Source organism: Mediterranea sp. ET5 (assembly GCF_023337025.1).
GTDB lineage: Bacteria > Bacteroidota > Bacteroidia > Bacteroidales > Bacteroidaceae > Phocaeicola_A.
This window is the reverse complement of record NZ_JAMBLN010000005.1, coordinates 56,612-114,282: the sequence shown is the minus strand read 5'-3', so window position 1 is coordinate 114,282 and position 57,671 is coordinate 56,612. Positions and strand designations below refer to the sequence as shown.

Sequence of the window (57,671 nt, the reverse complement as noted above, 5' to 3'; positions counted from 1 at the left end):
TCGCTCTTCCAGCTCTCCACGCTGCGCCGTAACGGATGTTCCGCGCTGGAGGCTGCCGACAAGATTCTCTTCATGCCCGACGCGCTGTCCTACATGCTGACGGGCGAGCGGGTGACGGAATACACCATCGCATCGACCTCGCAGATGCTCAATCCGCGCACGAAGCGCTTCGAGAAGGAGCTGCTCGACGCGGTGGGCGTGAGCGAGGAACAGTTCGGCCGCTTCGTCTTCCCCGGCGAGCAGGTCGGCGTGCTCACCCCCGAGGTGCAGCAGCTCACGGGGCTGGGTGCCGTGCCCGTCATTGCCGTTGCAGGGCATGACACGGCTTCGGCGGTGGCGGCAGTGCCCGCGCGCAACGAGCGGTTCGCCTACCTCAGCTCCGGCACGTGGTCGCTCATGGGCGTCGAGGTAAAGGATGCCATCATCACGGCGGAGAGCTACGAACGCAACTTCACCAACGAGGGCGGCGTGGAAGGCACGACGCGCTTCCTGAAGAACATCTGCGGCATGTGGCTCCTGGAGCGTTGCCGCAAGGAGTGGGAGCGGGATGGCAACTATTCCTACTCCGAGTTGATAGACGCCGCTCTGGCGGTGCCTGCCTTCCGCAGTGTCATCAACCCCGACGCCGCCTGCTTTGCCAACCCCGTGTCGATGGTCGACGCCATCCGCGGTTATTGCAGCCGGACGGGACAGCCTGTGCCCGAGACCTACGGTGAGTTGACCCGCTGCATCTTTGACAGCCTTGCCTTGCGCTACCGTCAGGTGTTCGGTTACATGCAGTCCATGGCGCCGTTCCCCATCGAGCGTCTGCACGTCATCGGCGGCGGCTCGCGCAACAACCTGCTGAACCAGTTCACCTGCAACGCCGTGGGTGTACCCGTGACGGCAGGACCGTCGGAAGGGACTGCGCTCGGCAACATCATGCTCCAGGCGAAGGCCTTCGGTCTGGTGGGCACGATGCAGGAGATGCGCGACATGATAGCTTCCTCCATCGAGCTGGCCGAGTTCGAGCCGAAGGATGCTGCCGAGTGGGATGCCGCCTACGAGAAGTACGTCCGGCTGACGGCTGACGAGGCGTGACCCGCGGACGGGACATGCCGGGAGTGAGTCGGTCAGTCCGACAGGCGGAAGCCCCGCCAGTCCCGTCGGCTGAAAAGAAAACAGAACGAAAGACAAACCAACAAACTAATAAACTGAAAAACTTATAAACTGAAACGACAATGAAAGAAGAATTAGTGAACAAAGCGTACGAGGTAGCCAAGGAACGCTACGCCGCTGTCGGCGTCGACACCGACAAAGTGCTGGACCAGATGCAGAACTTCCATCTCTCGCTCCACTGCTGGCAGGCGGACGACGTGATGGGCTTCGAGAACAACGGCGGCTCGCTGACGGGCGGCATCCAGACCACCGGCAACTATCCCGGCCGTGCGCGCAACATCGATGAGCTGCGTCAGGACATCCTGAAGGCGGCTTCCTACATCCCCGGTACGCACCGCTTGAACCTGCACGAAATCTACGGTGACTTCAAGGGCGAAGTCGTTGACCGCGACCAGGTCGAGCCGAAGCACTTCCAGAGCTGGATTGACTGGGGCAAGGAGCACAACATGAAGCTCGACTTCAACTCCACCTCGTTCTCCCACCCGAAGAGTGGCAGCCTCTCGCTCGCCAATCCCGACGAGGGCATCCGTCAGTTCTGGATTGAGCACACGAAGCGTTGCCGTGCGGTAGCCGAGGCTATGGGCGAGGCTCAGGGCGACCCTTGTATCATGAATCTGTGGGTGCATGACGGCAGCAAGGACATCACGGTGAACCGCATGAAGTACCGTGAGTTGCTGAAGGACTCGCTCGACCAGATTTTTGCCACGGAGTATAGTCACATGAAGGACTGCATCGAGTCGAAGGTGTTCGGCATCGGTCTGGAAAGCTTCACCGTCGGTTCGAACGACTTCTACATCGGCTACGGCGTGCAGCACCAGAAACTCATCACACTCGACACCGGTCACTTCCACCCGACGGAAAGCATCGGCGACAAGGTGTCCTCACTCCTGCTCTACGTGCCCGAGCTGATGCTCCACGTCAGCCGTCCCATCCGCTGGGACAGCGACCACGTGACCATCATGGACGACATGACCCAGGAACTGTTCAGCGAAATCGTACGCGCCGGCGCCCTCGACCGTGTGCACTACGGACTGGACTACTTCGATGCCTCCATCAACCGCATCGGTGCCTACGTCATCGGAAGCCGTGCCGCTCAGAAGTGCATGACCCGCGCGTTGCTCGAACCGCTCGCCAAGCTGCGTGAGTACGAGGCAAACGGTCAGTTCTTCCAGCGCCTGGCATTGCTCGAAGAGGCCAAGTCGTTGCCTTGGAACGCCGTTTGGGACATGTTCTGCCTGAAGAACAACGTCCCCGTAGGCGAGACTTTCATCCCGGAGATCGAGAAGTACGAAGCCGAAGTGACTTCGAAACGATAAGCCTTCCAGTGAGAGGAGTGCCCGCGGGCATTCCTCTTCATTCCAGATACAGACATTATGGATATCGTAATCGGACTATTGATAATCGCCATCGGCGCGTTCTGTCAGTCGAGCTGCTACGTGCCCATCAACAAAATCAAGCAGTGGAGCTGGGAGTCCTACTGGATTGTGCAGGGCGTGTTCGCCTGGCTGGTGTTCCCCTTCCTGGGTGCGCTGCTTGCCGTGCCTGAGGGTCAGAGCCTCGGCGCCCTCTTTGCCGGTGCACGCGGACTGGACATCGCTATGACGATGCTCTTCGGCGTGCTGTGGGGAGTCGGCGGACTGACGTTCGGCCTCTCCATGCGTTACCTCGGCGTGGCACTCGGCCAGAGCATCTCGCTGGGTACGTGTGCCGGACTGGGCACCATCCTGGCTCCCGTGATGCTCAACGTGTTCTATCCCGAAGCACATCACCTGGAGAAACTCACCGCCTCGGTCATCATCGGTGTCATCGTGACGCTGCTGGGCATTGCCATCATCGGCGTGGCAGGCAACATGAAGGCACAGAGCCTGAGCGAGGAGGAGAAGAAGGCTGCCGTGAAGGACTTCAACTTCCCCAAGGGCATTGCCATCGCCCTGTTGGCAGGCTTCATGAGCGGCTGCTTCAACGTCGGACTGGAGTTCGGCTCGTCGATTCACTTCGAGGAGTCGGCAGACATGTTCAAGACGTTGCCGGCGACGTTCCTCGTGACGTTGGGCGGCTTTGTGACCAATGCCCTCTACTGCTTCTATCAGAACCAGAAGAACCGGACGTGGGCAGACTATCGCAACGGCGCCGTGTGGGGCAACAACCTGCTCTTCTGCATGCTTGCCGGTGCACTGTGGTACAGCCAGTTCTTCGGTCTGGCACTGGGTAAGGGCTTCCTCACCGAGTCTCCCGTACTCACCACGTTTGCCTTCTGCATCCTGATGGCACTCAACGTGACCTTCTCCAACGTGTGGGGCATCCTCCTCAAGGAGTGGAAAGGCTGCACCCCGAAGACCATCGCCGTGCTCCTCGTCGGGCTGGTGGTGCTCATCGTGTCGTCGTTCCTGCCCCAGCTGATGGAGTGAGAGCGGACACACATATATAATAAGGTATACAACCCTCCGGGAGAGGTACGCTCCCCGTCCCGGAACACTAACATCAAAGACAACTATGAAATCGATTCTAGAAGGACGCCCTGCCCTGGCAAAAGAAGTGAACAAGGTGGCTGAAGTGGCCGGATACCTGTGGCAGAAAGGTTGGGCGGAGCGCAACGGTGGAAACATCACCATCAACATTACCGAGTTTGTGGACGACGAGATTCGTCAGATGGCACCTATCAGCGAGGTGAAGCCCATCGGGGCTACCCTCCCGAACCTGAAAGGCTGCTATTTCTACTGCAAAGGCACGAACATGCGTATGCGCGACCTTGCCCGCTGGCCGATGGAGAACGGCTCTGTCATCCGTATCCTCGACGACTGTGCCAGCTATGTCATCATCGCCGACAATCCCGTGCGCCCCACGTCGGAACTTCCTTCCCACCTGAGCGTGCACAACTGGCTCATCGGTTCCGGCTCCAACTATAAGGCGACCGTGCACACGCACCCCATCGAACTCATCGCCATGAGCCATACCAGGAAGTTCCTGGAGAAGGACGTACTGACCAACCTGCTGTGGAGCATGATTCCCGAGACGAAGGCTTTCTGTCCGAAGGGTTTGGGCATCATCCCCTACAAGCTCCCCAGCTCAGTGGAACTGGCAGACGCCACGCTGAAGGAGCTGGCAGACTATGACGTGGTGATGTGGGAGAAACACGGTGTGTTCGCCATCGGCGAAGATGCCATGACCGCATTCGACCAGATTGACGTGCTCACCAAGTCCGCTCAAATCTACATTAATGCCAAGTGCATGGGCTTCGAGCCTGACGGCATGACGCAGGAGCAGATGAAGGAGATGACCGTGGCTTTCAACTTGCCTAAATAGGTCGCGAAGCTCCGGCTTCCCGACCCTACTGACGCGGGTGACGCTTCCCTACTATCGGGAGGTGCCACCCGCGTTGATTTTGACAGATAAAGTTTGTATATTAGCGACCAAAAGACACTGTAAGATGAAACAACGACTGTGGATGCTGTGCGCCCTGCTGCTGATGGTGCAGGGGCTTCTGAAGGCAGACCGTCCCGAAGGGCTGCCGGACTCTGTATACGTAGCGGGAGGAAACTTCCACGTGCAGGGTATCGCCATTGACCGGACACGCCGGTGCATGTATTTCTCTTTCACCACCTCCCTGGTGAAGACCGACCTGAAAGGAAACGTAATCGGCAGTGTGGAACACCTCACCGGGCACTTGGGCGACCTTGCCATTCACCCCGTGACGGGTGATGTCTATGCCTCGCTGGAGTGCAAGGACGACGCCATAGGTGCCTCCATCTCCCGCAAGCTGGGCACATCGGCGGTCGAAGCGGACGGCTCCAGGTTCTATGTCGCCATTTTCCGTGCCGACCGTCTGACCCGTAAAGGGATGGATGCGTCGGCCGACAGTGTGATGACAACCGTTTACTTGGACGAGCCTACGTGCGATTATCAGGACACCGTCACGGAACGCGGACGCATCGTCCCTCACCGTCACGGATGTTCGGGCATCGATGGCATCACCTTCGCTCCCGCCATCGGTACCTCCTCCGAGGACATGCCTTATCTGTATGTCGGCTATGGCATCTACAGTGACACCACCCGCACGGACAATGACCATCAGGTGCTGTTGTGTTACGACATCCGTTCGTGGGACCGTTATGAGAAGCCGATGCAGTGGGATGCCCTCCATACGTCAGGTCCCGCCAAGCCGTTGCACAAGTATTTCGTCCATACGGGAAACACCCGGTACGGCGTACAGAATCTGGTCTACCATCCCACCAGCCGTCAGCTTCTGCTAGCTGTCTACTGCGGTGCGAAGTCTTCCTATCCCAACTATTCCCTTTTTGCAGTCGATGCTTCCGTTCCCTCCGTCTGGCAGTCGTTGCCCGGAAGCGAGAAGCGTGTCGAGATGCTCTGTCTGGTTCCGCAAGGCAAGCTCCATCGTCCCACGGGCGTCCACGGCTGGCATTTCCCCTGGGGAAGCACCGGCATGTGCCACGTTGAGGGCAACTACTTCTACCTCTCTGAGAACCGGAAGGACAAGCGGGGCAACCAGACCTGCACCGCCCGTCTCTATCGTTGGACCGGTGATGCAGCCTGTCCGTTTGTCCCTGCCGATGAAGGTCGGTGAGAGGTCAGTCCATCCGCAGGGTAGCCATCAGGAAAAAGTGGTCGCTGGGGTATTTGCCCGCCACATCGTCCTTGAGAAATACAGCTCCGGTGGCTTTCAGAGCTTGACCGTGTGTGAAGATGTAGTCGATTTGTGCCGGTGTCTTCTTCGGATGGTAGTCGCGTCCGAGGAAGCGGTGTGCACTGTACGCTTCGTAATAGCCGTGTAGGGCATGATGTACGTCGGTCCATCCCGCATGCTTCATTTTTTGTGCAACGATGGGGTTATCGGGGCGTGCGTTGAAGTCGCCGCAGACGATTTGCGGTATCTTTTCAGAGTATTGTGCAGCCTCTTCCAGAAATACGTTTATTTGTTGTTCACGTGCTTGCTGTGATACGTGGTCGAGATGGAGCGAGCATACGCGGAATTGCCGTCCGGTCGCTTTGTCTTCCAGACGCAACCAGTTGACGTGGCGTGCACGTGCTGTCCCCCAGGATAGTTCACCACCTTGCAGAGGGTGTTCGGACAGCCAGTAAGTGCCGGTGGCGATAAGTCGGTAGCGTCGTCTGTCAAAGAGTATTACGTTCTTGGCTATGCCGTGATAGGTGGTATCGGGCAAGGCATCCATTTCCGGTCCTTCATAGCCGAAGACGAAGTAGTCGGGGAAGGCACGGCACAGGTCCTTATATTGGGTGTAGATGACTTCTTGCAAACAATAGATATCGGCGCGGTGCGCTTTCATGACTTGGAAGCAGACGTCACGCCGGGTGTTCCATCCGTTGCCTGTGGCGGTATCCTGTGGCAGTGCTACCCGAATGTTGCAGGTCATGATGCGGTGTTCTCCCTGTGCGTGAAGCATGAGGGGAATCCATAGCAGAAGTGTATAGAGTAGTCGGTACATGTGAGTTTATACGTTTTGAGGATAGATGAGTCGTGGGAAGACACACCCTGGAGGAAACAACTCCTCGTGCAGGCATGTCGTCCCAAGAACTCGTTTACTTAAGACTTCCAATTAATATCCCGGGTTGTTCTCGTTGATGAGCGGATTGGTGTCCAGCTCTGTTTGTGGAATGGGCCACAGTTCGTCTTTCCCGGTGCGGTAGGTGTAGGTATTGTAGACGCGCAGGTTCATCGCCTGTCCGTCGAAGGTGGAGCCGTCGTAGGTCGGGAGCCAGTTGTCATCGAACGAAGGTCTGGCATTCGACATGCTGCCGTCTTGTGCCGGGGCATAGATGGTTCCGTTCACAGCCTTTTCCGCGATGCCCCAACGGCGGAGGTCAAACCAGCGGAAACCTTCATCGCAGAGTTCCACGGCACGTTCATAGCGCAGAGCCTTGCGCAACGATTCCCGGCTTGAACCGTCCACTTCGGGCATTCCTACCCGGCTGCGGATAAGGTCCAGGTCTTTCTTTGCCAGTGCCAGGTCGCCGCCGGTCCACTCAATGTTCGCTTCCGCTTCGATGAGATACAGTTCAGCCAGACGCATCAGTCCACAATTCATGTCTGAAGGGCTGCTCGACGTGATGCTTCCGTTGTCGAGTTCGGCTATGTCAATATGCTTTCTCCACAAATATCCGCCCGGACCCTTGCTCCCGTTTGCTCCATAAACTCCCTTCGTGCCTTGAGATTCCAGGTTGGAGACGTCGGCTCCCGTGTTGTAGTCCTTGATAGTTTTGGCATTCTTTGACGTCTGGAACTCGTAGTTATACAGGCGACTGCCCGGGCGTACGCAGTAGAGGTCAAGGCGCGGGTCACGGTTCTTCCACGGGTGTTGCCAGTCGTAGAGCGGTGATTCGCTGATGGACTTTCCGTCGGTACATTGGAACATGTCGATGAAGTGTTGCGACGGACCGAAGTAGGCACATCCGCCGGGAACACGTGAGAGCTGGTAGTAAGCTTCCTTGAGCGTGTTGCCGTCGATGCGCCGGTCAAACTGTACACACCATATCCACTCCTTGCTGTTGGCGTGTCCGGCATAACCGAAGAGGTCTACCGTGCCTGTCGGTTCACCGGCATCATGGTCTTCCCCGCAGAAGCTCAAGTCGAGCGGTTGCAGTTCGTAGCCGGCTTCCTTGGCCAGAGTGATGGCTTTGGCTGCTGATGTGGCTGCCAGTTCGTAGTTGCCCCATTCCAGAGCGATGCGTGCCCGTAATCCGTAGGCTGCCACTTGTCCGATGCGCGCCGTACCGAACTGGCTTTGGTTGTGGCGCAGTGGAAGTGTTGCGATGTTCTCGTCGGAAAGGTCGGCAAGGAGCTTCGCTGTCACTTCTTCGCGCGGAGTGCGCGGATACTGGTTGTCGGTGAGTGAGAGCGAATGGTCGATGTAGGGCATGTCGCCGTAGTACTGGCATCCCATGTCGTAGCAGAAGGCACGCAGGCAAAGCAGCTCGTTGCGCAGGGCTGCAATGTCCTCGGCAGGCTCTTTCCCTTCCAGGTTGCCCAGCCCGTCAAGCACCAGGTTTATACGGCTTACTACATTATAGATGGTGTTGTAGATTTTCACCGATACGGCGTTTTCACCGGTGGCGGCAGAAGTCACCAGTTCGGTGAATTTGGCTGTGTTGACACGTGTCACTCCGATGTCGGTGATGTTGTCTGCCACCTTCCACCATGCCACACTTGATGCGTCGAAGGTACTGAGTGACTTGTATGCAGCATACAGACCATATTCTGCTTCGGTAATGTTGGCAGGGAAGTTGCCCGACGAAGGGCCTGTCTTGGGTTCATAGTCGAGCGAACAGGAAGCGACGCTCAGTGCACAGACTGCCACTGTGAGGATATGTTTGAAAGAAAGATTCTGTTTCATGATTCGTGGATGTTAGAAGTTGAGTTTGACGCCGAGGGTGAATGTGGACACTTGCGGGTAGTTGTTGGCATCGCCTAGCGATACACCGTCGGTAGCAGATGCGTCATAGTTGACTTCCGGGTCGTAACCCTGGTAGAAATCTGTCCAGGTGAAGAGGTTCTGAGCGTCGAGGTAGATGTAGGCACCGTTGATACCGGCGCGTTGTAGCCATTTGGTGGGAAGTTCATAGCCAAACTGGAGGCTCTTCAGACGCAGGTAGGCGGCACTGCGCATCCAGAACGATGACTGCTGGGAGTTGTTGCTGCTCTTGTAAGAGAGTCGGGGAGTGGCAGCATCTTTGTTGTCCTCGCGCCAGTAGTCCAGGTGCTCCGTGCGGTAAGTTCCGCCTTGCTGGCAGGGCATGACGTAGTAGGTGTTCAGGTAACCGTCTGCCTTGCCTACGCCCTGGAACAAGGCGTCGAGGTGGAAGCGCTTGTACTCCAGGTTCAGCCCCAGGCTATACGTGTAGCGGGGGATGGTGCTGCCGATGATGGTCTTGTCGTCGGCGGTAATCTTGTTGTCGTGGTTGATGTCGGCGTACTTCAAGTCACCCGGATGAACGGTAGTGCCGAACTGCGGGCAATTGGCATTGATGTCGTCAGCTTCCTCCTGTGAATTGATGAATCCTTCGCAGACCAGTCCATAGATGGAGTTGATGGCTGAGCCTTCCTGGTTGCGTATCTCTCCGCTGGTCGATGAGATACCTTTCATGTCGGTGATTTCGTTCTTCACGTCCGAGAGGTTTGCCGACACGCCCAGCGAGAAGTCGTTCCACCGCTTCTGGTAGGCGATGCCCAGTTCCCAACCCACGTTGCGCACCTTTCCCACATTCTGGTAGGGAGCCGAAAAGCCCACGATATTGGGGATGTCCAGTTTCATCAGGATGTCATCAGTCGTTTTGTAGTACCAGTCAGCTGTGATACTCAGACTGTTGAACAGGGTCAGGTCGAAGCCTATGTCTGTCATGGTGGAGGTCTCCCACACCAGGTCCGGATTGGCCAGTGCCGTCTGTGTGGCAATGGGATAGAGGTTACCGCCCATCGAGATGGTACCGGTTGACAGGGTCTCCACCGTCGGATAGTAGCTGCTGCCGATGTTCTGGTTGCCCAGCATACCCCATGAGGCGCGCAGCTTCAGGTTGTTTACCACGTGGCGGACAGGTTCCATGAACTTCTCTTCACTGATGCGCCATGCTCCTGACACCGAGGGGAAGTAGCTGTATTGGTTCCCCTTGGCAAAGCGCGACGAGCCGTCGGCACGGAAGTTGGCTTCGAGCAGGTAGCGGTCCATGAAGTTGTAGTTGATGCGTCCGAAGTATGATTGCAATGCCCATTCGTATTCGGCGCCGCCGTTGTCCATGTTGTCGATGTTGCCGGCATTGATGACGTCATATTCCGGATAGTTGAACCCTTCGCGGTAGGCGCTCAGGGTCTTTTCGTCGTAAGTCTCGCGTTCGGCTCCAGCCATGACCTTGAACTCGTGGTTCCCGATTTTCTTGGAGTAGGTGGCGAGGAACTGGAGGTTGTTGTAAAAGTAGCGGTTGGCGGATTCCGTCAGCGAGTTGAGTGCGTCGCTCTGGAAACTGGTCGTTCCTTCCGGGTCGCCGTACGTGGTGACGGAGTTCTTGTATGTATGGGTATTGCGTGTGATGTAGCGCGGGGTATAGGTGGCAGAGAGCTTCAGTCCGTCGAACACGTCCCAGTGCAGTCCGAACGACCCGGTGGCTCGGATGGTGTTGGTCTTCTTGTTCCCGCCTTCTTTGGCAAGCAGTACCGGATTATCGCCCTGCATGCCGCTTCCGTTGTACAGTCCCGTGGTGAACTGGTTGACCATGTTGGCGGCGCGGGTATTCATGTAGTTGAACACGGTGCTTTCGGCACGCGGTTGCAGTCGGTTGCCGTTCATCAGTTGTACGTCAAACTTGAATTGCAGGCGGTCGGTTAGCTTGATGTCCATGTTGTTGCGGACTGTCACGCGTCGGTAGTTGCTGTTTTCGATGAGGCCTTGCTGGTCTTTGTATCCCACCGAGGTCAGTATCTTGATGCGGTCGGTCGCAGCAGTCAGGGTAGCCGTATGCCCATGTGTCAATCCCGAACCTGTCAGTATCTCGTCCTGCCAGTCGGTGTTCGGATAGCTGTCGGGGTCGGTAGCCATCCCGTTGCGGTATTCTTCAATGTATTCCGGCGCATAGGGGAGCTCGCCTTCGTCGTTTTCGGCTGCCACATTTTCCAGCTCCATGTACTGGATGGCGTCCACACGGTCAGGCAAGCGGGTCGGGCGTTGGAAACCGACGAAACCCTGGTAGCTGATGGAGAACTTGTCTTTTTCCGTTCCTCGTTTGGTCGTGATCAGGATGACGCCGTTCGCCGCACGTGAACCATAGATGGAGGCGGAGGCAGCGTCTTTCAGGATAGAGACCGACTCGATGACGTTCGGGTCTACCTCGTCGATGGTCCCTTCCACACCGTCTATGAGCACCAGTGGGTCTGCATTGTCACCGCCGAAGGTACCGATACCGCGGATGCGGATGTTTCCACCGTCCCCTCCTGGAGAACCCGACTGAGTGGTGACTGTCACGCCCGGTGCCATGCCTTGCAGGGCGGTAGAGACATTGGTGATGGGGCGGCTGCTGATTTGTTCGCTGTCGAGTGATGAGACGGAGCCGGAGAGGTTCACTTTCTTGTTGGTGGCATAGCCGACGACAACCACATCGTCGAGCAGGTGATTGTCTTCTTCAAGGACGATGGTATAGAAGTCCTTGCTGTCCACTTTGAACACAGCTTGGCGATAGCCCATGTATTTCACGACCAGTTCGCTGCCCGGTTCTGCTTGGAGTGAGAACTGTCCGTCAATGTTGGTGAGGGTGCCGGTCTTGCTGTCGTTGATGAGGGTGATGCTTGCTCCCGGCAATGGCGAGTTGTCGGCATCACGCACCAGACCTTTGATATGGATGGGAGCCGCAAGGGAGGAAAGCACGGCCGAACTGAACAATACAGTCAGTGCCGTCTGTTTAAGATGTTGCTTCATATAGTAGGGTTAAGTGTGATGAGTATCGGACTAGAAGAACGTCCTGAAAACGCGGCGAAATTCCTCTCTCTTCGTGTCATTATCATTGCATTCCGGTGAAGGAATCTTTACGCTGGAAATAAACGCTTTTGTCATTCGCCTGTAACTCGGAGGTAATGGAAGACGGTTACCTTTATTCTTTTTTTTGTGTTCCGGCTTCCTTTCGGACACATGTCCGCCACAAACAACAGAAGCCCGCCGGGGGACCGACGGGCTTCACATCATTAACTAAACAGTATGGAGAGATTCTACGGGAAGAGGTAGTTTACTTCAGGGGTAAGGGCGGACACGGTGTAGAAGATGCCTGACAGGAGCAGGCTTACCAGACCGATGGCTAACATCACCTTCAGGCTGCGGGGAGAAAGCCCCTTCCATTTGAAGGCGAGTGTACAGACTCCACTTATCAGGCAGATGAGCAACAGCCCGATGCCGACGATCAGCGCGATACAGAATGCCAGTCCCCAACCCATGTCGCCGGGAACCTGTATGTGCGTCCAGAAGTCACCGGGGAGAGAGGCGAGGGCGGCTGTCCCGCCGAAGAGTACGGCAAACAGAGCCACGATGAGCGCCAGGCAGACCACGGCGGCTACCAGCAACACCGGACTGCAGATGATGGCTATGATGACCAGCAGCACCTTGAGCAGGAAGCCCGCCACCGCCACGAAGGCGTCGGCAAAACGTTGGAGTGCCGTACGCGGACGGTCGGAGTGGAGATAGCTCTCTGCCTTGTCCATGCCCTCGGTCACCATCTTTCCGATGTTCTCCATCGTTATCGGACGGCCCTGCATGCTCAGTCGGTCGGCAGCCGTCTCCGCCTTCGGGATGACCAGCCAGCATACCAGGTAGACGGGGACGACTGTCCCGTATCCTGCCACCAGGATGATGAGCAGCAGCAGGCGCAGCAACGTCGGGTCCCAGTTCATATAGACCGCCAGTCCGCCCAACACGCCTCCCAGCATCCGGTTGTCCGGGTCGCGGAAGAGGCGTTTGCGTCCCGTGAACTCCGTATGGTTGTGGGGCGGCACCTCGTCGTGCTGTTCTTCCTCTTTTTCTTTATCAGTCTCAGCTTCCTTGTTTTCAGCGGACGGCTCCTCCGACGCGGACGCCTCCTCTCCCCGGGGTTCTGCATCCGTCGTTCCGGCTATCTCTTCAGGCTGTCCCAGACGGGCGATGGTCTCTTGGACGATGGTACGCGAGACCACCTCCTGACGGTCGGAGATGCGCTCCAGCAAGAGTTCCGCGAGGCGGTTCTCCAGGTCATCCATGATTTCGTTGCCACCCTCCTGACGTTCGAAGGCATGACGCAAATTGTATAAGTAGTCATACAGGAGTTGGTACGCATCCTCGTCAACGTGAAACATGCGTCCACTCAGGTTGATGTCCAGTGTCTTTTTCATTCTTCAGTGAGTTTTTCAGTTGTTAAATCCGGTTGGTACCCTTGCAGGTGGCTCACGGTGTCGTTGAGTTCCTGCCAGGCCTTTTGCAGTTCGTTGAGGAAAGTCTCTCCCTTTTCGGTGAGCCGGTAATACTTCCGTGGCGGTCCCTGTGTCGACTCCACCCATTCGTAGCTCAGCAGTTCGTCGTTTTTCAGACGGGTGAGGAGCGGGTAGAGCGTCCCTTCCACGACAATCAGGCGTGCTTCCTTCAGCTTGGTGATGATGTCTGAAGCGTAAGCCGCCTCCCGGTGAAGCAGGAGCATGATGCAGTATTCGAGCATCCCCTTGCGCATTTGCGATTTGACGTTTTCTACGTTCATGGCTGTTTGTTTATCGTTCGTGCTGCAAAAGTATGCAATGTCTAAGTACTTTGTATTGCATAGTACTTTATTTTATTATTTATTAAGAGTTTCTCCCTCCTTGTTCCCTTTGTGATGTGCGTGGAAAAAAGGTAAATTGTGGGCTTTCTTTTGGGAAAAGTGATTGTTGGGAATGAAATAATTATCTATATTTGAACGAGTTTATAAAAGATAGGATATGCCTGAGATTCTTATCTTTATGGGAGAAAGCCCAAAGAGGTGAATCATTAAATAAAATAGAACCTTTAAAATAAATAGGCTATGTTAAGAGTTATAGATGTAGAGTATATCAAAGATTATGAATTGCTCTTGAAGTTCAATGACGGAGTAGTGAAGAAGGTTGATTTACTGCCTTATTTGACGGGGGATATTTTTGGTGAATTGGTCGATCTCAATAAATTTATTCAGTATGGATTGACCCATGTCACGATTGAATGGGCGAATGGAGCGGATTTGGCTCCTGAATTCTTGTATGAGATTGGGACGACTGCAGCCTGAATCATTCTTTGCTTTTTTCATCCTCCCTCTCCTGACATTCGGATGCAAATTTGCGTTAAATGCTTGACGAATTTGGCAAATTTCCCCATTCTGTCTAACCCGTGTTTTTGTAAAATGGAGCAAACTAGCGGAATTTGTGAAATCCGGTTAACTATCACCTTCTGTAGGATTTATTCATTTTTACTTGATTAGTGTTATGAATGGTATTTTAACGTTGAAACACTATTGTTTGCCGCGTCAAACACTTGTGTTTGGCATGCGAAACAATATTGTTTGACGACCCAAACAATATTGTTTCATCGGTCGAACACAAGTGTTTTATGCTTTGAACACATAACTTAGCGGAATGAAACGTTTGTTTGCCTTCTTTTACCTCTAGTTTGCCGACGGAGTGAACATGTTGACAAGTGTGATTTGGTGAACTTTTCTGTCTGTTTGGTTTTCACGATGATTCTCTCTTCAGGATATATAGGCGTTCTATGTACGATTGGCGTTTGTAAATGTGTCATTCTGTATTTTGCGAATCGCCCGAGAATGCCCTTTTTGTCCACCGACTTGTATTTTGGTGCGAGGAAGCCCCTTCTCAAGCGATTCGTTTGACACTTTGACAAATTGATAGATTGATTCTACTATCTTGTAAAAAGCAGATGGACTGCTCTATTCGGGCAGTCCATACTTTGCACTTCAAGCTCAAGAGTGTCTCCTGTTCTATGCGGGATATGTCCCCGGAGCTTGTTAAATCGTATCAGCAGCACGCCGGATGCGGTCGGAAAGATCCAGTAGCGCGCCTTTTAGCTTTTCAGCTTCTTCCGGTGTAAAACTTGTCGGCTTGCCGTTTCCGTCACGTCCGTCCATCTTATGATAGAGCCATGAGGATGACTTGCCGAAATAGGTTCTGGACAGGTCGGCCCATGAAATGGCCACAAGCAAATCATAAAGCTTTGCTTTCATGTTTTGCTGTTCTTGTTTTACTACTACTCCATATATATTGTTTATTTAAATCCACCGTCTAAAAGCGGTAAGGTTTGTTTTTCTTTAATCATCTTCATCTGTATCTCTACCTTCCACTTCATCCAAGAGTTCGTTGAACAAACGTTCGATATACCAACATATTTCCTGGATAACCATTTGGGTATGATTTTTGGTAATTTCGAATCGCCATTATTAGGTCAAATTCACTGTCTGTCAATTTTATCTTTTCCATATCAATTTGATTTTGGATACTGCAAATGTGGTACGAATTATCGTATTGCTCAAATTTTTAGTATGATTTTTCATACTAATTGTGTCTCAATTGGTTTTAGTCGCTATCCTATCTCCTTTATATTCATTTGTCTTCCGCTGCATATCTTTGGTAAGTGCTATCCAAAAGACTTCCGAAACTCTTTGCCATTAGCGGACAATCACTTAAATTTGGCGGATTGAAAAGCTGTTTTCCATACAGAACGGTCACTGACCGGAACTCTATAAGAAGTTATCGACCGAGAGCACCAAGTATTGGCATTTGGGTCCCGTTGACTTGTACGAAGAACTGAAGACGGAACTGTGAAAATGAAATGACTGAAGTCTCTGTTGTAAAGACTCTCGTTTATCTCTGTTCAGGTGGCTTCCGGATGTAATTGACGGATAAGGGGCTGCAGCTACTGGAGTCTTTTAGCTGTAAATCTCCTTGAAATGAGAATTTTTTGTATATATTAAATTAAGTGATTTTAACGGAAAAGAAGTCTGAAAATAAAGACTTTCGTGAATAAATCTTGTAGAATCCTACACCGGATGCAAATGTGATACCTCTATATAAGAGGTGACATCCTGTAAAATCTATTAATATTCAGAATATTACAAATTGGGTTAAGATTCGTTTGCAAATGGGAAGGGCGGAATTGAAGATTCGTTACATACTTTTTATGAAGGCATTGTTATATCTAATAGGCTCTTTTTACGTATCTTTGCGCCGTCATAGTACTTTGTATACATCGCTGTGAATACTAATTCTTATATAGAGGTGTTACAAAACAGGCTGTGTCCTTGCTTGATGAATCGATGACCCGCGAAGCACGTGCTCCGGTGGGGAGGAGAAGAATTGCAAGGAAATGAAAGGTCCGGTGGACCGGTTTGCAGACCTCTGTTTGTCAACTTGTCCACAGGGTAACTATCGGCGAATATTATAAGAAATAGGACTAATCCGGGAAAGGAGGACGGGAACAGATGGAAAATTCAGAGAGGAAGGTGTGGTATGCCTTGCAGACCTTCCATTGCCGGGAACAGCAGGTGGAGGACTATCTGAAGGAGCAGGGGCTGAAATCATTCATCCCGATGCTCTACACCGAACGGGTGTTGCCTGACGGGAAGAAAAAGAGGGAACTGACCCCCGCGGTGCACAACCTGCTTTTCTTGCAGAAGGCGTGGGACGATGATGACAGCTTCCTTGCCCGGCTGGTTGCCGGCTGTCCCTATCCGCTCCGCATCCTTCGTTACTCCGATTCTACAAAGTATTATGAAATACCGGACTCACAGATGATCGAGCTGCGTGCCATCTGCGACCCGGACTATGAAGGGACCTTGTACACTGACCGGGAGTTTGCCGAGGCGCGTCCCGGGCAACGGGTGCGTGTCATTCATGGCACGTTCAAGGGACTGACCGGGAAGCTGGTCCGGTATAAAAACCGCTCCTACGTGGTCATCACCCTGGCTACGTTGGGCATTTTCGTCCACATCCCGAAGTGGTATTGTGAGGCGGAACAGGCACGTTGAACATTTTCGTCAACTGAAGAAACATGGAACCGGAAAATTTTGTGCCGATGGTCCATCGCGACGGCTACTATGAGGTCCTGTTGCGGGGAGGCGTCCGTGTGCCGGAAGAGCATTATGCCGACCTCTGCGTCACCGAGGAGTATGTGCTCTGCTGTTACCGTACGCGGTGCTATGAGCTGAACCTTCCCACGACCTTTTTCACTCCTGCACGGGATACTGACGGACGTCCGTACCGGATGGGGTGGACTGGTTTCTGTGTCTGGGCGGAAGAGCCGAAGAAGGTCTTCCGTATCTACGATGTTGACGGAGAGACCCTGTACCTGAAATACGGGGCTGCCTACTATAAGTCCGTCCGTCGTCGTTTCCCCGTCCCTGACCGTCGGGGACTGGCGAGAAGAACCGGGCAATTGACGATGGACAATTGACGATTTTACTGTTAACTGAAACACGTACATTCTGATTATGCTGATTGCTGTAGATTTCGACGGAACGATTGTCGAACACCGTTATCCTGAGATAGGCAGGGAGATTCCCTTTGCCATTGATACACTGAAGCGTCTGCGCGACGAACATCACCGCATCGTGTTATGGACAGTCCGTGAGGGACGTCTGCTCGATGAGGCGGTTGCCTTCTGCCGGGAACGCGGACTGGAGTTCTATGCCGTCAACCGCGACTATCCCGAGGAGGAGAAGGGGCAGAACAACCACTATTCGCGCAAGTTGAAGGCGGACGTCTTCATCGACGACCGCAACCTGGGCGGACTCCCTGACTGGGGCACCATCTATGACATGATACACAACAAACTGACTTACGAAACTTTGCTGGAACGTGAAGACCGTCCGCAACCCGGAAAGAAGAAAGGGTTGCTGGGCAAGCTCTTCGGCTGAAAAACTGTAGAAACAAAACAAACGAACACGATATGAACATGCGAAACATGCTGAGTCTGTTGCTCCTGACGACTCTGTTGGCAAGCTGCACTTCGTACAAGAACGTGCCCTACTTGCAGGACCCTGAGAGTGTGAACCAAGCCGTGCAGAACGAACCGCTCTATGATGCCCGCATCATGCCCAAGGACTTGATATCCATCACGGTCAACACGACCGACCCTCAGGCTTCCGCCCCCTTTAACCTGACGACGCAGACCCCTCTCAACGCCTCGCTGGCAAATGTCAACACGACGAGTGCCCCGACCCTCCAGCAATACCTGGTGGACAATGAGGGCGAAATCGACTTCCCCGTGTTGGGACGTCTCAAGGTCGGCGGACTGACGAAACGGGAGACCGAGACGATGATACGCGAACGGCTGGTGCCTTACCTCAAGGAGGTCCCCATCGTGACCGTCCGCATGACAAACTACAAAATCTCGGTCATCGGGGAGGTGAACCGTCCCGGAACATTCACCGTGAGCAACGAGAAGGTCAATGTGCTGGAAGCACTTGCCATGGCAGGTGACATGACGGTCTACGGCTTGCGGGACAACGTGAAGCTCATCCGCGAGGATGCGGCAGGCAAGCGCGAAATCGTCACACTCAACCTCAACAAGGCGGATGTCGTCCTTTCGCCCTACTACTACCTGAAGCAGAACGACATCATCTACGTGACCCCGAACAAGACCAAGGCGAAGAACTCCGACATCGGCAACACGACGACCACCGTCATCTCCGCCACATCCATCCTGGTGTCCATCGCCAGCCTGATTGTAAACATATTGAGGTAAAAGAACGGGCGACCCGTCTCCCGAACAAATCCTAAACAAGAAAACAGATAATGGAACAGATTCCCCAGCAAGAACATAAAGAAGAGAACATCAACCTCTATGAAATCCTTTTCAAGTACCTCGTCTACTGGCACTGGTTTGTTGCCGGTGTGGTGGTGATGCTCATCGGTGCGTGGCTCTGGCTGCGCTATCAGGCACCCGTCTACAATGTGCAGGCGTCCGTGCTCATCCAGGAGCAGGACAAGCGCAGCAACAATGCCGCAGCCGGTCCGTTGGCAGCCATGCAGGACCTGGGTGTGTTCTCCATGACAAACAACTTCGACAACGAGGTGGAGATTCTCCGTTCGCGTACCCTCCTCAAGAAGGTGGTGACCACGCTCAACCTCTACACCTCCATCACGCGTCCGCGTACCTTCGGCCATGCCGTCCCCTTGTACAAGAAGTCGCCCGTCGAGGTCTACATGACCCCTGCGGAAGCCGACAAGCTCTATGCACCCATGGAGCTGGAGATGCACCTGACGACAGACAAGCACCTCTCCGTCGAGGCGGTCTATACGGTGGATGCCGATGCGGACGAGGAAACGATGAAGAAGGACTTTGACAAGTTCCCTGCCGTGATGCACACCCCGGCAGGCATCGTGACGTTCATGCTCAATGACTCCATCCCCGTGGAGGACAACATGGAGCTGGATGCCGTCATCAACACGCCGGTAGCCGTGGCAAAGTCGTACGGGGAACACCTCACCGTGGAGCCCTCGTCGAAGACCACGACCATCGCCCGGCTTGCCGTGCAGAACACCGACCGTCTGCGTGCCATGGACTTCATCACCTGCCTGGTGGCACTCTACAACCAGGATGCCAACGACGAGAAGAACGAGGTGGCGGAGAAGACGGCAGAGTTCATCGAGGAGCGTCTGGGCATCATCAACGAGGAACTGGGCACGACCGAAAGCCGGCTTGCCGCCTTCAAGCAACGCTCCGGACTGACCGACCTGGTGAGCGATGCACAACTCGCCCTGCAGGAGAACTCGAAGTACGAGCAGCAGCGCGTGCAGAACGAGACACAGATCAGCCTCGTGCGTTTCCTGCGCGACTACATCAACAATCCTGCCAACCAGTATCAGGTCATCCCGAGCAACGTCGGTCTGGAGGACCGTGTGCTGAGCACCGCCATCGACCAGTATAACGCGCAGCTTGCCGAGCGCAAGCGCCTCCTGCTCACCTCGTCGGAAGAGAACCCTGCAGTGGTGCAGCTCGACGCCAACCTGGCAGCCATGCACCTCAGTGTGCAGACCACCGTGGAGAGTGTGCTCCGCGGACTGCAGATTACCAAGAAGGACCTCGACCGCCAGGCAAGCAAGTTTGAGGGACGCATCAGCCGTGCCCCCGAGCAGGAGAAGGAGTTCATGAGCATCTCGCGTCAGCAGGAAATCAAGGCGACGCTCTACACCATGCTCCTCCAGAAGCGCGAGGAGAACGCCATCACGCTGGCAGCCACTGCGAACAACGGACGCATCATCGAGGAACCGCTGGCGGACAAGTATCCGGTGTCGCCGAAGAAGAAGCTGTTCTACCTGGCAGCCTTCGTGCTGGGGCTGGGCATACCCTTCGGCTGCATCTACCTGGCGGACCTGCTGAAGTACAAGATAGAGAACCGCTCGGATGTGGAGAAGCTCACCGATGTACCCGTTGTCGGCGAAATCCCCCTGGGCAAGAAGCCCGAGGCGGGTGCCATCGTCGTGCACGAGAACCGCAACGAGGTGATGGAGGAGACCTTCCGTGCCCTGCGTACGAACCTGCTGTTCATGCTGAAGCCGGAGGAGCGCGTCATCATGTTCTCGTCGACGATGCCCGGTGAAGGAAAATCGTTCGTGGCAGGCAACCTTGCCGTGAGTCTCGCCTACATGGGCAAGAAGACGCTCATCATGGGTATGGACATCCGCAAGCCGGGACTGAACAAGGTGTTCAATCTTTCGCGCCGCATCCACGGCATCACGAGTTACCTGAGCGACCCTGAGCATACGGACCTTTTCGACATCATCCAGCAGTCGGACCTCAGTCCGAACCTTGACATCCTCCCCGGTGGTCCCATTCCTCCCAATCCCACCGAGCTGGTAGCCCGCCGTACGCTCGACGAGGCGATCTCCCGTCTGAAGGAGAAGTACGACTACATCATCCTCGACACTGCTCCCATCGGCATGGTGACCGACAGCTCGATCATCTCCCGTGTGGCAGACATGCTGGTCTATGTCTGTCGTGCAGACTATACGCCGAAGGGTGGTTTCAGCTTCATCAACACGTTGCGCGACGAGCATAAGATTCCTCACCTCGCGACGGTCATCAACAGCATCGACATGTCCAAGCGCAAGAATAGCTACGGCTATGGCTATGGCCAGAAGTATGGCTACGGCTACGGCAAGGCCGGGTATGGTTATGGCTATGGGTATGGGGATGAGAAGAAGAAGTGAGCATTTTGTCTGGTCAGGCAAAAATGTTGCATTTGTAGTGTTACACTCCACTCATACATATAAAACGGCAAAAGACTAATCCGAACGATGTAAACAGCCAATCTACAAAGATGGTAATCGAAGCAGTCGATGTTTTTTTGAACCACAGGAAAGACAGTGATGGCACTCTTGCTAATATGAAAGAAACATGACTGCTCTACATGCCTGCTGTATCCATCAAGAATTGGTCAAGGCCTTCAACGCCGAGTTTATGGAGCATTTGAGAAAATCAGAAAGGCAATCAAAATAATCATTATGGATAAGAATATAAAAATAGCTGTAGCCGGTACGGGCTACGTAGGACTTAGTATAGCCACCTTGCTTAGTCAACACCATCAGGTAACGGCAGTAGATGTCATTCCCGAAAAGGTGAAATTGATTAACCAACGAAAGTCACCCATCCAGGATGATTATATAGAGAAATACTTGGCAGAAAAGAATTTGAACCTGACCGCCACACTTGATGGAGCCAAAGCCTACGCTGATGCCGACTTTGTGGTCATCGCCGCTCCTACTAATTATGACCCGGTAAAGAACTATTTCGATACCAGTCATGTAGAAGAAGTAATCGAATTGGTGAAGAGCGTAAATCCGCACGCCATCATGGTCATCAAGAGCACCATCCCCGTAGGCTACACCGAAAATATCCGTAGGAAGCTGAATACGGAAAACGTCATCTTTTCGCCGGAATTCCTGCGTGAAAGCAAGGCATTGTATGACAACCTTTATCCCAGCCGCATCATTGTAGGTCGTCCCGAGGGAAATGCTAGACTGGATGAAGCTGCTCACACCTTTGCTGCCTTGTTACAGGAAGGTGCAATAAAAGAAAATATTGATACCCTGTTTATGGGACTAACCGAAGCAGAAGCCGTGAAACTCTTCGCTAATACTTATCTGGCTTTGCGTGTCAGCTATTTCAACGAATTAGATACATACGCTGAAATGAAGGGATTGGATACTCAAGCAATCATCAACGGTGTATGCCTTGATCCACGCATTGGCACGCATTACAACAATCCCTCGTTTGGTTACGGCGGTTACTGCTTGCCCAAGGACACCAAGCAACTTCTTGCAAATTATGCCGATGTACCTGAAAACCTGATCCAAGCTATTGTAGAAAGCAACCGCACTCGTAAGGATTTCATTGCCGACCGAGTGCTTCACATGGCAGGTTATTATGACTATTACAACCGTGGAGATTTTAATCCGTCGGAAGAAAAGAAATGTGTCATCGGTGTTTATCGTCTGACAATGAAGTCTAATTCTGATAATTTCCGGCAATCTTCTATACAGGGTGTAATGAAGCGAGTAAAAGCCAAGGGTGCGGAGGTTATCATCTACGAACCTACTTTGGAGAACGGTAGTACGTTCTTTGGGAGCAAGGTAGTAAATGACCTCTCTGCCTTCAAAGCGCAGTGTCAGGCGATTATTGCCAATCGGTATGATATTTGTCTGGATGATGTGAGGGAGAAAGTTTATACACGGGATATATTTAGGAGAGACTGATGATGAAGAAAGGTATGCATTTATTGATTGGATGAAAGTGATATGCATTAGCCGTTTTAAAGATATTGATGCAGTCATATCTTAAAGGATAATGTGGTTGTTCGTCATGTTGTTGGACTTAGCGTTGATTATGATAGTCTCTATATAAAACCTCGGTTTCCACAGTAGCAATGCTATTGTCGTGCCAGCATTATGTCTTCCCTTTTTCCTGTTAGGTTATACAGCAAAGAATTTGGATTTTCCTTGGAAGTGTGACGGAAAACGTACCTACTGTGTACTGTGCTTGAGTATGAAGATGTTGGTAGACTATTACAACAATTTTACGTGGATGTTCCAATGCCAATGCAGTTGTGATTGTGTTTTTTTCTTGTTAGGTGGCATAAGCGGTATATTGTGCGTGTACATCATTTCAATCTTGTTTGCCTCATACAGCTCCAAAATCCTTGAAACTTTGTCTTTTGATATAATTGTAATCTAGGGATTTTATCAAATCACTTTCCATGTGATTTATAATTAGCCTTATGTGCATCAATATCTGGCTTTGTATTATGTGGCAGACGCTTTTATAATCATTCTTTTCTATCCAGTCATTCTGCCAATAGTAAGAATACTTCCTTTTCTTTTTGGAGGAAGAAAAGTCGGATAAAAAACTTGTTTGTATCTTCATGAGTATTAAAACGAATTTCTTTTATAGTAGCTTTCTCACGCTGGCAAACTATCTGTTTCCTTTGTTAACATTCCCATACGTATCTCGTGTATTGGGGGCAGAGTCGATTGGAAAATATAATTTTGTTGACAATATCATACAGATACTTATTATTATTTCGATGCTTGGCATTGCTACTGTAGGGGTGAGAGAGGTGGCACAAAGCAAGGATTCACCAGAGAAATTGAACAAGGCTTTTACCGCTTTGTTAGCTTTCAATGCCCTGTCCACATTAGTAGCTATGGCAATGCTGGTTGTGTCGTGCTACGTCGTGCCAAAGTTTTCTGAGTATCATGATTTATTGGTTGTTGGTGGGTTAAAACTCCTTTCAACCTTTTTGCTTGTTGATTGGTTGTATCGGGGCTTGGAGGACTTTAAATTCATTACACAACGGACATTGCTTATCAGAACGCTTTTTGTTTTGTCTGTATTCCTATTCATCAAGGACAAGGATGATTATGTGCTATACTATTTTTTGATTGTATTCTCCATCACTTTAAATGCTCTTGTCAATATTATTTACGCCAGAAAATACATCCAATTAGACTTTGACCTATGGGAGATGAAGCGAATCACAAAGCCTATCCTTGTGTTGGGGATTTATTCCATCTTGGCTTGGCTGTATAATTCGTTCAGTACTTCTTTCTTGGGTTTTATTTCTACTGATGAACAGGTGGCTTATTATGCAACTGCCACGAAATTATATACAATCTTTCTTTCTGTCATGACAGCTTTCACAACGGTGATGTTGCCTCGTCTAAGTCAGCTTGTCAGTCAAAACCGTTGGGGGGAATTTCATCAACGGATAAAGCAAAGTCTTCATATTGTCTTGACTGTATCTGTTCCTTTAGCAGTGTTTGCTATAGTTTTCGCGTCTGACATTATCCAAATCATTGCCGGTAGAGGATATGAAGGCGCAATAGAACCTATGAAAATTGTGATGCCAATTCTTATAATAGTGAGTGTAGAACAAATTCTTATCATTCAAATTCTGACGCCCTTAAAAAGAGACAAAGAAATAATGATCAGTACAGTATGGGGAGCTATATTAGGAGTAATTTTAAATCTTATGCTTGTGCCTGTTCTATTAAGTAAGGGAGCTGGTATTTGTTGGTTGGCCTCGGAACTTATGGTCATGTCGTCGGCCATCTATTTTATACAACATAAAACATTGATACGTTTGCCGTTTTCTCTTCTTAAGGAACGTTTGATGCCTTTGGGGGTTGCGGTGGTGTGTTCTTACGCTATGCACTTTGCGTTTGCGGACTTATATGTGTGGGCAAGGATGATACTTTCGGCATTCATTTTAGTATTTGTGATGTATCTAGTAGAGAAATTCCTTGTTAGAAATTCCATTATTTACGAGATTGATAAATTAGTTATGAATATATATAGAAACTTATGGAAAAGATGATTATGCCTTCGAAAAGGGGTCACAATAGATGCGATATGTATTCAAAAAATCCTGTGACCACGTCCTCTGATTCATATAATTCCTCCGGAAAGGGGCTGTGTTATCGTTCCGATAGTAGATATTGGAAAAAAATTCATAGGGTATTTACCGATTTGATATTCGCTTGGCGTATTCTCATGAAAGTGGATAAATGGTATGGTTGTTTCCTCTTTCGTTGGCTCCTCAAGCGGTATTTGGGTTTTGCCAAGCCTCATGACTGGGAAGAAAAGCACGAGTGTGTTAAAAAAATATTACACAATGAGTTTGACGACTTTCTTACGGCTTTTGTACACGATCCTGTTTATGAGGAGAAACCGTCAATACATCTTATGTACGAGGACTGTATATGGATATATTGGGATAATGTTGCTACAATGCCTGCAATAGTAAAAAGCTGTATCTCGTCTGTCCGTAGAAACAGTCAAGGGAGAAAGTTAGTCATAGTAAGTGAAAATAATATTCAAGATTATATTACAATAGAGGCTCATGTAATGAGGAAATACAAAGCAGGCCTTATATCTAAGACTCACTTTTCGGATATTGTAAGAATATCTCTATTAGTTAAATATGGAGGCTTGTGGATGGATGCGACTATTTTGCAGACGGCAACTATGCCTGATTATGTGACTAGAGGGGATTTCTTTACATTTAAGTTGGATATTAACAAGTCATGGGAGGTTGTCTCTCATGGTGAATGGTGTGTATTTTTCATAGCCTGCAAGAAGGGGAATTTACTAATGAAAGTTACACTTGATATGATGAACGCTTATTGGGAGCGGTATGATTTACTGATAGACTATTTGTGGATAGACTATTTGTGGATGATTGCTTCTGAGAAAATTCCATCCATTAGGAAAATGCTGTCTGAAGTGCCATACACCAATTCGCATCTTTTTTCTTTACGCAATCTCAGTATGCCCTGTTCTAACAAAGATTATTTGAAAGTGATTACACACGAAGACACCTGCTTTTACAAAATGAGCTATAAAGGTACCGTCGGGGTTCCTTTGAAGGATGAAAACGGTAACCTTACCTTACTTGGAAGAATTATAGAAAACAATCTTTAGCACAGGATATGAAAGTATCTGTAATTACCATTTCGTTTAATGCGGAAGCGTGCATTGAAAACACCATAAGATCCGTCCTAAGTCAGAGTTATGATGAATTTGAGTATGTGGTGGTGGATGGCAATAGTACTGATAGGACAGTAGACATCATCAAGAAGTATGTCGGACGGATTTCCAAATGGATCAGTGAACCGGATACAGGCATTTACAATGCTATGAATAAGGCCGTGAGGATGTCTGAAGGTGAATATTGCATTTTCATGAATGCAGGTGATGTGTTTCTCAATCCTCTAGTGTTGAAACAAGTTTCTCCGTTCTTGGAGGATGGGGTTGACTACTTAGTAGGAAATGAAGTATCTGTCAAAAAAGGAAAAATTGTCGATTATGCATGTGCGCCTAAAAAGATTACCACGCGCTTATTTGTCCAAAGATCTTTGAGTCACCAGGCTTCTTTCATTCGAAGGGAACTGTTACTTCGGTGTCCCTACGATGAATCCCTAAGGATGGTGAGCGATTGGAAGTTTTGTATTCAGACATTATTGCTGGGTAAAGCTACTTATAGAGCTATTAATGTGGACGTGTGTCAATTCAATCAAGACGGCATAACATTCACCCATAAGAATTTTGGACACATGGAACGAATGAAAGTTTTGCAGGAGTTATTGCCGGAAGAAGTGAAGAAAGTCCATGCGCATAGGACGCTTTGGAAGCGTGTAAAGGAACGACTCAAAAGGGAAAAGAGAATTGTACAGTTTTATATTCGAAAGATTAATAAATAAAAAATATATCATGTTAGGAATCGTATTGTTAGTAATTTCTATAATTTTGTTTGTTGTTAAAAAATGGCAATATCTATCCTATTTCTTATATATTGGATTTCTGACTGATGGCTATAACATTGCTATAGATAGAGTACTTGGGGGATTGAAAAATGTGGACTTAGCTTTGATTTATAGTATTGTTATCATGGGAGTGCTGGTTATCACACATACATATAAACCAATACCGTTGAAAACCAATAAAAGTTTTGTTTGGTTATGCATATTCATTACAGCCAGTTTTATTTTTTCTATGGCCTACTATAATATTCCATTTTTCGATACCTTACAAGGCGGACGTTTCCTATTGTTGGTTTTGTGCTATCCAATTTTGTTAAATATGCCTGCCACTAGCATGCAGAAATTACTCCATCTGTTGGCATGGTTTACAGTGTGGATGGCCGTCGTGGACGTGTTACAAATTATTCTTCAACATCCAATACTGCCTACATATACGATTACTAAAGACAATTCTTTAGGACTGATACGTTTTTACAGTTTTTCCCCTTTTACAGTGTTCTATTTGATAGTCACAATTTTGAATCCCTCTTTTTATGGAAAGTATACAAAACTAGTAATGGCACTATTTGTGGTATGTCTATTGGGGACGTTTGCGCGTTCGCTCATTCTATTTACAGGTGCTGCTATTGTATTGGCACTAATTTTTTCTGGAAGGAAACGTTTGATTATAAAATATGCCCTTTTAATGGGATTGGTGGCACTGCCTTTCTTGCCTATGTTATCCGAAAGGTTTGGGGGAGATACATCCTCGGATATTCAGAATGTGTTACTGGGAAATATTGAGTTCAGCTCTTATGAACAACAAAGCAATGGAAATTTTACTTATCGGATATCATGGGTGCTTGAACGTGTACTTTATTTGGTGGATAGGCCTTGGGTAGAGCAATTCTTTGGTATGGGGCTATTGTCTGATTCATCTCCAATTTCAAATAGAATGTACAATTTTGTTGTAAACATTAAATTTTATGATACAGGTATTGTTCAGCAATTGAAGTCTCCTGATATTGCTTACGGAACTATGTTGTCATATTATGGTTTTGGAGGAATGGTCGTATACTTCTATTTTCTTTGGAATGTATTTCGTGAATTTTATAGAAGCTGCCATCATCACCCTTATTATGTAGCCTCAGCCGTATGGATAGTGTATATATTTCTGCTTTCTTTCTTTAGTGACAAATTGAGCATGATCTCCATATTTTGCCTCTGCTTTGTAATCTTGGCATATAGGAAAAAAGTTGATTTACAAATGATGGCAGAAAGCAAAGTATGACTAAATATAAAGATGTGATCATGGGAAAGAAGAAACCGGTCATTTGAATTTGAAAAATCAATCAGAATAAGAGTATGAGAATCTGTTTTTTGACACTTTTTACACCAACGAGTGAGAATCGTGGGGGGCCTACAGCCCTGCCTTACTACTTGCTGAAATACCGCAGCTCTTCCATTAGTATTCATATGCTTACATGTAATTTGAATGATATATCTGAAAAGGAGTTGCAGCAGATTGCTGATGATTTGGAGGTAACTTATGAGGTAATGCACATTCATAGTTGGTATAAGTTGGCGAAACGTAATCATCAAACGAAGATACGGGTTCTATTTAAATATCCGATTTTTACATATGTATATAGCAAAAGGCAAGTGGCAAAGAGGCTTGAAGAACTTAATCCGGATGTGATATGGCAGTATCCTGATACGTTCTTTGAAATGCTTGATGTTTTGCCTGATAAGATACACGTAGTGACAGGACCAGATTGTTCCGCTTTGACAAATCTGCGTGGTTCGCTTGATCCTTTTTCATGGAGTTCAGCTGTGCGCTTTTGGTGGAATGCCAAACAAGTATACAGTAACTTACTTCTTGACCGAAAAGGCGTGAGAAAGAATGTTTTGTATCACGTTGTAGGAATGGAAGATTACCGTTACATAAAAAGAATTGCACCAAAAAAAAATGTATTTTTTTTACTGCATCCACACTACTCACTCGTTAATAGTCCAATAGTAGACCTACATAAACCCAAGTTGAAAGTTCTGATTGCTGGACAAATGAAGCAACAGTTGCTTTTAGGTACAGGAGTAAAAGACTTAATGGACAGTTTGAGCTTTTTACCCGAAAGCTTGAAAGATCGATTTTGTTTTACTTTCCTCGGTAAGGGTTGGGAATCATATAATGAACAGTTACAGATGCAGGGGTATACAAGTGAACACATTAAATGGGTAGAAGACTATGTGGAAACCATAGCCTGTTTTGATATTCAAATAGCACCTATAAGTGTGGGAGCGGGAACAAAGGGAAAGATTCTTGATGCTATTGGTAATGGAGTATTAGTAATTGGTACTACATATGCTTTGGAAAATATCGCTGTGCGGACGATGCATTCGTGCGTACACTATCGAACAGCGAATGAAATACCCTCAATACTTTTGTCCATAGCTAATCATCCGGACCGTTACGAAAAGATTGCTCGTCAAGGGGTATATCAGGTAAGGACTTATCACGCACCTAAAAGAATAGCTCAAAGATTCTTTGGGATAATTGAGCATTTTTGCTTGGATAGTTAACATTGTTATATTATGCATAAATTTACAATTGATATTTGATAGATTGAATGAAATCCATTGCTTTTATTATTCCCTATTTCGGACGCTTCAACAACTACTTCCAGTTGTGGCTAAACTCATGTGCTGCAAATCCAACGATAGATTGGTTCATATTTACAGATGATAAAGAAGCATATGATTATCCTCCAAATGTTCATGTGAATTATACGACGTTGAGTGAAGTCAAACGTCGAGTTGAAGTTGCATTAGACTGTCAGGTCTGTTTGGAGAGACCCTATAAGCTGTGTGATTTCAAACCTTTTTACGGTATTATTTTCGCAGAGGAATTGAAGAATTTTGATTTTTGGGGGTATTGCGATATCGATTTGATTTGGGGAGATATACGGCATTTTCTCTCTGATGACTTGCTGATTAAATATGATAAGATTTTTTGCTTTGGTCATTGCACGTTGTTAAGGAACACAGCTATTATCAATCATTTCTTTACATTGCAGGCAAAGGGGGTGATCCCATGGCAGAAAGTTGTAAGTGAACCGTTTTTCTTCCAATATGACGAGTTTGACCAAATCAACGGAATATTTGAGAAGCATTTCTCGGCTCGTTTTTGTCGTGCGTCAGTCGCTTTTGATGCACGATATGACAAACGTTCTTTACGACCGAGTGAGGCAACAAAAAACATAGTTGGTGTAAAAGATCTAGAATATTTATTCATGTGGCGTGAAGGAAAACTTCTTGGATATTATTGTGAAAAAGATGGCATCATTCATAAACAAGAATTCATGTATCTACATCTGCAAAAGAGAAAAATGATTAATACTATTGCGAGGCAAGAATCTGTCTCGTTTTTTCTGATTTTACACAATAGGTTCATTCGTGGTACAGAAGTCACAACAGAGAATTTGCATTACTTTATGTCGGGTCACTCCTTGAGACCTTATAGATTGAAAGAAAGCATACGACATATAATGAATATTCTATTTGATAACTATGTGCAGAAGCCATATTTTCGTGGCTCTGTAAGTTATTGGGTCGACAAGGCTTTAGGGCGAAGTCGGAAATATGATTATCGTTATCGCAATAAATGATAAAACCAATGAAGTTATTGCTCAAGAACTGTATGACCCTAGGCAGTGAGGACGCGGCAGAAAACTCGGTATATATCTTTTCCCTGATTGGAAGCTGTAAGTTTAACGACATAGACCCTCAGGATTACTTGAAACACTTGTTTGAATTTATTCTTCATGGTAAGGGCTGCGACAAAAAGGTCTTTCTGTCATGTTTTATAGATCAGGATGTTAAAGAAAAAATATTTTCTTACAGATGTTTTTATTTTATCAGCTGAAAAATACTCGATAGAATTTTCGTGTCGGGAAATAGAGTGATTACGAAATATTCATATAATGTACAATGAGGATAACCCTAAGTAAATCTTAAATAGGCATGAATAAGATATTGATAACTAAAGATATTAGCAAACATATCCTTATGGCTGGAAACTATTATAAGCATCACCATCCTGGAGGTATTTCAGCTGTAGTGCAATATTGGAGTGAATATATTGATGCTTTACAATACTACCCAACTTACAAACTTTCTAATATATTTGTTCGTTTTTGGTACTTTTTGTCTGCCTATGTCTGTTTAACCTTTCGGATGCTGATAGATAAAAATATCAAAATACTGCATTTACATACAGCAGCAGACGGCTCTTTTTGGCGAAAAGCGCAATTGGTGAAGCTTGGACATTTTTTTAAGAAAAAAGTCATTTTACATATACATGCTAGTCGATTTAAAGACTTTTATAGCAATTCATCAGCTAAAAAGCGTGTATGGATAAAGGATATATTAACAGAAGTAGATGTGTTAATAGTCTTATCTGAGTCATGGGAACAGTGGTTCATTGGTATAGGAATACCACAAGATAAAATTGTCATTCTCCATAATATTACACCATATCCAACTATCATACCCCCCGCTAAAAAGGAGGATGGGAAAATCCATTTCTTATTTCTTGGAGAAATAGGCAAACGTAAAGGGGTCTTTGACATTCTTCGTGCAATAGAAGCCAACAAGGAAAAATTCTGTGGTAAAATGGAATTAAAAATAGGTGGAAATAAAAATGAAGACGAACTTAGAAGGCAGATAAAAGAGTTTAGAATAAATGACATTGTAACATTTGAAGGCTGGGTGAGCGGTGATAAAAAACTGGAATTACTCAATTGGGCTGATGTTTTTATTTTGCCGTCTTTTAATGAGGGATTACCGATTTCTATTCTGGAAGCAATGAGTTATGGAATGCCTATAATTTCAACTTTTGTAGGAGGCATTCCTGAAGTAGTAAAGAATGATTTCAATGGTACAATCATTTCTCCTGGCAATTCAGAAGAAATTTCTATCGCTATAATGAAATATATAACCTCTCCAGAAATTATTAAGAAAGAGGGGAAAGAAAGCAAAAATATAGTAAAAGACTATTTGCCTGAAGATGTTCTTAATTGTCTGAAAAATATTTACGATAACCTCATTAATTCATAAATAGTACATGAAAAAAATTTTAGCCGTTGCTTCCATTGGCGGACACTGGGTGCAATTGTTGCGCATAACCAAGCCATTAGAAAGTCATTATGAGGTGGTATATATGTCAACTCACCCGAAATGCAAGTCGATGGTAGGCAATCATCGCTTTCATACCATAACGGATTTCAGCCGCTGGGACGCCTGGAAGATGTTGCCTGCCTCATTTAAGATATTAGCATTCCTGCTAAAAGAACGCCCTGCGGCCATCATTACTACGGGAGCGGCTCCGGGATTGTTGTCCATTGTAATCGCCAGGATGGTGGGCATTAAGACCATTTGGGTGGATTCGGTGGCTAATGTACAGACTATGAGTACCTGCGGAAAGTTAGCCCGTAAATTCGCCAATTACGTTTATACACAATGGCCCGGACTTGCGACTTCGCAAGTGCATTATGCTGGAAATATATTTGGCGAATAGGATTTTACTATTGTGATGGATATTTTCTGATAGGAATCTATCTTATCGCTCTTTGACTTATTGTAAAACCTTTAATATAGAAGCTATGATATTCTGTACAATAGGGACACAAGCTCCCTTTGACCGCTTTGTGAGAATCGTAGATGAAGCTGCAGCGCACTTGGATGAAGAAGTAATTGCTCAGGTCTATAAAAGCAAATATCAGGCAAAACATATTAAGACGATTGACTTCCTGCCGCCTGATGAATTCAACAAACTGTTTAGCAAAGCCCGTCTGATAGTCGCTCATGCTGGAATGGGTACGATTATCTCCGCTATGCGTCGACATAAGCCTATCATCATCTTTCCACGTATCGCAGCATTGGGTGAACACCGCAACGAGCACCAGCTTGCTACTGCACAGAAGATGAAGGAATTGGGATACGTCTATGTGGCAAATAATGCGGAAGAACTGAAGGATCTACTCAATAAACCAGACTTAAAGCCTTTGCATGAATTGGGAGACTTTGCAAGCCAGTCGTTGATAGATGAACTATGTAAGGTGATAGGATGACATTTGATATGTCATACCACTACTGTCCACTAAAAAATGGACTAGGTTAAAAATTAAATAAATTTGGTTCACTTGAATCATATCGGTCTTTGGCATTTTTGAAATTCGATTTGTCGAACAAGCCACGAAAATATGTTTGGTCGGTCAGTAAGATGCCGAGAATTTGAAGAACTTCATAGATGTTGCACTCCAATTTTATATCGTGCTTCACTATTGCTACTAAGCAGTAAGTGATTATGGAACAATAGATTTGTATGCGCACAGCATTTTCTGATGTTTCCCAGAACTCCTTAATCTTAAGGAGTTGTTTTATCCAATTGAAGAACAGCTCAGCACTCTATCTGTTTCGATAACACAATGAAATCAACTCCGCTGATGCGTCAAGATTGTTCGTCAGGAAGATGTATCGTGCACCGTCTTCAGGGCCTTTAACGATGAGTTTCCTAAGTTCTTCGAGATAGTACTTAGAACTTTTATAAACCATAAAGTATCCGATTATATCAGAAACTACACCTTTGGGCAATCTTCGTTTCCATGTTTGGGATTTAATCTTTACGTTGTTTTGGACTCGTACAACGAAGAAAGCACCTATGCGATTTATTGTATAAAGGTTGCTGAAATCTTTATATCCACGGTCGAATACATAGGGAAAGTCGTGAAATAGCTTAAAGATATGCAACTAATTGATTGGTAATATTATAAAGATTTTGTATCTTAGCTAAAGGAAATAAAAATTCCTCCGAACACCGTGAAAAAGTAGGGACATTCAGTAAATAGTATAAAATTAGCCAACTAATTCATACATAAAGTATTGCGAATTAGTTGGCTTTTTTGTATCTTTAGGCATTCCCCCGAATTTAAGGTTTGGCAGCCAAAACGGGGGAAATTCCCAAACTAAGATATGGCTAAGATACAAAATATTTCAGAAATTCACCCTACTTTGGGCTTTACAGAATTTGATATTCTGGAAAAATATCGCAAGAGTTTTCATGAGAGTGAGCTTGGCAGGCTTCATTCCGTGTTCCCGTTTGACCGTATGGCAAAGACTATGGGCCTGTCGGAACAGCGACTGGGACGCAGGAACATCTTCAGTCCTTCGGCTAAGATTGCCCTCATGGTCCTGAAGGCGTACACCGGCTTCTCTGACAGACAGCTGGTGGAACATCTTAACGGAAACATACACTACCAGATGTTCTGCGGAATCATGATAAATCCGTCTTTCCCCATAACCAACTACAAGATAGTCAGTGCCATCCGCAATGAAATAGCATCCCGTCTTGACATTGATTCCCTCCAGGAAGTGCTGTCCTCACACTGGAAACCTTATCTTGAGAACCTTCATGTGTGTATGACCGATGCCACATGCTATGAGAGCCATATGCGTTTTCCTACGGATATGAAACTCCTTTGGGAAAGCCTGGAATGGCTCTATAGGCATATCTGCCTTCATTGCAGGGATCTGGGTATAAGGCGTCCGCGCAACAAGTATGCGGATGTGGCGAAGTCCTATCTGTCCTACTGCAAGAAAAGAAAGAGGAAGGCTTCAAGGACAAGGATGCTCAGGCGTCGTATGATCAGACTCCTTGAAAAGCTTCTCATACAGAGGAATGAAATCCATAGAGAACATGGGACCTCACTCCGATATACCCGGGATTACCGGAAGCGTCTTTCCATCATCAGAAAGGTTCTTGTACAGGAAAAGGATTTGTTTGAAGGCAGGAAGGTCAGTGACCGTATTGTCTGCATTGACCGTCATTATGTACGTCCCATTGTAAGAGGTAAGGAAACAAAGTCTGTCGAGTTCGGTGCGAAGGTCAATAACATACAGATAGACGGCATATCTTTCATTGAACACCTCTCCTTCAAGGCCTTCAACGAAGGCATACGCCTGAAGGACTGCATCCGCATGCAGCAGAAGCTCATGAATGTGAGAGTAAGATGCGTGGCTGCCGATTCCATATACGCCAATAATGCCAACAGAAAGTTCTGTACAAAATATGGAATATCCACCTCCTTTGTACGCAAGGGAAGGGCGGGCAGGGATGAATCCTTGAGAAAGGTTCTCAGAAGTGAACTCTCAAAAGAAAGAGCTACCCGGCTTGAAGGCAGCTTCGGCACACAGAAGCAGCATTCCTCACTCTCAAGGATAAAGGCACGGAACAGAAAGACGGAAATCCTATGGATTTTCTTTGGAATACATACGGCAAATGCCGTACTGATAATTGACAAGATCAGAAACAGAGCAGTTAAAGCGGCATGACATGATTTTACTGACAGAATCAGAAGAGGCATCTGACTTCTTCCGGAACGTCATGTCCTGCTGATAAGAATATATGAGAAAATACCCAAAAATGACAATAAAAATGACATATGAAGTGATTCTACTTCGTCATCTTCATATGTCATTGTATTTTATAGGGACATTTACTGAATATCCCTTTGCAGTGGTTATAAGAGAAAGACCGTTCCCGGTAGAGAACGATCTAAAGCTGCAAGGAACGAGATGCTCAATCAATCGTAACGAAAACGGACGTTGCGTGTGATATAAGCACTTAGTCCGGCGCCACTCTTTGCGAGACGTTTCATCTCTTCGACATGTGTTCTTCCTGCTCTTCCGTAGCTATAAGAATAAGACCTGCCACCCTTGAACCATACGATGATGCGTGTGGCTTCGATCTCATAGCCTACGATGGGAGAGTTGCCTCTCAGATTTGCATACGGTATCATACTTTCTCCTCCTAAATTTAATGGCAACATGTTTTAGGTTGCCGTGTTAGTCTATCGTTGTTGAGGTTTTCATTCGTTGGTTTTTAATGAGAAAGGGAGGCCGCAAAGGGCATCCCTCTAGTTCCTTATTAGAGTGCAAGGAGTACAGCTTGTGCATTCCGACACCTTTCACGTAGCAAATATAAACATATTGCCTTAATAAAAAACACTTTGACTCACAAATGCTGGCTTGTTGGTTGTAAGCATGGGTAATCCACATTGCAAATTTTGAGAACTAGTTCCGGAACAGTGCTATTCGTAGCCGATTCGGAGCTATATAGTATCTATTCGGAACAAGTTTAGTTGGATTTAGCCCAATTGCATGGCAGAACTTCTTCCATATGAGGTGCTGTTGTTGCTAGGTGTAACCTTGTTTCTAAGAAACAGGCGGTGGAAGTGTCGTGGTGAGGAAATATCGCAAATTCTTTGCAAAATTCATCCGCCATACAATAAATCTCCGTAACTTTAGTCCTTGATGACATAATGATAATTGCTTAAATGTTATAGTTGTACACTATAAATCTAAGACTCTTATCTATATGCTCTGATTCTCAAATAAATGATTTAATCCTTATATCGAACTCACGCTAGTTTATGAAGAAAAGTCATCTGTTCTTAAAGAATGAACCCGGCATTAGCCTTAAGTTTAATCGAACAAGAGGGAGGGATAGTAAAGAAATTGTCTCGGAAGAGGAGAAGAATTATTGTAGGCAGAGAGAGAACTTTGCTCACTGTCGCACGCAATTCGAGCAAGAGTTAGAAAAACGGCATCAGGCAAGGAGTAGAGAGATTTCTGTAGAGCATCTTGATATGCTGTCGATTGACTTCTTAAAGATTGCAGATCGTGAATTAATAGAGAACTATTGTCGTTCCTACGGGCTGTCTGACCTGGTTTACTCTAATATGAATCAGACGGTTTTATTTGCGATATCTGATAGAGAACGATTCAATGATGCTTTTATGACTCAAATTGGGGCTTTCATAGCTGAAAATAATAATGCCGGAACAAATTATAAGGTCTTGACATTGATGGCTGGGTTCAGTTATTGGAGTAGTGAGGCAATGGATCCTTTTGGCACAGCAAAAGGTGATGCGGATGATGTGCTTCTCGAATTGACGGAAAGTTCAGCAAGAACAGCGAATAAGCATCAGGCTATCGTCAAAGAGATGGAAACATATCTGGATAGTAAGAAGATTGCTTATACACAGATAGAGACTGGAGTATTATATCAGCTAAAGTTTATTTCCAAGGAGGATCTGGAAGTCTTATTGGATAATTTTGACATTATACACAGAATCCAATCTTTGTATATGACCCGTGTGCGCCCTAATGCTTTGGGTGAGGTAGAGAGAGTCTCGGATGCATCTTTGAATTTGCTTGAAGGAGCGCCGACGATTGGGGTAATTGATACGGGGGTTCTAAGGCTACCTGTATTAGAGCCCATACTGGAGCAAGAGGGATTGGATCTGGTGGATAAGGAAACTCCGTATCCCTATGAGATTGATTTGAGTTCAGACTCCAGTCATGGGACAACCGTTGCTACATTGGCTGCATTCGGAAACAATTTCTATCGTAATATGGATGCCGACGTAGTGGATGCTGATGCCAAGATTTTTTCTATTAAAGTGCAGAAAGGTGAAATAGGACTTGCGAACATCGCTGCCATAAAAGAGGCCATTATTCAGGCTCATCAAGACTATGGTGTTCGTATCTTTAACCTCTCCATGTCTGTCCGAGTTAAGGGTTATAATCAGGGTGTTTCCACTTATGCCTATGTACTTGACAGGTTAGCCTACGCATACGATTTGCTGATTTTTATTTCGGTAGGTAATCTAAGTGTGGACGATATAGAGTATATGCAGTCTGTGACAGCCGATCCTGAAACGAGTGATAAGGTCAAACGTTTTCTGAAATATCCTAACCACTACTATAATCCATTTGTCACATTAGAGGAAACTGGGTGTCATGACGGTGAGTGTATGAACCTATGTGAGCCAAGTGAAAGTATGAACAATATGTCTGTTGGAGCGATTGCCGAAAGCTATAATCCAAATCATGGCAATCATGGATTGAGCTTGGGACGTGAGTTCCCTGCTTATTATTCGCGTAAATACCACATGGACTATAATTCATTGATTAATGGTACTCGCTTCAAGAACAATCAGAAGAATAAGAATCTCTTTAAACCGGATATTGTTATGCCAGGTGGTGATCAATTGGATGTTGAGTCACGCATGTTAATCTTGGCTCCGAGAATGGATGGAACAGGTCTGAAAATGGAACAGAATTCCGGAACAAGTTATGCTACTCCATTAGCTGCTAATATTGCTGCTAAGATTGTTCGTAGATATCCTAACCTGAATATGCAATCAGTGAAGGCTTTGATGATTAATAGTGCGGAGCCGATAAACGAACATTATCTTAATGGTACAATCCATGAATTGAAATCTTTAGATAATAATTCATATCCAGATGTTGATAGGAATGAGAAAACGCTTTTATCTAAGAAATATAGTGCGGAACGATTATCCAAGTATATATCCGGTCATGGTGTACCGAATATTTCTAAATGTATAGACTCTGATGATAATTGTTGCACGTTTGTTATTGAAGATACAATAGTCTTCGATAGTCACAAGGTGGTGAATCTGAATATCCCTGATTATTTGCTCCGGTATTCAAAGAAAGGAAGTGTGTTGACTCTGACTGCTACACTTTGTTATAAGTTTGATCCTAAGAGGAATAGTGTCTTGTCTTATTGTCCGCTGCATATTGCATTCAATTTTGGGAATAGTATGAATCATGATGATCCCAAAAAGAATGCTGAAGAGTATGCTACCCAAAGAGTCGCTGAAGATGAAGATAGAATGGCTATAAAATCAGGCGTAGGGGCATGGTCTGATGATTTCTTTCCACTATCCAGTAAAATGTTTTCAAATGTTCAGAAAATGAGTTTGAATATGAGCCGCGATGAGATAGAGAAGGTTCAGAACCAGCTATCTATTATTTTCCGATGTTCCGGACGTGATTGGCTTGTAGGGCAAAGCTATCCTTTCTCTTTTGTGCTGACAATTGAACAAAAGCATTCCGCGGAGTTGGATGGGCACAGTCTATATGATGGCTTGGAACTGGTTAATGATGTGGAAGTCATTGCTCAAGCTGCCCTTGAAGCTGAAGCTTAGTTTAAACGATAAAAGGATTGGCGTTAACCAATCCTTTTATCATTTAAGAGTTTTCTCCAAATAGCTGTTCGGATAACATTATCATTATATCCATCCAGTATATTCCGTTTTATTGCATTAAGCAAGGCACGTTTAATGACGTAGTAGGATAAATTCTTGCACTCGTTAGTTATAATGCTTTCTTTGGTTTGTTCATCGTCAAAGGTAAACCTGTCTTTTATTGTATATTGGATAAGATCGTGTATCTGTTCAGAATTAGGTAAATCTATTTTGATAGATAAATCAAACCTCCTAATAAGAGCTTCATCGATCATTTGTAATTGATTGGTAGCTGCAATGATAATCGTGTCTTGACCTACAAAATCAAATAGCTGCAATATCGTGTTAACAACCCTTTTCATTTCGCCATGGTCTTGACCATAATCTCTTATTTTCCCTAAACTGTCAAACTCATCAAGCAACACAATAGCCTTTTCCTTATCTGCACTCTTAAATATTTGGGTGAGATTCTTGCTTGTTTCTCCTAATTTAGAGGAAATGATTGTACCCAAATTGACAATAATCAGAGGACGATTCAATTCGCCTGCTAAGACATAAGCGCTTAGAGTCTTTCCACATCCAGATGGACCATGGAGTAATATTTTATTGGATACCGGAATATCCATTTGGGCAAGTGCTTCGGCTTGTTTTCTTTCCTTAATAAAATATTCAAATTCTTCCCGAATATCTTGAGGACAAACCAAGTCTCTCATTGTAAATGAAGACATCAGAGTCTGCAAGATATAATCTTCTGCTTTGCATTCAAATCCTTTGTTCAATCTGTATTCTCTGAGCTTGCTTAAAGAATTCTCTCTGTCAGATTCTTTAATGATGGAAAGCATCTCTGTTGCAAATTTGCCTCTGTTATTTTGTTGTGAATACTCCACAAACTGATACAACAAATCTACCAAACGAGCATTGTCGTTCGCTAAGGCAAATTTAGCCATTTGTTTAATATAATCAGCCTGTTTCATGAAAATCTATTGTCTTTTTTAATCTGCAAATATAGTTTTTTCGAATCAAAAAGACTAAGTTCAATAGAAGAATTTATATATTATGTGTATATTCAGACAATTACCGAATCATAAAAAGGCTATGTGTTACCAACTATCCGGATAAGATTCCCGATGATACATTCATATCATTAGACTTGCGTCTTCCATTAGGTATGAGTAGGGATATTATGATAGAGCTTTCTATATGGAGTGGTTTATGACTGAATGGAACATGATGGTAACTTGTAACAGAGACACCATAACAGGGTTGCATTTATTTGTTGATTAACCAGTTATCAAGGTGTGTGAACGCAAGTGTGAACGCAAACGGTGCATTTTGCTTGCCGGAGAATATAGCCGGGGCTATCTTTGCAATGTGATTCAACGACGGACGGACATCCCGGGTAACGGACGGAAGAGAATCGCGAAAGAATTCACGAATGTCTAACCCATTCAAGTGTCGCATACGCTCCGCTTCTTGTCAACGACAGGGACGGACGGGCGAAGGCTGAATGACTAATCAACAAGTAACATGGCTATAATTTATAAGGTAAAGCAAGCAAGTAAGGCAAACAAAGAAGGTAAGAAACTCTATCATCCGTCTACCGTTCACATCGGTCTCGTGACTACTGCCCAGATGGCAAAAGAAGTGGCGGAATATTCTTCGCTCACGGCCGGTGATGTGAAAAATACCATCGACAACCTCATCACCGTCATGCAGAAGCACCTGGTTTCCTCTGAGGTAGTGGAACTCGACGGCATCGGGACGTTCCGCATCCGCCTGAAGTCACAGGGCAAAGGGGTGGAGAACCCGGATGAGGTCTCTCCCAAACAGGCTGTCCCCAAGCTGTATTTCCATAGGGCTGCTGAGCGCAACATCACCCGTAGCACTTCGCTGTGGGGATTGCTCGGAAGAATGGAGTATAAGAGCATCAAGCAGTTGCGGGGGAGCAAGTCTATTCAGGTTATCCCCGACCCGGAACCGGACACGGACGGCGAAGAGAATGGGGATACGGACCATGGAGTCTGACCTTGGATTCCGGACCGGTGGTCTGTTGACTTGGAGGTAAGCCTCCACCAGCCATCAGACGTCGGGCAGGATCGAGAATAGGAAACAGTAGGAATAGTGACTGTTGCTAAGAATCAACTGGCAACAGTCGCTATTGTTTAATTCCAATGAGCATTGGGCTTTGAGATTGTCTTGACAGCAATATTTTGAATAGAAAAGGAAGTAATATTTCCTTTAGTGTTCAGAATATTGCTATATTTGTGGTATGGATAGACAATTGAGTGAAATAGGGACTATTCCGGTAACGACTTCAATCATTGAATCGCTATATCCAGAATTTAAGTCTGCCAACAAGAAAGTCACCTGGCTCGAAAAGCAAGGGGTTCTCATCAGACTGAAGCGAGGACTTTATGTGATTAATCCTGAATATTCTGGAAAGGCTCTATCGAGTGAGTTGATTGCCAATCATCTCTATGCACCCTCGTATATTTCAATGTCTACTGCGTTACGTTATTATGGGCTTATCCCCGAGGCTGTGTATGTGCATCAATCAATGACAATAAAACATTCCCGATGCTTTCAAACTCCAGTCGGCAGTTATGACTACAAATATATTTCAAGAAAGGCATTTCCGATAGGAGTAAGGAGTATGAATAAGGGTGACTATGCATTTCTTATTGCATCGCCGGAAAAGGCTTTGTGTGATCTGATTGCCAATTCCTCAAAAGTCGTTCTTCGCTATATGAAGGATGTAGAGGTATATCTTGAGCAGGATATTCGCATGGATATGGATGAGTTTTATAAGATGGATGCAACCATATTTGAAGATTATATCAATGTGGGCAAAAAGGCTGATTCAATTTCGACACTTCTAAAATTCTTCAGACGATGAATAGAGTCAAAGGGCGTGAGTGATATGACTTTGAATGGTATGTATGTCATAATATCTCCCTTAATTTTGTCCATTTGGCAGAACGATGCAAGCAGTTCAACAATGAGGATATTACTCCAGAGTTATTTAAGGAGAAACTCATTGAACGTCTCTCTACAACTGATATGAAACAAGTAAAAGAAGATGTATTGCCTTTCGTGCGCAATCCAAAAGAACTTGATATTTGGTCAAATGATTACTTCGTACAGTTGGCAGGGATGGTACGAATAGAATAATATGGCATTTGATGGACCTTTGGTAAAAGAGGATAGAATAACTCATGGATAAATTATTCTAAAAAGATAGGGCTAACGTGCACAATTGCACAAATATATTATATTTGCAGTAATGATGGATAGAAATGAAATTTCATTAAGAATTATTGGTAAGAACGGAGACGAGTCTCTTTCTCCTGCCAATTTTGACATCAGGCAAATTAGATTCTTGCTTGATGAAGTGGAGAATTTGCTTTATCCAGACAGAAAGAAACGCAAGGATCGTCCTACTATATCTTATGAGATGAAGGAAGGCTCTGTACTCAATGTCTTTAGAACATCTCTGCAAAGCGTCCTCTTGGTCTCTGCAATGCTTGGTGTTATTGAACAAGAAAATGGCTCTATTGATAAATTGGAAGTGGCAAGTGCGCAAGCGATAGAAAATCTTCAGTCTTTTGCATTGCGTTATAACTATGATATAGAAATAGGTACTTCTGACAAGCCACAACGCTTCTTTCGGATTACTCCAACCACACATTATGTTCGCCATGAAAATATCATGGTGGATATAGAGTGCTATTATTATGGTACCTTGACAGATGCCGGTGGAAAGGACAAGGCTAATATTCATTTGGATACGAAGGATGTTGGCTCCTTGACGATTCGGGCAGATAAGGAATATTTAGCCGGGTATCAGGGAAATCCTCTCTATAAAAATTTTGGTGTGCGAGTACGTGCTAAGAAGAATATCCTTACAGGGGACATTGACAAATCAACCTTGGTGTTGGTGGAACTGATGGATTACCAGCCAAAGTTTGACGAGGATTATCTTATGGACCTGATTCACAAAGCTACTCCTAAGTGGAAGGATATAAATCCCGATGAGTGGTTGACAAATATAAGGGGAGGACTTGTCTGATGGAACAGAATTGCGTACTTCTGGATACTAGCTTCTTCATTCGCCTAATGAATGAGGAAGATCCTTTGCATGCTAATGCTTTAGGATATTTCAGGTATTTTTTAGAGCATGATTTCGTGATTAAGATTAGCACGATAGCCATAGCTGAGTATTGCGTGAGAGGTGAAGTGAATGAACTTCCTCTTAAGAATATGCTCATCATTCCATTTAACTTCGACCATGCTCGAAGGGCCGGTAAGATGATTGCTGAGGTTTATGCTGAGAAGAAAAGGCGTGGTGTTACCATCACGCCGAGAGCTATCGTGCCTAATGATACTAAAATGTTTGCACAGGCGGATGTGGAATCTGACATCACCTATTATGCTACAGCTGATGTGGAATGTAAGAAAGTTTATAGTATGATCAAGTCGGCAGAAGGCAAATTGTCTTTTGATGTGGTTGACATAAATACTCCTCATTATACATTCTTCGGAGAGCTTGATTTTGAGGGATAAAAAGTAACTCTTTCAATAGTGAATACTGCTAATAATCAAACAGCAAGAGTCGCTATTATGCAACCCCAGCCAATCATTCGACCATTCAAAATCCTCTTCCGTTCCAATGGAGCAAGCTCTGAGAACATCGTGTGCACCGTGCTTGTATCTTTTTCTCGTGTTGCAAGGACGGGGAAACCATCTAATCAAAGTCCAATGAACAATCTTGGTTTAATTTTGTGGAATATCGTCCTGTGATGCAGGAGTTAAGTTTAATAACAATCAAAAAAACAACTATACATGAAGGGAATCGTTCTCGCCGGTGGTAGTGGTACAAGACTGTACCCGATCACCAAGGGAGTCAGCAAGCAGCTGATACCCATCTTTGACAAACCGATGATTTACTATCCTATTTCCGTGCTGATGCTTGCAGGCATCAGGGAGATACTTATTATCTCGACGCCTTATGACCTGCCGAGCTTCAAACGTCTGTTGGGAGACGGCAGCCAGTTCGGGGTGAGATTTGAGTACGCAGAACAACCTTCTCCGGACGGACTGGCGCAAGCGTTTATCATTGGTGAGAAGTTCATTGGAGATGATTGTGCCTGCCTGGTGCTTGGCGACAACATCTTCCATGGAGTCGGACTCAATAGTCTGTTGAGGCAGGCTGTGCTGGATGCGGAAGTGAATGGGAAGGCTACGGTGTTCGGCTATCGGGTGAGTGACCCGGAGCGATACGGAGTGGCAGAGTTTGATAAGGCGGGCAACTGCCTGAGTATCGAGGAGAAACCTGAGCACCCGAAGAGTAACTATGCGGTTGTCGGCTTGTATTTCTATCCGAACAAGGTGGTTGAGGTGGCGAAACACATCAAGCCGTCTGCGCGTGGAGAGCTGGAGATAACCACCGTCAATCAGCAATTCCTGAAAGACAAGGAGCTGAAAGTGCAGACGATGGCACGAGGCTTTGCGTGGCTTGATACCGGGACGCATGACTCCCTCTCGGAGGCATCGACCTTCATCGAAGTGCTGGAGAAGCGTCAGGGACTGAAGGTGGCCTGCCTCGAAGGGATTGCTTACCGCAAGGGCTGGATCACGAAGGAGACACTGCGCGAGGTGGCGCAGCCGATGCTGAAAAATGATTATGGCAAGTACATACTTTCTCTGCTGGATGAGAAGGAGGATGCTTTGGAAAAGGACTTGGAATATTAGAAAAATGGAAGTAATAAAGACAGAGATAGACGGAGTGGTCATCATAGAACCACGTATATTTAAGGATGCCAGGGGCTACTTCTTTGAGAGCTTCTCACAAAAGGAGTTTGACGAGAAGGTCGGGCATGTGGAATTTGTGCAGGACAATGAAAGTATGTCGTCGTACGGCGTCATGAGGGGATTGCACTTCCAGCGTCCTCCCTTTACCCAGGCAAAACTGGTGAGATGTGTCAGGGGGAAGGTACTGGATGTGGCTGTGGACATACGTAAGGGATCGCCGACGTACGGGAAGCATGTGGCGGTGGAATTGACCGAGGACAATCATCGGCAGTTCTTTATCCCGAAGGGGTTTGCACATGGTTTTGCCGTGCTGAGTGAAACGGCGGTATTCCAGTACAAGTGTGACGAGTTTTACCACCCGGAAGCGGATGGTGGCATCAGTATCCTGGATGGCAGTCTTGGAATCGACTGGCGCATCCCGACGGAACGTGCCATACTCAGTGAAAAGGATACGAAGCATCCGCTGTTGAGTCACTTTGATTCCCCTTTTGTCTTCTGAACTTTTAAATCCTGACAACAGATGAATATACTTATAACAGGTGCAAACGGACAGCTCGGACATGAAATGCGTCTCGTGAGCAGGAACTCGAAAGACAACTATCTGTTTACCGATGTGGTCCCGGCTGAAGGCGTGGAGACGGTCCTCCTCGACATGACGGATGCTGATGCCGTAAGGGCGTTGGTCGGTGCGAACGACATCCGCTGTATTGTGAATTGTGCGGCTTATACCAATGTGGACAAGGCGGAGAGTGATGAGCAGCTCTGTCACAGACTGAATGCTGAGGCTCCGATGATATTGGCGGAGGTGATGAAGGAGGTGGACGGACTGCTGGTGCAGATATCGACCGATTATGTTTTTGGGGGTGACCCTTACAATACACCTTGCCGTGAGGAGCAGTCGGGTACACCGACCGGTGTTTACGGCAAGACCAAGCTGGAAGGTGAAAGGAACATACAGGCAGTCGGATGTGATCATGTCATCATCCGTACGGCATGGCTGTATTCAGAGTTCGGTCGTAACTTTGTGAAGACCATGCTGGGGCTGACGGCGACGAAGCCGAGGCTGAATGTGGTCTTTGATCAGGTGGGGACTCCGACTTACGCGTATGATCTCGCCCGGACGATAGAGACGGTCCTGGCGGACTATGAGCGCGAGAACCCTCACGGGGGTTACAGCAAGACAGGCATTTATCATTTCAGCAATGAAGGTGTCTGTTCCTGGTACGACTTCACCAAGAAGATTGCAGAGCTGGCGGGACATACAGCATGTGACATAGAGCCTTGTCACAGTGATGAGTTCCCCAGTCCGGTGAAGCGTCCCGCCTATTCGGTCCTGGACAAGACGAAAATCAAGCAGACGTTCGGCATCAAAGTGCCGTACTGGACAGATTCATTGACCGTCTGCATGGAGAATATGAAAGCAATGCGATAACAGTCAAAACACAAGAGTGATATGAATTTCAAACGCAACATTATGATAACGGGGGGAGCAGGTTTTATTGGTTCCCATGTGGTACGCCTGTTCGTGAACAAGTATCCGGATTATAGAATCATAAACCTGGACAAGCTGACCTATGCCGGCAACCTCGCAAACCTGAAAGACATCGAGGACCGGGAGAATTATGTGTTTGTCAAGGCTGATATCTGTGACTATGAGACGATAAAGGGGCTGATGGCGGAATATGATATCGACGGAATCATCCATCTTGCTGCTGAGAGCCATGTGGACCGCTCGATAAAGGACCCGTTCACGTTCGCTCATACAAACGTGATGGGTACATTGACATTGCTACAGGCTGCAAAGGAATATTGGGAGAGTAAGCCCGAAGGTTATGAGGGCAAACGCTTTTACCACATTTCTACCGATGAGGTGTATGGGGCGCTGGAGCTGACCCATCCCGAAGGGGTTGAGTCTCCGTTTACGACAAAGGCCAGTTCGGAGCATCACCATGCCTATGGCACGGAATTCTTCCTCGAAGAAACGAAGTACAATCCGCATTCACCTTATTCGGCTTCAAAGGCCAGTTCGGACCATTTTGTAAGGGCTTTCCATGACACCTACGGGATGCCGACCATCGTGACCAACTGTTCGAATAACTACGGACCTTACCAGTTCCCCGAGAAGCTGATACCTCTATTCATCAACAACATCCGACACAAGAAGCCGTTGCCTGTCTATGGAAAAGGCGAGAACGTCAGAGATTGGCTTTACGTGGAAGACCATGCAAGGTCCATCGACCTCATTTTCCACAAAGGTCGAATCGCGGATACTTATAATATCGGTGGTTTTAACGAATGGAAGAACATCGATATTATCAAGGTTGTCATCAGGACGGTTGACCGCCTCTTGGGTCGCAAGGAAGGCGAGGATATGGACCTGATAACCTACGTGACTGACCGTAAGGGGCATGACATGCGCTATGCCATTGACTCCCGGAAGCTTCAGCGCGAGCTTGGCTGGGAACCAAGCCTGCAATTCGAAGAGGGGATAGAAAAGACGGTCCGTTGGTACCTGGAGCATCAGGACTGGATGGACAATGTGACCAGTGGTGACTACCAAAAGTATTATGATGAGATGTACCGGAACAGATAAATGATATCTCAGGATGGTCCTGCACCGTCATATATAGCAATAGCGACTGTCACTATAAATTCCAATAGTAGCAGTCGCTATTGTTTTTTCAGTTAATCCGGAACCGGACATTCACCTTACTTCACCCGATAAACCACAAAGCTTTTGGCGGCGATGACTGTGCGGACAGTATTGTCCGTCGGGATGAGGCTGCCCTCTTGGGGGACGATGCTGGTCGGTGCATCAAGTGTGTTGTCCTGCTCATAGGAACGGCAATCGAGCGTCAGGGTACCGACTGAATGGAGGCGCTTCATGCCCTCGAAGCGGAGCACGATGTCCTTCGGGCTATCGGTCGTGTTGATGACCTTGACGATGTATTCACCCGTCTGCTTGTCGACCACGGCACTGGTGAACAGGCCATCTTCCCCTTTGGGCGTCGGTGTGGAGAGGGTAGCAGGGATGACATTCGTGCCACAGTTGCGGGCGTACATCTGCTGCACATAGTAGCTCACGGACTTCACGCAGCGCAGGTTGTCGAACCAGATGAGGTCGGGACGCCACTGCCAGCCTTCGACATGTGCGAACAGGGGAGCGTAGGTTGCCATGTACACGACGTCGGCGTTGCGTTCCAGTGTAGTCATGAAGGCTGCCTCGTAGAGCGATGCCCCGGCATGGTTCCATTTCATGTTGCGTCCGTGGTCATGGCAGGCATACTCGCCGGCAAACACCTTCGGGCCGCGGCGGTCATAGTTGTCATAACGGTCCATGCTGTTCTTGAACCAGTCGACGGGGCGGTAGAAGTGTTCGTCGACCAAGTCGGCTTTCTGCTCACGCATCGCCTTCCAGCCCAGTTCGAACATCTCGCCCTCGGAATCGGGACCCGATGTGCCGATGATGCTGATTTCGGGGTGTGCCTTGCGGATGGCGTCGATGAAGAACTTCAGACGCTCGAAGTAGAACTCGCCCCACTGCTCGTTGCCGATGGCAATGTACTTCAGTCCGAACGGAGCCGGGTGTCCCATCTCGGCACGCACCTTGCCCCACTCGCTGTCAACAGGACCGTTGGCAAACTCGATGAGGTCGAGTGCATCGTCGATGTAGGGTTGCAACCCTTCGGCAGAACATTCGGCATGTGCCTCCTCCTTGTTCCAGTTCTGGTATTGGCAGGCCATGCCTACGTTGAGCACGGGCAGGGGAGCGGCACCCAGCTCTTCGCTCAGGAGGAAGTATTCATAGAAGCCCAGTCCGTAGCTTTGGAAATAGTCGGGATAGTAGCGGTCGGTGAAGGTCGACTCCCAGCGGTTCTTGTTCAGCGGACGGTTCTCTACCGGTCCCACGGTGTTCTTCCACTGGTAGCGTGTGGCGAGGTTGCTGCCTTCGACGATGCACCCTCCGGGGAAACGGAAGACACCGGGATGCAGGTCGAAGAGTGCCTGTGCGAGGTCCTTGCGCATGCCGTTCTCATGCCCCATCCAGGTATCTGTCGGGAAGAGCGAGACATGCTCCAGGTCGACGGTACCTGTGCCCGAACGGTGTTCCGGGTTGGAGAGGAAGATGCGCAGGTTGGCTTTTTCGATGGTCCGTGGAGAACGCATCACGAGGGTGTACTTCTTCCACTCGCGGGAGTCGATGGTGAGGTCTTGGCTGACGAATGCCTGCCGGTTCTCCATCGTGTTCTGGTCGATGAACTGCACCAGGAGCGTCACAGGCTTGCCGTCGGGGACACGTGCCCACACCGAGAAGCGGTAGTCGTCGCCTGCCTTCAGCCCGATGCCGAAGAAGCCTTCATTCTGGATGCCGGTCCACATGTCGTTGTGTCCTGCCCAGGCAAGGCGGACATAGTGCGGATTCCGTTCAAAGGGGCCGTCGTCGCGCAAGGTGACATTGCCGAACATCTTCCAGCCCATGTAGTGGTCGGGGGTAAATTCGAACGAGCGGTTCTTGACCAGTTCGGCATACAGACCACCGTCTGCTCCGAAGTTGATGTCTTCAAAGAAGATGCCGTACATGGTCGGTTGGATGGCTGCACCCACCTGGCGGGTCTGTACCGTCACGGTGTTGTCTTGTGCATGGAGGACCAGAGCTGTGGCTGCGAGTGCCAGTCCGGCTAGAATTGAGTAGATTTTCATGATGTAAGTGTTGTTTTAGTTGACGGGTGGACAGGAAACAAGCCGACGGGGGAGGATGGTCCACCCGTCTACTTGTTCCTTGTCCGCTGACTCACGAAAGTACGGAGAATAATTGAGAATATCACACTTATCTCTTGTTTTCTTGTCCTCCCGGTCAACTAAAGACACTTCTCAACTGTCCGGCGTTCACTTACGGACGCAGACACCCACGCGACGGGTCATGCTGCTGCCCGAGGCGTCGGTTGCCGTCACGTTGTAGTAGAAGATACCTTCTGCCAGTCCGGTGCTTTCCATCGTCAGACGGCTGCCTTCGATGACGACGGTCTTGTCGCCTTCGACAGCGAATGTCGGCTGTTCAAAGCCTGCAAACAACGGGGCTGCATCGATGGTGATTTCTTCGTTGTTGTCGGCGTAGTAGTGAGGCACCGACATCCAGTCGAGGTATTCCTCCAGGTTGGTATAACCGTCCTTGTCGGGGTCGGCGTTCGAGTCGCTGAAGTCACCGGCAGCAGACTTCGGGTTCGTCCCGTGCATCTCCTCCCACCAGTCGGGCAGTCCGTCACCGTCAGTGTCGAAGTCGGCAGCCCGTTTCTCCTCAGGATATTCCTCATAGCCGCCGGCATCCTGTTCGTTGTCGATGATGCCTTTTGTCTTGCCGACGCTACCGGTGTAGGTATAGGACCCTTCGAGGGTTTCACGCACGATGCGTTGGTCGTGTTCGTCGAAGAGCGGCATGTTGCAGCCCACGTCGGAGAGTGTCGACTTGTAGGCATCCTGTGCACTTTCCACTTCGGCATACGAGGGGAAGAAGGGTTTGTCTACCCACACTTCCCAGTCGAGCACCTGTCCGTTCGAAAGTTCGTAGCGGCGGAGTTGTTCGTTGTCGGTCACCAGCTTGCCGTCGGTGTCCTGACGGACGTTGCCTTCGCAGTAATAGCTTTGGGAACCCTTGCCGACGCCTTCGAGCTGTGCGCGGAGGATGAACTTCTGAGTGGTCGACGGTCCCATCTTGTAGAAGTTGTTCACGAAGTTCACTTCATGGGCGCCGCCGTCAGTGGCACGTCCCGCCCAGTTGTAGACCACGTTGTTGAAGATGTCGAGTGCTCCGGCATAGAACCCGTTGCCGTCGAGTCCGCCGCCCATGCTCCAGTTGCGTCCTGCACAGTGGGCGAGGAGGTTGTGGTGGAAGGAGCCGATGTTGCCGCCGATGGTGGCTGCATAGCCGTGTCCCTTGCCTTTTTTGTAGTTCTTGTGTCCGGCGACGTTGAGTGCTTCGGAGATGAGGGTGTGTTGCAGGGTGATGTTCTTCGCGCTGCGTGAGCTGAATGCCTCGTCGATGGTCCAGCTGATGGAGCAGTGGTCGGTGATGCTGTGGTCGGCTCCTGCCATACCGATGCCGTCGAAGGTCTTTCCTCCACCCAGACGGACACGGATGAAGCGGCAGATGCCGTCAGGACCCACTCCGAAGGGTGCGCCCTTGATGCAGATGCCTTTGCCCGGAGCAGTCTGTCCGGCGATGGTCACATAGCGTGAGGAGCAGGTGAGGCGCGACTTCAGCGTGATGACACCCGAGACATCGAACACGATGGTGCGCGGACCGATATCGTTGGTGATGGCTTCGCGGAAGCTGCCGGGACCGTCGTCGTTGAGGTTGGTCACATGGACCACCTTGCCGCCGCGTCCGCCGATGGCAAACCGTCCGTAACCCTCAGCTCCCTCAAAGGCGAGGTGGCGCGGGCGGAAACTCCAGACATTACCCCGTGTCAGGTTGCCGGAAGCATCTTCTTCGTCAATGCGCCAGTAATAGCGGTCCAGGTTGTAGAGGTCGCTCAGGGCGTAACCGGTCTGTTCCTGTACTCCTTTATAGATGGTCCGGTCGCCGGTTGATGCCTGTGCCACGGCGAGGGAGTCGGTGCCTACATAGACATGGTGCTTCACGGCTTCTTTGCCCGGTGTCCATTGCAGCGTCAGTCCGTTGTCGGCATCAGCGTGCATGTCGTTGTCGGCAGGTGCGGGCTTTTGAGCCTGACGGAGGATGTCGGGCGTGTCAATCTCCACACCGTTGAGGTAGACGGCACGCTGTTCGGCTTCAGTCTCCCGCGCTTTGAAGCGGAGCACGACTTCCTGTCCGTCCTGCTCCACGTTGACCACGGTCTTCAGTACCAGTCCGTCTTCCCGCGTCAGCACCCGGCAGGGACATGACTGGTTTTCGTGGACGAGCTGGTCGCCGGCATAGACGTCGAATGCCGGGACGGTGGTTCCTTCAGTTGCCGAGAAGTTGTTGTGATAGGTCTGTACGACATGTTCCCCTTGGGGCAGTCCGGTGATGCGCAACTCCAGCTCATCGCCGTTTTCCACATAGACACCGTCGCTGATGAGCTTTGCCAGCGGGTTCTGTACGCCTGCCTTGTAGTAGCCGGAGTGCAGCGTAGCCTCGTCATCGCCTTTCACCGCCATGACGATCTGCACACCTCCGGAGAGTTGCAGGGTGTCGGTTTTTTCACCGTCGATTTCCCACGGTGTGAATTTCACTTCGTTTACTTCTGCCACGCTGCGTCGTGCCACGTTGCAGTCAATCCGGTACGTCGGTTGAGCATCCTGTACCGAGGTGGCGCAGGCCGTCAGGAGCAGTGCGCTGCATAGCAGCAAATGTCTGGCTTTCCTTTCATTCGTTTTCATAGATGGATTTTTTAGGCGTTCTATTTTTCCGCCAGCCCGGGTAGGAGTTGGTTCTTGCCGACTGATACGGAGAGCGTATGCGGAACATTAGTCAGGTATCTTAAATCAGACTTTCGGGAGTACAGGAGGTTTAATCATGCACTCAACTTTCGTAAGGTGGTAGCGGACGGGCCGCAAGGAAAAGTCAGACGCCCGGTCAGGCATCCTTCCGGTTTGCAGGCTGCAATGTGCAGTGCCATTCGGGTGGATGTCCTGACCGGGCGTCTTGGATGGACGATGATCCGGTTAGGTCCTCGTATGCTTATTCTTCTTCAGCCGATGGGGCAGCGTAAGGCACGACCACCTCCCGTCCGGCAAGTCCGTTGGCGAACCCTCCGTAGGTCGGTTTGCGGCTGTTGCCGAGTGTCCAGAGTCCGACGGGCTGTCCGCCTCTCCAGGAAGAGCTCTCGGGACTGTCGGTGGTGCACCACTGAGTGATGCCGTACTGCTGTGCCACCGGGATGATTTCGAAATACTTCTCGATGATGAAGCGGTAGAATTCCGCCATTTTCAGCTGTTGTTCATAGGTGACGTCCTCTGTCTTGATGGCCTCTCCGAAAGCCTTTTTGGTGATGCCCATATCCAGCTCGGAGATTTTGACGAGTTTGCCCGAAGCGGCGAGCAGTTCGAACATCTTCACGATGGAAGCCTCCTGCCGTTTCTGGTCAGCCTCGTCGAGGATGTAGCTCACGTGCATCTGCGTACCGATGCCGTCAATCTTGGTCACTCCGTCCGATTCCCACCGTTTGATCCAGTTGATGAGGCTCTTCGCTTTCTTGTTGTCGTCCCACCAGGATTCCAGGTTGTAGTCGTTGATGAAGAGTTTGAGGTCGGAGGGGTTGCCACCGTGCTCGGCAAAATATTGACGGGCAAATTTGATGGGTATGCGGACATAGTCGTCGCCCAAGAAATCCTGCCAGTAGAAGTTAGTGCCTTTCACTCCATTGTCATCCGGATTTGTCGCGGACTGGAGAGCATAGTTGCCTTTGCCGTCGTCTCCTCCGCCGGATATCGGTTCATTCACCACATCCCATGCAGTGACGTATCCGTCACAAGCTTCCATCATGCCTTTTATCCAGCGTTCCATCTCGTTGGTAAGCACTTCTTTTTTCTCTTCTGGGGTTAAAGGGATTCCCTCTGCCTTCTGTTGAATGCTGAACTCGATGTCATCGAAATAGTACGTATTGGCTTCTTTCAGCACGGCGAGGTTCCAGGCGATGGTCTGCATCTGTTTGTTGTCTGCTGTCCCTGCCTGTTCCTTGGTGATGATAAACTCTTTTTCAAAAGTCTGCCATTGTGTAGTAAAGTTCACGCTAACCCCCATGTCATAGTGTACGTAAGAACCGGGTGCTTCGTGAGCTTGAGATTCAGAACCAGCTGCTTTGTCGGCACGGTATTTGAACTTGAGTTTGCAAGCGTCACCTTCATGTAAAACGCGGTTGGCCTTGATAAAGAATTGTGTGCTCCAGTTATCTGAAGGATTATTGCCGGCTTTCACGACATAGGCATGTCCCTTGCCGTCAGCACCCGTTCCGGCTGCACCGATGGTTGCGTCGTGGGGACCGCCAATGCCTTGTTCGGTCGCGAAGAAACTACCTGCTTCACTACCTTCTGCATTGCCGTTGGTGAGCATGTCTTCATACCAAGTGGTTGTACCGGAGTTGCCCAAAGTTTCGATTTCATACGAGATGTCTATCCAGCCCACTTTAGTCCAGCGATTGATGTCTTGCTTGTCAAATGAGGAATTGACAATCAGATTCTTGTCACTACCGGCCTCTTTCAGTGTGACATCATCAAAATACAGATCTCCTCCCAGCTTGCCAAAACAGAAGCGCAGACGGTCAATTGTTTTTTCGGGAGTGAAGTTAATGGTATTATCCGTCAAGTCTTCGCCGGCTGTGATGCCTGAGAACCCATAGTGGGGATTATTGCCGTCTTTCAGACCTGGCCAAAATGATATGGTACCCGGATTGGAACCTTTGGCCTTAATGGTCAGTGTATAAGACTTTCCTGGTTCCAATGTCTGGTCGAGGTCATAGTAGATTTCATAGTCCCAAGCATTTGTTTTTGGATCTCCGGCGTGGATGTGAAGAGCTTTATTTCCGCCGGTGGGGTCTACTGGAATAGGCTTGTTGGCTATGAGGCTGTTCAGGTATTTGTTGTTCTGCTGTGAGTGCCAGCAAAGGGTGTGACCGTAGATGGTCACACCGGCAGCCTTGGCAGCTTCTACAAACTTGCTGACTTTAGAAAAGTCCATAATGCCGTTGTCCGACACACAGGAGGCATATTTCATGGCATTTCCTGCCGTGATTTCGTCGAAGTTGCTGATAACCATGCTGCGTACCAGTTCTCCCTTCAGAAAGTCATCGGCGGAGACTCCTGCTCCCAGTTTGAAACCGGGATGTGCACTGCGGTCTATGTAGCTTTTCAAATTGTCATACGCATTCAGATATTCATATTGCGTCAGACTTTCCGGCTTTTCCGTCTGGAAGTCGGCAAACTTATCGTCGGCGCATGAGGCGAATGCCGTGAGCAATGCCAGGCCGATGTATGTTGAAATCTTGTTATTCATAGTCTGTCCTTCAATAATTATTTAGCGATGTACTTAGGGGTGAACAGTTCCATCTTGTTGGTACCTCTTGTCTGTAGGACAAGGGTGTCTTTTGTTGCAACTTGTTTGATGCCATAGTTGATGGTGTAATCCAAATAGAGGGCATCACGGTCTTTGTTTCCCCAGGCTTTCTTTTCACCTTTAGGCTCGAAGTGGCCTTTGCCGCTGGCAGTGATGCCTTCCGTGTCAGAAGTGATGCTGCATCTGTTCTCTTCATCGAACGTAAGCAACAGATTGCAGGTTATGCTGCTTCCGTCGGCGAGCTTGGTGCTCACAGGGAAATGGCAAGTCTTCAGAGAACGTGTGGTGACATTGCAGATTTCGTCTTTTTCAACGGTGGCTCCATGACGTTTTATGGTTGAAGTCTTGCCGCTTTCCGTGATGTTGTCTGTTCCCCGGCGGAGATAGGAGGCATGCCAAGGATTGATATATTTCACGCAGTAGAGTACATAGTCCATCGGGAGTACATCCCAATAAATAGAATTGGTACGTACGGGACTTTCACCCTCCACTAACGGTTTGCCGGTGAGTATGCGGTCTGCTCCGGTTTGGCTTTTCATGACAATGGGAATGACATAATTGTTCTCCAAGGCTTTTTCGTCGGCAAAGAAGGCATCAGTCAGTTGCACTTCTACGCATCCCCAGTGCTGACCTTTATAATCAATTTTGTTCCCGGCGAGCTTGTAATAGTTGGAAGGCATGGGGAGCACCGGTGAATCATTTTCGAAAAACAGGTTGTCGCAAAGAGAGTTGTCTACCGCAATGTCGATGGTGATGTTTCTTCCTCCATAGGAACCTCCCATGGTGGAATAGATCTCACATTTATGCTCGCGGTCAAGTGAATTGTTGACGACCTCATCATTCCCCAATACAATCGTACGTACGGGATATTGGTAAGCGAAGTAGACAGAGGTGCCTCCTTCGTAGTCGGGAAACGAGTTGTCTGCATTCTCGCAAGCGGAGAAAGCTGTCAGTACGCTTCCCAACGCTATAGCAGTTAATAGTTTATTCATAATCAATTTGTAATTGGTTTTAGTAGGATTACCATCCTTGGTTCTGTTTCAGTTCACTCCATTTTAACTTCTCGTTGTAGGGGATAGGACCGTAGTACATATAATCCTTGTAGTTACGGGCTTCTACATTGATAACTTTATAAGTCAGTGCATTCCCGTTTTTTTCGATTTGCATGCCTTTGGCTTCTTCGGTCAGAGGCATCTTCCAACGACGGATATCCCAGAAACGTTTATTCTCAAAGCAAAGTTCGATGCGGCGTTCGTTGCGGATGAGCTGTGCCATTTTCTCTTTATCTCCTTTGACGCTTTCCAGATAGGCATCTCCGTTGTCTGTTCCCACTCCGGCACGAGTACGGATTTTCTTGATGACATCGTACGCACTGAATCCGTTGCTTCCTTGTCCGGTCGGTCCCCAAGCATCATTTGCTGCTTCAGCATAGGCGAGGAATATCTCCGTATATCGGATACGTACGGGGATATGCTTTTTCGCGTTGAGTGAACTGGGGTTCGGGTTACAGTCTTCACGTAAAAGTTTGCGCAGGTAGTAGCCGGTCCGGGTGGAAGTGTTCAACTGGTTCAAACCGTTGTCTTGCTTGTTGTCTGCATCTGCATAGAGTCCGGTGATGATGGTCTTGTCTTTGAACTTGGCACCGTTGTAGATGATATACTTACTCAGACGTGGATCTCTATTCTCATAGGGATTGTTGGCATTGTATCCGCTGTTCGATTTGTCGGTGATAGGGTATCCGTTAGCCATAGGGAATGCATCCACGAGGTTCTGTGTCGGATTGATACGCCCTGAGCCGTACAGCGTAGGTGGGAAGTTATTCTTTTCTTGTGTGATACCGATATCCCAATCTTCGGTACCTTGGCTGATGTTTCCGCGCCAGAGGATTTCCGCTGTCACTTCACCCGACCCCAGGTTGTCCAGTTCATCGGTGTTCATGTACCAGGTATTTCCTTTCGGGTCAAGCCCTGAAATGCCACCGATACGTTTCAAGACGGCTGCTGCATAGTTTGCTGCTGTTTCGGAAGTCACGCCCGAAGCGTCTCGGTAAGCGGGACTGGCTGCCAACAATGCGACTTGTGCTTTGATGGCTTCTGCAATTTTAGCCGTCAACCGTCCACGTTGGTAGGTTCCGAATACCAGATTGTAGTTGCCCAGCTTGGCGCCCATATTCTGATATTTGGCAGGTACATCACTGTCGCTGTTGATGTTCTCGTAGTCTGTAGGCAACAGCTCGATTGCTCTGTCCAAGTCTTCGAAAATCTGTTTGACGCACTGTTCGAACGGTGCGCGTGGTTGATTGAAGTTCGAAGAGTTGTTTTCGGGTTCAAGTAGCAATGGAACGCCCAGCAATTCTCCGTTCTCCGTACGTCCGGCATGTGCCATCAGTAGGTAATAATAGTTCAGGGCGCGCAGTCCGTAAGCCTCTCCACTCAGTTTGTCGATAAACATAGCGTTGGTAACTTCATTGGCTGCCCAATTGACATTCTTGACGATGCTGAGGAAAGTATTCAGATATTGGATGGTAGCTTTGCGTGCTTGCCATTGTTCCATCGGGTTGTTATTGGCAGCCCATGCACCGAGTGCCATTTTGGAGTAGGCACTCTCTTTGTCGTTGGTCACAGCATCATCGGTTGCCACATCGCTTACACTCGCATTTTCATACGGCAACATGGCGTATCCATAGCCCAACAGGCCTACGGCGTAGTTGGGGTCGGTGAGCATTTCTTCCACACCGCGATTGTTTTCCTGCGCCGGTTCAAACATGTCGTCGCAGGCGGAAAGGGAAGCCATCAGGGCGGTGGTCAATAAAATATACTTTAGTTTCATTTGTTCCGGTTTTAAGTTAGAATACAGCTTTGACGCCGATATTGTAGAATCTGGTTTGAGGAGCACTGCCTACATTCATTTCCATGTGTTTGCGCTCTTTGGAGAACGTGAGCAAGTTGGCGCCGCTGACATAGGCGGACAGGTTGCGGATGAATGTATTGTGCAGGATGCTCTGAGGCAGGTCATACGTAATCTGTACTTTTGCCAAATCAAAGCGGTCGGTCTTGTAGAGCCAGTAGTCAGACGTACGGAAGTTGTTGCTGGCACTCTTGGCAGACAAACGAGGATATGTGGCAGTTTTAGCTGTAGCCTCAGTCCAGCGTCCACGGACAATGGCAGAATATTTGTCGTCACCGTCTACCCAATAGTAGGAGCTGTTCTTGATACCATATCCTCCGAATCCACCGGTTCCCAG

The 57,671-nt window shown here is 48.0% G+C and carries 46 protein-coding genes and 1 pseudogene (2 of these 47 running past the window's edge); 33 read left to right on the top strand and 14 right to left on the bottom strand.

The genetic code is table 11. The features are described 5' to 3' along the window. From M3087_RS04935 to M3087_RS04915, 5 genes are all read left to right on the top strand, one after another. Positions 1-1,080: the 3' portion of a rhamnulokinase gene (locus tag M3087_RS04935; RefSeq protein WP_106483733.1), read on the top strand. It extends 399 nt beyond the left edge of the window; the window shows 1,080 of its 1,479 coding nt (coding positions 400-1,479); its start codon lies beyond the left edge, outside the window; it ends in the stop codon at positions 1,078-1,080. A gap of 140 nt (positions 1,081-1,220) precedes the next feature. Continuing rightward, positions 1,221-2,474, top strand: a complete 1,254-nt coding sequence (locus M3087_RS04930) for an L-rhamnose isomerase (RefSeq protein ID WP_022385040.1) — start codon at positions 1,221-1,223, stop codon at positions 2,472-2,474. A 57-nt stretch (positions 2,475-2,531) separates the two neighbouring features. After that, entirely contained in the window at positions 2,532-3,566 is a 1,035-nt protein-coding gene (locus M3087_RS04925) for an L-rhamnose/proton symporter RhaT (RefSeq protein ID WP_022385039.1), read from the top strand. 85 nt (positions 3,567-3,651) lie between these two features. Continuing rightward, positions 3,652-4,461 carry a rhamnulose-1-phosphate aldolase gene (gene rhaD / locus M3087_RS04920; protein ID WP_022385038.1) on the top strand — a complete coding sequence of 270 codons (810 nt, stop codon included), beginning with the start codon at positions 3,652-3,654 and terminating at the stop codon, positions 4,459-4,461. 124 nt (positions 4,462-4,585) lie between these two features. After that, the gene (locus tag M3087_RS04915) at positions 4,586-5,740 is read left to right on the top strand and encodes a hypothetical protein (RefSeq protein ID WP_249094123.1); all 1,155 of its coding nucleotides are present in this window, start codon (positions 4,586-4,588) and stop codon (positions 5,738-5,740) included. 4 nt (positions 5,741-5,744) lie between these two features. On the opposite strand, the gene M3087_RS04910 is transcribed toward M3087_RS04915, so the two are convergent. From M3087_RS04910 to M3087_RS04890, 5 genes are all read right to left on the bottom strand, one after another. Beyond that, the gene (locus tag M3087_RS04910; protein WP_249094121.1) at positions 5,745-6,620 is read right to left on the bottom strand and encodes an endonuclease/exonuclease/phosphatase family protein; all 876 of its coding nucleotides are present in this window, start codon (positions 6,618-6,620) and stop codon (positions 5,745-5,747) included. 111 nt (positions 6,621-6,731) lie between these two features. Beyond that, complete coding sequence (locus M3087_RS04905) at positions 6,732-8,525, bottom strand: RagB/SusD family nutrient uptake outer membrane protein (protein ID WP_249094118.1); 1,794 nt, start codon at positions 8,523-8,525, stop codon at positions 6,732-6,734. 12 nt (positions 8,526-8,537) lie between these two features. Continuing rightward, on the bottom strand, positions 8,538-11,591 hold the full coding sequence (locus M3087_RS04900; RefSeq protein ID WP_249094116.1) for a SusC/RagA family TonB-linked outer membrane protein: 3,054 nt from the start codon (positions 11,589-11,591) through the stop codon (positions 8,538-8,540). A 287-nt stretch (positions 11,592-11,878) separates the two neighbouring features. Beyond that, positions 11,879-13,027 carry a PspC domain-containing protein gene (locus M3087_RS04895; protein ID WP_249094115.1) on the bottom strand — a complete coding sequence of 383 codons (1,149 nt, stop codon included), beginning with the start codon at positions 13,025-13,027 and terminating at the stop codon, positions 11,879-11,881. Continuing rightward, a complete protein-coding gene (locus M3087_RS04890) occupies positions 13,024-13,386 on the bottom strand; it encodes a PadR family transcriptional regulator (RefSeq protein ID WP_022385032.1) in 363 nt (120 codons plus the stop codon). The genes M3087_RS04895 and M3087_RS04890 overlap by 4 nt, the downstream gene beginning before the upstream one ends. A 300-nt stretch (positions 13,387-13,686) precedes the next feature. Here M3087_RS04890 and M3087_RS04885 point away from each other — a divergent pair, with 300 nt between their 5' ends. Next, positions 13,687-13,923 (top strand): DUF2442 domain-containing protein, encoded by a 237-nt coding sequence (locus M3087_RS04885; RefSeq protein WP_249094113.1) that lies wholly within the window; start codon positions 13,687-13,689, stop codon positions 13,921-13,923. A gap of 735 nt (positions 13,924-14,658) precedes the next feature. Here M3087_RS04885 and M3087_RS04880 read toward each other — a convergent pair. Further along, positions 14,659-14,874: a DUF5053 domain-containing protein gene (locus M3087_RS04880; protein ID WP_249094111.1), complete on the bottom strand. Its 216-nt coding sequence runs from the start codon at positions 14,872-14,874 to the stop codon at positions 14,659-14,661. A 1,254-nt stretch (positions 14,875-16,128) separates the two neighbouring features. On the opposite strand from M3087_RS04880, the gene M3087_RS04875 reads away from it, so the two are divergent. The 17 genes from M3087_RS04875 to M3087_RS04790 all read left to right on the top strand — a co-directional run bounded on the left by M3087_RS04875 (position 16,129) and on the right by M3087_RS04790 (position 34,837). Next, complete coding sequence (locus tag M3087_RS04875; RefSeq protein ID WP_249094110.1) at positions 16,129-16,674, top strand: UpxY family transcription antiterminator; 546 nt, start codon at positions 16,129-16,131, stop codon at positions 16,672-16,674. Between the two features lie 23 nt (positions 16,675-16,697). Further along, positions 16,698-17,099: a hypothetical protein gene (locus M3087_RS04870; protein WP_249094108.1), complete on the top strand. Its 402-nt coding sequence runs from the start codon at positions 16,698-16,700 to the stop codon at positions 17,097-17,099. Between the two features lie 37 nt (positions 17,100-17,136). Next, positions 17,137-17,562 (top strand): BT0820 family HAD-type phosphatase, encoded by a 426-nt coding sequence (locus M3087_RS04865; protein WP_249094106.1) that lies wholly within the window; start codon positions 17,137-17,139, stop codon positions 17,560-17,562. Between the two features lie 32 nt (positions 17,563-17,594). Then, positions 17,595-18,392, top strand: coding sequence for a polysaccharide biosynthesis/export family protein (locus M3087_RS04860; RefSeq protein ID WP_022384918.1), 798 nt, complete (start codon positions 17,595-17,597; stop codon positions 18,390-18,392). Positions 18,393-18,442: 50 nt separating this feature from the next. After that, complete coding sequence (locus M3087_RS04855; RefSeq protein WP_249094104.1) at positions 18,443-20,860, top strand: GumC family protein; 2,418 nt, start codon at positions 18,443-18,445, stop codon at positions 20,858-20,860. Positions 20,861-21,154: 294 nt separating this feature from the next. Further along, complete coding sequence (locus tag M3087_RS04850) at positions 21,155-22,405, top strand: nucleotide sugar dehydrogenase (protein WP_249094102.1); 1,251 nt, start codon at positions 21,155-21,157, stop codon at positions 22,403-22,405. Positions 22,406-23,070: 665 nt separating this feature from the next. Then, positions 23,071-24,525 (top strand): flippase, encoded by a 1,455-nt coding sequence (locus tag M3087_RS04845; RefSeq protein WP_249094100.1) that lies wholly within the window; start codon positions 23,071-23,073, stop codon positions 24,523-24,525. Next, positions 24,513-25,631, top strand: coding sequence for a capsular polysaccharide synthesis protein (locus M3087_RS04840; RefSeq protein WP_249094099.1), 1,119 nt, complete (start codon positions 24,513-24,515; stop codon positions 25,629-25,631). The genes M3087_RS04845 and M3087_RS04840 overlap by 13 nt, the downstream gene beginning before the upstream one ends. Before the next feature lie 8 nt (positions 25,632-25,639). Continuing rightward, positions 25,640-26,410, top strand: coding sequence for a glycosyltransferase family 2 protein (locus M3087_RS04835; RefSeq protein WP_249094097.1), 771 nt, complete (start codon positions 25,640-25,642; stop codon positions 26,408-26,410). A 10-nt stretch (positions 26,411-26,420) separates the two neighbouring features. Then, positions 26,421-27,740 (top strand): O-antigen ligase family protein, encoded by a 1,320-nt coding sequence (locus tag M3087_RS04830; protein WP_249094095.1) that lies wholly within the window; start codon positions 26,421-26,423, stop codon positions 27,738-27,740. Positions 27,741-27,814: 74 nt separating this feature from the next. Beyond that, entirely contained in the window at positions 27,815-29,029 is a 1,215-nt protein-coding gene (locus M3087_RS04825; protein ID WP_249094093.1) for a glycosyltransferase, read from the top strand. Between the two features lie 47 nt (positions 29,030-29,076). Continuing rightward, positions 29,077-30,114 carry a DUF6625 family protein gene (locus M3087_RS04820; RefSeq protein ID WP_249094092.1) on the top strand — a complete coding sequence of 346 codons (1,038 nt, stop codon included), beginning with the start codon at positions 29,077-29,079 and terminating at the stop codon, positions 30,112-30,114. After that, entirely contained in the window at positions 30,111-30,371 is a 261-nt protein-coding gene (locus M3087_RS04815) for a transposase domain-containing protein (protein ID WP_317236690.1), read from the top strand. The genes M3087_RS04820 and M3087_RS04815 overlap by 4 nt, the downstream gene beginning before the upstream one ends. Before the next feature lie 143 nt (positions 30,372-30,514). Then, the gene (locus M3087_RS04810; RefSeq protein WP_249094091.1) at positions 30,515-31,564 is read left to right on the top strand and encodes a glycosyltransferase family 4 protein; all 1,050 of its coding nucleotides are present in this window, start codon (positions 30,515-30,517) and stop codon (positions 31,562-31,564) included. A 7-nt stretch (positions 31,565-31,571) separates the two neighbouring features. Further along, positions 31,572-32,024, top strand: coding sequence for a UDP-N-acetylglucosamine transferase subunit ALG14 (locus M3087_RS04805; RefSeq protein WP_249094090.1), 453 nt, complete (start codon positions 31,572-31,574; stop codon positions 32,022-32,024). An 85-nt stretch (positions 32,025-32,109) separates the two neighbouring features. Continuing rightward, positions 32,110-32,577, top strand: coding sequence for a glycosyltransferase (locus M3087_RS04800; protein WP_249094088.1), 468 nt, complete (start codon positions 32,110-32,112; stop codon positions 32,575-32,577). Positions 32,578-33,478: 901 nt separating this feature from the next. Beyond that, a complete protein-coding gene (locus M3087_RS04790; RefSeq protein WP_249094085.1) occupies positions 33,479-34,837 on the top strand; it encodes a transposase in 1,359 nt (452 codons plus the stop codon). Between the two features lie 251 nt (positions 34,838-35,088). Here the strand turns inward: M3087_RS04790 and M3087_RS04785 are convergent, their stop codons facing one another. Beyond that, positions 35,089-35,304 (bottom strand): hypothetical protein, encoded by a 216-nt coding sequence (locus tag M3087_RS04785; RefSeq protein WP_249094083.1) that lies wholly within the window; start codon positions 35,302-35,304, stop codon positions 35,089-35,091. A 633-nt stretch (positions 35,305-35,937) separates the two neighbouring features. Between M3087_RS04785 and M3087_RS04780 the strand changes: the two genes are divergently transcribed. Further along, positions 35,938-38,526 (top strand): S8 family peptidase, encoded by a 2,589-nt coding sequence (locus tag M3087_RS04780; RefSeq protein WP_249094082.1) that lies wholly within the window; start codon positions 35,938-35,940, stop codon positions 38,524-38,526. A gap of 23 nt (positions 38,527-38,549) precedes the next feature. On the opposite strand, the gene M3087_RS04775 is transcribed toward M3087_RS04780, so the two are convergent. Beyond that, positions 38,550-39,539, bottom strand: a complete 990-nt coding sequence (locus tag M3087_RS04775; protein WP_249094080.1) for an AAA family ATPase — start codon at positions 39,537-39,539, stop codon at positions 38,550-38,552. 553 nt (positions 39,540-40,092) lie between these two features. Here M3087_RS04775 and M3087_RS04770 point away from each other — a divergent pair. From M3087_RS04770 to M3087_RS04730, 9 genes and pseudogenes are all read left to right on the top strand, one after another. Next, entirely contained in the window at positions 40,093-40,590 is a 498-nt protein-coding gene (locus tag M3087_RS04770; RefSeq protein WP_249094078.1) for an HU family DNA-binding protein, read from the top strand. 244 nt (positions 40,591-40,834) lie between these two features. After that, on the top strand, positions 40,835-41,461 hold the full coding sequence (locus M3087_RS04765; protein ID WP_249094076.1) for a hypothetical protein: 627 nt from the start codon (positions 40,835-40,837) through the stop codon (positions 41,459-41,461). After that, a pseudogene (locus M3087_RS04760) lies at positions 41,461-41,736 on the top strand (nucleotidyl transferase AbiEii/AbiGii toxin family protein); the annotation flags it as partial. The gene M3087_RS04765 and the pseudogene M3087_RS04760, both read left to right, overlap by 1 nt. Positions 41,737-41,848: 112 nt before the next feature. Beyond that, the gene (locus M3087_RS04755; protein ID WP_249094074.1) at positions 41,849-42,634 is read left to right on the top strand and encodes a hypothetical protein; all 786 of its coding nucleotides are present in this window, start codon (positions 41,849-41,851) and stop codon (positions 42,632-42,634) included. Further along, a complete protein-coding gene (locus M3087_RS04750) occupies positions 42,634-43,128 on the top strand; it encodes a hypothetical protein (protein WP_249094073.1) in 495 nt (164 codons plus the stop codon). The genes M3087_RS04755 and M3087_RS04750 overlap by 1 nt, the downstream gene beginning before the upstream one ends. Before the next feature lie 279 nt (positions 43,129-43,407). Next, positions 43,408-44,316, top strand: coding sequence for a glucose-1-phosphate thymidylyltransferase RfbA (gene rfbA / locus M3087_RS04745; RefSeq protein ID WP_022384901.1), 909 nt, complete (start codon positions 43,408-43,410; stop codon positions 44,314-44,316). 4 nt (positions 44,317-44,320) lie between these two features. After that, complete coding sequence (gene rfbC / locus M3087_RS04740) at positions 44,321-44,875, top strand: dTDP-4-dehydrorhamnose 3,5-epimerase (RefSeq protein ID WP_249094072.1); 555 nt, start codon at positions 44,321-44,323, stop codon at positions 44,873-44,875. 21 nt (positions 44,876-44,896) lie between these two features. Then, positions 44,897-45,808 (top strand): dTDP-4-dehydrorhamnose reductase, encoded by a 912-nt coding sequence (gene rfbD, locus M3087_RS04735; RefSeq protein ID WP_249094071.1) that lies wholly within the window; start codon positions 44,897-44,899, stop codon positions 45,806-45,808. A 21-nt stretch (positions 45,809-45,829) separates the two neighbouring features. Further along, positions 45,830-46,969 (top strand): dTDP-glucose 4,6-dehydratase, encoded by a 1,140-nt coding sequence (locus M3087_RS04730; RefSeq protein WP_249094070.1) that lies wholly within the window; start codon positions 45,830-45,832, stop codon positions 46,967-46,969. A 116-nt stretch (positions 46,970-47,085) separates the two neighbouring features. Here M3087_RS04730 and M3087_RS04725 read toward each other — a convergent pair whose 3' ends face one another. From M3087_RS04725 to M3087_RS04700, 6 genes are all read right to left on the bottom strand, one after another. Continuing rightward, the gene (locus M3087_RS04725) at positions 47,086-49,077 is read right to left on the bottom strand and encodes an alpha-L-arabinofuranosidase C-terminal domain-containing protein (RefSeq protein WP_249094069.1); all 1,992 of its coding nucleotides are present in this window, start codon (positions 49,075-49,077) and stop codon (positions 47,086-47,088) included. A 186-nt stretch (positions 49,078-49,263) separates the two neighbouring features. Beyond that, positions 49,264-51,756, bottom strand: coding sequence for a thrombospondin type 3 repeat-containing protein (locus tag M3087_RS04720; protein WP_249094068.1), 2,493 nt, complete (start codon positions 51,754-51,756; stop codon positions 49,264-49,266). A gap of 301 nt (positions 51,757-52,057) precedes the next feature. After that, positions 52,058-54,367, bottom strand: a complete 2,310-nt coding sequence (locus M3087_RS04715) for an endo-1,4-beta-xylanase (protein WP_249094067.1) — start codon at positions 54,365-54,367, stop codon at positions 52,058-52,060. A 17-nt stretch (positions 54,368-54,384) separates the two neighbouring features. Next, the gene (locus M3087_RS04710; RefSeq protein WP_249094065.1) at positions 54,385-55,419 is read right to left on the bottom strand and encodes a DUF5627 domain-containing protein; all 1,035 of its coding nucleotides are present in this window, start codon (positions 55,417-55,419) and stop codon (positions 54,385-54,387) included. 28 nt (positions 55,420-55,447) lie between these two features. Next, positions 55,448-57,256 carry a RagB/SusD family nutrient uptake outer membrane protein gene (locus M3087_RS04705; protein WP_249094063.1) on the bottom strand — a complete coding sequence of 603 codons (1,809 nt, stop codon included), beginning with the start codon at positions 57,254-57,256 and terminating at the stop codon, positions 55,448-55,450. Between the two features lie 16 nt (positions 57,257-57,272). Continuing rightward, positions 57,273-57,671, bottom strand: the 3' portion of a protein-coding gene (locus M3087_RS04700) for a SusC/RagA family TonB-linked outer membrane protein (RefSeq protein ID WP_249094062.1). It continues 2,466 nt past the right edge of the window; 399 of the gene's 2,865 nt are visible here — the last part of the coding sequence; the start codon falls outside the window, past its right edge; the stop codon is at positions 57,273-57,275.

Coding starts and splice junctions, on each gene's coding strand:
- M3087_RS04800 (WP_249094088.1), top strand. CDS start 32,110: ATGATATTCTGTACAATAGGGACACAAGCTCCCTTTGACCGCTTTGTG.
- M3087_RS04855 (WP_249094104.1), top strand. CDS start 18,443: ATGGAACAGATTCCCCAGCAAGAACATAAAGAAGAGAACATCAACCTC.
- M3087_RS04850 (WP_249094102.1), top strand. CDS start 21,155: ATGGATAAGAATATAAAAATAGCTGTAGCCGGTACGGGCTACGTAGGA.
- M3087_RS04860 (WP_022384918.1), top strand. CDS start 17,595: ATGAACATGCGAAACATGCTGAGTCTGTTGCTCCTGACGACTCTGTTG.
- M3087_RS04725 (WP_249094069.1), bottom strand. CDS start 49,077: ATGAAAATCTACTCAATTCTAGCCGGACTGGCACTCGCAGCCACAGCT.
- M3087_RS04890 (WP_022385032.1), bottom strand. CDS start 13,386: ATGAACGTAGAAAACGTCAAATCGCAAATGCGCAAGGGGATGCTCGAA.
- M3087_RS04830 (WP_249094095.1), top strand. CDS start 26,421: ATGTTAGGAATCGTATTGTTAGTAATTTCTATAATTTTGTTTGTTGTT.
- M3087_RS04930 (WP_022385040.1), top strand. CDS start 1,221: ATGAAAGAAGAATTAGTGAACAAAGCGTACGAGGTAGCCAAGGAACGC.
- M3087_RS04770 (WP_249094078.1), top strand. CDS start 40,093: ATGGCTATAATTTATAAGGTAAAGCAAGCAAGTAAGGCAAACAAAGAA.
- M3087_RS04705 (WP_249094063.1), bottom strand. CDS start 57,256: ATGAAACTAAAGTATATTTTATTGACCACCGCCCTGATGGCTTCCCTT.
- M3087_RS04865 (WP_249094106.1), top strand. CDS start 17,137: ATGCTGATTGCTGTAGATTTCGACGGAACGATTGTCGAACACCGTTAT.
- M3087_RS04710 (WP_249094065.1), bottom strand. CDS start 55,419: ATGAATAAACTATTAACTGCTATAGCGTTGGGAAGCGTACTGACAGCT.
- M3087_RS04790 (WP_249094085.1), top strand. CDS start 33,479: ATGGCTAAGATACAAAATATTTCAGAAATTCACCCTACTTTGGGCTTT.
- M3087_RS04840 (WP_249094099.1), top strand. CDS start 24,513: ATGGAAAAGATGATTATGCCTTCGAAAAGGGGTCACAATAGATGCGAT.
- M3087_RS04765 (WP_249094076.1), top strand. CDS start 40,835: ATGGATAGACAATTGAGTGAAATAGGGACTATTCCGGTAACGACTTCA.
- M3087_RS04880 (WP_249094111.1), bottom strand. CDS start 14,874: ATGAAAGCAAAGCTTTATGATTTGCTTGTGGCCATTTCATGGGCCGAC.
- rfbA (WP_022384901.1), top strand. CDS start 43,408: ATGAAGGGAATCGTTCTCGCCGGTGGTAGTGGTACAAGACTGTACCCG.
- rfbD (WP_249094071.1), top strand. CDS start 44,897: ATGAATATACTTATAACAGGTGCAAACGGACAGCTCGGACATGAAATG.
- M3087_RS04910 (WP_249094121.1), bottom strand. CDS start 6,620: ATGTACCGACTACTCTATACACTTCTGCTATGGATTCCCCTCATGCTT.
- M3087_RS04915 (WP_249094123.1), top strand. CDS start 4,586: ATGAAACAACGACTGTGGATGCTGTGCGCCCTGCTGCTGATGGTGCAG.
- M3087_RS04835 (WP_249094097.1), top strand. CDS start 25,640: ATGAAAGTATCTGTAATTACCATTTCGTTTAATGCGGAAGCGTGCATT.
- M3087_RS04885 (WP_249094113.1), top strand. CDS start 13,687: ATGTTAAGAGTTATAGATGTAGAGTATATCAAAGATTATGAATTGCTC.
- M3087_RS04925 (WP_022385039.1), top strand. CDS start 2,532: ATGGATATCGTAATCGGACTATTGATAATCGCCATCGGCGCGTTCTGT.
- M3087_RS04905 (WP_249094118.1), bottom strand. CDS start 8,525: ATGAAACAGAATCTTTCTTTCAAACATATCCTCACAGTGGCAGTCTGT.
- M3087_RS04815 (WP_317236690.1), top strand. CDS start 30,111: ATGATAAAACCAATGAAGTTATTGCTCAAGAACTGTATGACCCTAGGC.
- M3087_RS04785 (WP_249094083.1), bottom strand. CDS start 35,304: ATGATACCGTATGCAAATCTGAGAGGCAACTCTCCCATCGTAGGCTAT.
- M3087_RS04750 (WP_249094073.1), top strand. CDS start 42,634: ATGGAACAGAATTGCGTACTTCTGGATACTAGCTTCTTCATTCGCCTA.
- M3087_RS04715 (WP_249094067.1), bottom strand. CDS start 54,367: ATGAATAACAAGATTTCAACATACATCGGCCTGGCATTGCTCACGGCA.
- rfbC (WP_249094072.1), top strand. CDS start 44,321: ATGGAAGTAATAAAGACAGAGATAGACGGAGTGGTCATCATAGAACCA.
- M3087_RS04870 (WP_249094108.1), top strand. CDS start 16,698: ATGGAACCGGAAAATTTTGTGCCGATGGTCCATCGCGACGGCTACTAT.
- M3087_RS04755 (WP_249094074.1), top strand. CDS start 41,849: ATGATGGATAGAAATGAAATTTCATTAAGAATTATTGGTAAGAACGGA.
- M3087_RS04720 (WP_249094068.1), bottom strand. CDS start 51,756: ATGAAAACGAATGAAAGGAAAGCCAGACATTTGCTGCTATGCAGCGCA.
- M3087_RS04900 (WP_249094116.1), bottom strand. CDS start 11,591: ATGAAGCAACATCTTAAACAGACGGCACTGACTGTATTGTTCAGTTCG.
- M3087_RS04845 (WP_249094100.1), top strand. CDS start 23,071: ATGAGTATTAAAACGAATTTCTTTTATAGTAGCTTTCTCACGCTGGCA.
- M3087_RS04730 (WP_249094070.1), top strand. CDS start 45,830: ATGAATTTCAAACGCAACATTATGATAACGGGGGGAGCAGGTTTTATT.
- M3087_RS04780 (WP_249094082.1), top strand. CDS start 35,938: ATGAAGAAAAGTCATCTGTTCTTAAAGAATGAACCCGGCATTAGCCTT.
- M3087_RS04895 (WP_249094115.1), bottom strand. CDS start 13,027: ATGAAAAAGACACTGGACATCAACCTGAGTGGACGCATGTTTCACGTT.
- M3087_RS04805 (WP_249094090.1), top strand. CDS start 31,572: ATGAAAAAAATTTTAGCCGTTGCTTCCATTGGCGGACACTGGGTGCAA.
- M3087_RS04775 (WP_249094080.1), bottom strand. CDS start 39,539: ATGAAACAGGCTGATTATATTAAACAAATGGCTAAATTTGCCTTAGCG.
- rhaD (WP_022385038.1), top strand. CDS start 3,652: ATGAAATCGATTCTAGAAGGACGCCCTGCCCTGGCAAAAGAAGTGAAC.
- M3087_RS04825 (WP_249094093.1), top strand. CDS start 27,815: ATGAGAATCTGTTTTTTGACACTTTTTACACCAACGAGTGAGAATCGT.
- M3087_RS04820 (WP_249094092.1), top strand. CDS start 29,077: ATGAAATCCATTGCTTTTATTATTCCCTATTTCGGACGCTTCAACAAC.
- M3087_RS04875 (WP_249094110.1), top strand. CDS start 16,129: ATGGAAAATTCAGAGAGGAAGGTGTGGTATGCCTTGCAGACCTTCCAT.
- M3087_RS04810 (WP_249094091.1), top strand. CDS start 30,515: ATGGCTGGAAACTATTATAAGCATCACCATCCTGGAGGTATTTCAGCT.